Source organism: Mycobacterium sp. E1715, assembly GCF_001667625.1.
Lineage (GTDB): Bacteria > Actinomycetota > Actinomycetes > Mycobacteriales > Mycobacteriaceae > Mycobacterium.
Window position 1 is genome coordinate 1 of the sequence record NZ_LZJJ01000141.1, and the last position, 45,236, is coordinate 45,236.

General features: G+C 67.7%; 37 protein-coding genes and 4 pseudogenes. 20 read left to right on the forward strand and 21 right to left on the reverse strand.

The annotated features are described in order from the left end of the window. The 4 genes and pseudogenes from purH to A9X03_RS07685 all read right to left on the reverse strand — a co-directional run. A pseudogene (gene purH, locus A9X03_RS07670) lies at positions 1–325 on the reverse strand (bifunctional phosphoribosylaminoimidazolecarboxamide formyltransferase/IMP cyclohydrolase); the annotation flags it as partial. Next, complete coding sequence (gene purN, locus A9X03_RS07675) at positions 322–969, reverse strand: phosphoribosylglycinamide formyltransferase (protein WP_068260474.1); 648 nt, start codon at positions 967–969, stop codon at positions 322–324. The gene purN and the pseudogene purH, both read right to left, overlap by 4 nt. 21 nt (positions 970–990) lie before the next feature. Beyond that, positions 991–2,361, reverse strand: a complete 1,371-nt coding sequence (locus A9X03_RS07680; protein ID WP_068260451.1) for a DUF6350 family protein — start codon at positions 2,359–2,361, stop codon at positions 991–993. A 47-nt stretch (positions 2,362–2,408) separates the two neighbouring features. Then, the gene (locus A9X03_RS07685) at positions 2,409–3,296 is read right to left on the reverse strand and encodes a DUF5336 domain-containing protein (protein ID WP_067758149.1); all 888 of its coding nucleotides are present in this window, start codon (positions 3,294–3,296) and stop codon (positions 2,409–2,411) included. 265 nt (positions 3,297–3,561) lie between these two features. Between A9X03_RS07685 and A9X03_RS07690 the strand changes: the two genes are divergently transcribed. Next, entirely contained in the window at positions 3,562–4,410 is an 849-nt protein-coding gene (locus A9X03_RS07690; RefSeq protein ID WP_067758152.1) for an LLM class F420-dependent oxidoreductase, read from the forward strand. A gap of 147 nt (positions 4,411–4,557) precedes the next feature. Here the strand turns inward: A9X03_RS07690 and A9X03_RS07695 are convergent, their stop codons facing one another. The 3 genes from A9X03_RS07695 to sucC all read right to left on the reverse strand — a co-directional run bounded on the left by A9X03_RS07695 (position 4,558) and on the right by sucC (position 8,239). After that, a complete protein-coding gene (locus A9X03_RS07695; protein WP_068260454.1) occupies positions 4,558–6,081 on the reverse strand; it encodes an acetyl-CoA acetyltransferase in 1,524 nt (507 codons plus the stop codon). Between the two features lie 79 nt (positions 6,082–6,160). Then, positions 6,161–7,063 carry a succinate--CoA ligase subunit alpha gene (gene sucD, locus A9X03_RS07700; RefSeq protein ID WP_067758157.1) on the reverse strand — a complete coding sequence of 301 codons (903 nt, stop codon included), beginning with the start codon at positions 7,061–7,063 and terminating at the stop codon, positions 6,161–6,163. A gap of 12 nt (positions 7,064–7,075) precedes the next feature. Next, positions 7,076–8,239: an ADP-forming succinate--CoA ligase subunit beta gene (gene sucC / locus A9X03_RS07705; RefSeq protein ID WP_067758160.1), complete on the reverse strand. Its 1,164-nt coding sequence runs from the start codon at positions 8,237–8,239 to the stop codon at positions 7,076–7,078. Positions 8,240–8,562: 323 nt separating this feature from the next. On the opposite strand from sucC, the gene A9X03_RS07710 reads away from it, so the two are divergent. Both A9X03_RS07710 and A9X03_RS07715 read left to right on the forward strand, forming a co-directional pair. Then, positions 8,563–9,612 carry a M23 family metallopeptidase gene (locus A9X03_RS07710; RefSeq protein ID WP_156670187.1) on the forward strand — a complete coding sequence of 350 codons (1,050 nt, stop codon included), beginning with the start codon at positions 8,563–8,565 and terminating at the stop codon, positions 9,610–9,612. 1 nt (position 9,613) lies between these two features. Then, positions 9,614–10,192, forward strand: a complete 579-nt coding sequence (locus tag A9X03_RS07715; protein WP_067758163.1) for a hypothetical protein — start codon at positions 9,614–9,616, stop codon at positions 10,190–10,192. Between the two features lie 158 nt (positions 10,193–10,350). Here A9X03_RS07715 and pcrA read toward each other — a convergent pair whose 3' ends face one another. Beyond that, positions 10,351–12,687 carry a DNA helicase PcrA gene (gene pcrA / locus A9X03_RS07720; RefSeq protein ID WP_067758166.1) on the reverse strand — a complete coding sequence of 779 codons (2,337 nt, stop codon included), beginning with the start codon at positions 12,685–12,687 and terminating at the stop codon, positions 10,351–10,353. 546 nt (positions 12,688–13,233) lie between these two features. On the opposite strand from pcrA, the gene A9X03_RS07725 reads away from it, so the two are divergent. Next, a complete protein-coding gene (locus tag A9X03_RS07725; protein WP_082950482.1) occupies positions 13,234–13,566 on the forward strand; it encodes a chorismate mutase in 333 nt (110 codons plus the stop codon). A 265-nt stretch (positions 13,567–13,831) separates the two neighbouring features. Beyond that, positions 13,832–15,496 carry a glucose-6-phosphate isomerase gene (pgi, locus tag A9X03_RS07730; RefSeq protein WP_068260457.1) on the forward strand — a complete coding sequence of 555 codons (1,665 nt, stop codon included), beginning with the start codon at positions 13,832–13,834 and terminating at the stop codon, positions 15,494–15,496. Here pgi and A9X03_RS07735 read toward each other — a convergent pair whose 3' ends face one another. Beyond that, a complete protein-coding gene (locus tag A9X03_RS07735; RefSeq protein WP_067753727.1) occupies positions 15,497–16,072 on the reverse strand; it encodes a TetR/AcrR family transcriptional regulator in 576 nt (191 codons plus the stop codon). A 92-nt stretch (positions 16,073–16,164) separates the two neighbouring features. Here A9X03_RS07735 and A9X03_RS07740 point away from each other — a divergent pair, with 92 nt between their 5' ends. Beyond that, positions 16,165–17,484: an oxygenase MpaB family protein gene (locus tag A9X03_RS07740; RefSeq protein WP_067753638.1), complete on the forward strand. Its 1,320-nt coding sequence runs from the start codon at positions 16,165–16,167 to the stop codon at positions 17,482–17,484. A gap of 1 nt (position 17,485) precedes the next feature. Here A9X03_RS07740 and A9X03_RS07745 read toward each other — a convergent pair whose 3' ends face one another. The 4 genes and pseudogenes from A9X03_RS07745 to cobF form a co-directional block, all read right to left on the reverse strand. After that, entirely contained in the window at positions 17,486–18,235 is a 750-nt protein-coding gene (locus tag A9X03_RS07745) for an SDR family oxidoreductase (protein WP_067753641.1), read from the reverse strand. Positions 18,236–18,276: 41 nt separating this feature from the next. Beyond that, positions 18,277–18,771 carry a zinc finger domain-containing protein gene (locus tag A9X03_RS30110; RefSeq protein ID WP_369807418.1) on the reverse strand — a complete coding sequence of 165 codons (495 nt, stop codon included), beginning with the start codon at positions 18,769–18,771 and terminating at the stop codon, positions 18,277–18,279. A gap of 126 nt (positions 18,772–18,897) precedes the next feature. Continuing rightward, a pseudogene (locus A9X03_RS30115) lies at positions 18,898–19,140 on the reverse strand (DNA-formamidopyrimidine glycosylase family protein); the annotation flags it as partial. Positions 19,141–19,145: 5 nt separating this feature from the next. After that, a complete protein-coding gene (gene cobF / locus A9X03_RS07755) occupies positions 19,146–19,889 on the reverse strand; it encodes a precorrin-6A synthase (deacetylating) (protein ID WP_067753648.1) in 744 nt (247 codons plus the stop codon). A 120-nt stretch (positions 19,890–20,009) separates the two neighbouring features. On the opposite strand from cobF, the pseudogene A9X03_RS07760 reads away from it, so the two are divergent. Beyond that, positions 20,010–20,804: pseudogene (locus A9X03_RS07760) on the forward strand (diiron oxygenase); the annotation flags it as partial. A 50-nt stretch (positions 20,805–20,854) separates the two neighbouring features. Here the strand turns inward: A9X03_RS07760 and A9X03_RS30120 are convergent. Further along, positions 20,855–20,947, reverse strand: a pseudogene (locus A9X03_RS30120) (hypothetical protein); the annotation flags it as partial. 207 nt (positions 20,948–21,154) lie between these two features. Here A9X03_RS30120 and A9X03_RS07765 point away from each other — a divergent pair. The 3 genes from A9X03_RS07765 to A9X03_RS07775 all read left to right on the forward strand — a co-directional run bounded on the left by A9X03_RS07765 (position 21,155) and on the right by A9X03_RS07775 (position 24,264). Next, positions 21,155–22,138: a DUF4873 domain-containing protein gene (locus A9X03_RS07765; RefSeq protein WP_231968920.1), complete on the forward strand. Its 984-nt coding sequence runs from the start codon at positions 21,155–21,157 to the stop codon at positions 22,136–22,138. Positions 22,139–22,543: 405 nt separating this feature from the next. After that, on the forward strand, positions 22,544–23,308 hold the full coding sequence (locus A9X03_RS07770) for an STAS domain-containing protein (RefSeq protein ID WP_067753730.1): 765 nt from the start codon (positions 22,544–22,546) through the stop codon (positions 23,306–23,308). 89 nt (positions 23,309–23,397) lie between these two features. After that, positions 23,398–24,264: an LLM class flavin-dependent oxidoreductase gene (locus A9X03_RS07775; protein ID WP_067753658.1), complete on the forward strand. Its 867-nt coding sequence runs from the start codon at positions 23,398–23,400 to the stop codon at positions 24,262–24,264. A gap of 3 nt (positions 24,265–24,267) precedes the next feature. Here the strand turns inward: A9X03_RS07775 and A9X03_RS07780 are convergent, their stop codons facing one another. Continuing rightward, positions 24,268–25,065, reverse strand: a complete 798-nt coding sequence (locus tag A9X03_RS07780) for an enoyl-CoA hydratase/isomerase family protein (RefSeq protein WP_197498969.1) — start codon at positions 25,063–25,065, stop codon at positions 24,268–24,270. 86 nt (positions 25,066–25,151) lie between these two features. Between A9X03_RS07780 and A9X03_RS07785 the strand changes: the two genes are divergently transcribed. Further along, positions 25,152–26,069: an SAM-dependent methyltransferase gene (locus A9X03_RS07785; RefSeq protein WP_067753665.1), complete on the forward strand. Its 918-nt coding sequence runs from the start codon at positions 25,152–25,154 to the stop codon at positions 26,067–26,069. On the opposite strand, the gene A9X03_RS07790 is transcribed toward A9X03_RS07785, so the two are convergent. Next, entirely contained in the window at positions 26,066–28,003 is a 1,938-nt protein-coding gene (locus tag A9X03_RS07790) for a fumarylacetoacetate hydrolase family protein (protein ID WP_068260460.1), read from the reverse strand. The two genes, A9X03_RS07785 and A9X03_RS07790, sit on opposite strands and share 4 nt — an antisense overlap. Continuing rightward, the gene (locus tag A9X03_RS07795) at positions 28,000–30,258 is read right to left on the reverse strand and encodes an ATP-dependent DNA ligase (protein ID WP_068260464.1); all 2,259 of its coding nucleotides are present in this window, start codon (positions 30,256–30,258) and stop codon (positions 28,000–28,002) included. The genes A9X03_RS07790 and A9X03_RS07795 overlap by 4 nt, the downstream gene beginning before the upstream one ends. 126 nt (positions 30,259–30,384) lie before the next feature. Here A9X03_RS07795 and A9X03_RS07800 point away from each other — a divergent pair, with 126 nt between their 5' ends. The 5 genes from A9X03_RS07800 (at position 30,385) to A9X03_RS07820 (ending at position 36,185) form a co-directional block, all read left to right on the forward strand. Then, the gene (locus tag A9X03_RS07800; protein WP_067753675.1) at positions 30,385–31,902 is read left to right on the forward strand and encodes a mannitol dehydrogenase family protein; all 1,518 of its coding nucleotides are present in this window, start codon (positions 30,385–30,387) and stop codon (positions 31,900–31,902) included. Beyond that, on the forward strand, positions 31,899–32,756 hold the full coding sequence (locus A9X03_RS07805; RefSeq protein WP_067753678.1) for an HAD family phosphatase: 858 nt from the start codon (positions 31,899–31,901) through the stop codon (positions 32,754–32,756). The genes A9X03_RS07800 and A9X03_RS07805 overlap by 4 nt, the downstream gene beginning before the upstream one ends. A 110-nt stretch (positions 32,757–32,866) precedes the next feature. After that, positions 32,867–34,279, forward strand: coding sequence for a mannitol dehydrogenase family protein (locus A9X03_RS07810; protein ID WP_067888280.1), 1,413 nt, complete (start codon positions 32,867–32,869; stop codon positions 34,277–34,279). Then, a complete protein-coding gene (locus A9X03_RS07815) occupies positions 34,276–35,187 on the forward strand; it encodes a carbohydrate kinase (RefSeq protein WP_067888277.1) in 912 nt (303 codons plus the stop codon). Before A9X03_RS07810 ends, A9X03_RS07815 begins: the two co-directional genes overlap by 4 nt. A gap of 89 nt (positions 35,188–35,276) precedes the next feature. Beyond that, positions 35,277–36,185: a Ku protein gene (locus A9X03_RS07820; protein ID WP_068260467.1), complete on the forward strand. Its 909-nt coding sequence runs from the start codon at positions 35,277–35,279 to the stop codon at positions 36,183–36,185. 18 nt (positions 36,186–36,203) lie between these two features. Here the strand turns inward: A9X03_RS07820 and pstA are convergent, their stop codons facing one another. The 4 genes from pstA to pstS (A9X03_RS07840) form a co-directional block, all read right to left on the reverse strand. Then, positions 36,204–37,106, reverse strand: a complete 903-nt coding sequence (pstA, locus tag A9X03_RS07825) for a phosphate ABC transporter permease PstA (RefSeq protein ID WP_067753691.1) — start codon at positions 37,104–37,106, stop codon at positions 36,204–36,206. Further along, the gene (pstC, locus tag A9X03_RS07830; RefSeq protein ID WP_067753694.1) at positions 37,103–38,101 is read right to left on the reverse strand and encodes a phosphate ABC transporter permease subunit PstC; all 999 of its coding nucleotides are present in this window, start codon (positions 38,099–38,101) and stop codon (positions 37,103–37,105) included. Before pstC ends, pstA begins: the two co-directional genes overlap by 4 nt. A gap of 6 nt (positions 38,102–38,107) precedes the next feature. Continuing rightward, positions 38,108–39,223: a phosphate ABC transporter substrate-binding protein PstS gene (gene pstS, locus A9X03_RS07835; RefSeq protein ID WP_067753697.1), complete on the reverse strand. Its 1,116-nt coding sequence runs from the start codon at positions 39,221–39,223 to the stop codon at positions 38,108–38,110. A 185-nt stretch (positions 39,224–39,408) separates the two neighbouring features. Next, positions 39,409–40,515, reverse strand: coding sequence for a phosphate ABC transporter substrate-binding protein PstS (pstS, locus tag A9X03_RS07840; RefSeq protein WP_067780525.1), 1,107 nt, complete (start codon positions 40,513–40,515; stop codon positions 39,409–39,411). Between the two features lie 312 nt (positions 40,516–40,827). Between pstS (A9X03_RS07840) and A9X03_RS07845 the strand changes: the two genes are divergently transcribed. From A9X03_RS07845 to A9X03_RS07860, 4 genes are all read left to right on the forward strand, one after another. After that, positions 40,828–41,619: an SDR family oxidoreductase gene (locus A9X03_RS07845; protein WP_067753703.1), complete on the forward strand. Its 792-nt coding sequence runs from the start codon at positions 40,828–40,830 to the stop codon at positions 41,617–41,619. Positions 41,620–41,724: 105 nt separating this feature from the next. Further along, complete coding sequence (locus tag A9X03_RS07850) at positions 41,725–42,801, forward strand: diacylglycerol kinase (RefSeq protein WP_068260469.1); 1,077 nt, start codon at positions 41,725–41,727, stop codon at positions 42,799–42,801. Positions 42,802–42,937: 136 nt separating this feature from the next. Next, positions 42,938–44,182, forward strand: coding sequence for an Nramp family divalent metal transporter (locus tag A9X03_RS07855; protein ID WP_369807417.1), 1,245 nt, complete (start codon positions 42,938–42,940; stop codon positions 44,180–44,182). After that, positions 44,183–45,236 (forward strand): poly-gamma-glutamate hydrolase family protein (locus tag A9X03_RS07860; protein WP_068260472.1); only part of this gene is annotated, 1,054 nt, incomplete at its 3' end.

Sequence of the window (45,236 nt, forward strand, 5' to 3'; positions counted from 1 at the left end):
GTTCGAAGGCGGCGACACCGAGTTCCTCGAGCGCCGCGGCGTGCTCGGGTTTGCGGAGATCGGCGAGCAGGCCGGCGTGCACCCGGGGGTGCAGCGTCTTGACCCGGCCGTCGAGCACCTCGGGAAAGCCAGTCAGCTCCTCCACCCGGGTGACCGGAATGCCTTTGTCGGCAATGGTCTTCGCCGTCGATCCGGTCGAGACGATCTCGACGCCCGCGTCCGTCAGGCCCCGGGCGAGGTCGACCAGGCCGGTCTTGTCGTAGACGCTGATCAACGCGCGGCGGATCGGCCTTTTCGCCGTCTCCGGCCAGTCGTCGGTGCTCATCGTGTGGTCGCCTTTCGTCCGATCGTCGCTGTTCTTCCGACCAGGGTCAGGCCTCCGGTCGCGATCTCGGCCACCACGTCCACCAGGAGCTTCCGTTCGGTGACCTTGATGCGTTCATGCAGGGTCTCTTCGCTGTCGCCGTCGAGCACCGGCACGGATTGCTGGGCCAAGATCGGCCCGGTGTCCGTCCCGGCGTCCACCAGATGCACCGTACAACCCGTGACCTTGACGCCGTAGGCCAACGCGTCGGCCACTCCGTGCGCACCCGGGAACGCCGGCAACAACGCCGGATGGGTGTTGATGATCCGTCCAGAGAAGCGCGAAAGGAACTGTGGCCCAAGTATTTTCATGAAGCCCGCCGACACGACCAAGTCGGGTGAGTGCGCGGCGGTCGCTTCGGTGATGGCCGCGTCCCAGGCGGCGCGGCCGGGATGGTCGCCGAGCCGGGCGGTGAAGGTCGGCAGCGCCGCCCGCGCGGCGATCTCGGTGGCCAGGCAGTCGCGATCGGCGCCGACGGCGACCACGCGGGCCGGGTACTCGCCGACGGCGGCATCGAGCAGCGAGCTCAGCAGTGATCCGGTGCCCGATGCCAGCACCACCACCCGTGCCGGCGCACTCGGGGGCACATGGAGCGGTTCGGCCACAAGCACAGAGCCTAGTGGCAGCTACTCGCCGGACTCGCGGTCGGTCGCGCTCGGCTCCGCGTCGTCGGGCGGCGGGGCGCCGACGTCGTCGCCCAGCGATGCGTCGTCGTCGCTGACCGGTGCGCCAGGCCCGTCGACGTCGTCGTGGTCGGGAGGTCCGACCGGCGGCTCGTCGTCGGCGTCGGCGTCCGGCTCTTCAAAGACCTCGGCAAAGTCCGCCGGTTCTTCCGCGGCGGCCGGCGCGAGCCTGGGCCGGCGGGGCCGGGCCCTGACGCCGCCGCTCATCACCAGCGTGATGCCGCCGACGACCGAGAACCAGAAGAACACCCCGATCAACAAGGCGCCCTGGTCGACGCCGACATCGCCGAAGTTGCCCAGCCGCCCGCTGCCGCCGTATGCGAGCAGGCACATCGCCAACGCGCCGACGGCCGACGCGACCAGGAGCTTGCCCATCGCCGGGATCAGCGGCAGCGCGCGACGGGCGCATTGCTGCCCGACCACCACCCCGGACGAGGCGCCGATGATGAGCAGGGCGACCCACACCGGCCCGAGCGGCGGCCTGGGGGCCGCGGCCAGGATCGGCAGCGCCGGGATGTCGCCCCCGAAGACGGTGAACGAACTGAACGTCGCGAAGCCGAGGTGAGCGCTGGACCCGACCGCCATCGCTGACGTGCCGACGATGACGTTCGGCGCGTACAACATCGACAGCACGGTGAGGCTGAACTGGCCGAATATCGATTCGGTGATCCCGTAGAGGTCCTGCATCGTCGCCCAATGCACCACCAGCGAGGCGGCGGTGACCAAGCCGGATAGCCCGAATAACGCCAGCACGCCGGCGGACGCGGCGCGCAGGGCGTCGCCCAGCCACAGCGGCAGCGGCGACGCCGCCAACGCCCGTCGTCCCACCCGCGACCACACGCCGAACGCGGCACCGATGGCGTGCACCACCAGAACGCTGGCGAACGCGCGCAGGGCGCTGGGCGTTTGCAGCTCGGTGATCACCGACGACGCGTCGTGGATGACCGCCAAGGCGATCGCGGCGATCAGCAGGGGACCCCCGAGGGCCGACGCGACGACCCAGCGGATCACCAGCCACGAGGAATACGGCGACGTGGCGCGGGCCGTGCTGCGCGCGGTGGCCCAGATCATCAACAGCACCGGCAGCAGCGGCATCACGCCCAGTTCGCGGCCGCCGATCGAAATCGGCACCTGGTGGACGCCGAGCCACATGCTCGCGATCGCGCCCAACGCGCCGGTCATGTCGCTGTTGGCGATCAACAACTGCAACAGCGTGACCGCGGCGATGACGACCAGGGCCACCACCGCAGGGCCGAATGCGACCCGGACAAGGTCACGAGCCTGGCGAGCGCCCGCCGGCCGGTTGTTTTCCACCCGTGTCACTCTCGGCGCACGTCCCGACTAGGCGCGGAACCGCACGGTTAGGACGGCGCTGGACCAGACGGCGACGAGGGCGGCTGCTGCTCCTGGCCGTAGGGCTGCTGGCCGGGCTGGCCGGAGTAATTGGGCGCCGAACCCTCGGAGCCCGCACCGGCCGCGGGCGGCGGGCTGAAGCTGGGGAACCCCGTCGGCGGCGTGGACGGCCCTTGCTGCGCGGCCTGCTGGGGGCCGGACTGCGGCGCGGGCTGGGCGCCGAAACCGCCCGTCTGGACGGCGGTTTGGGTCGGGGCCTGGCTGGGATAACCCCCGTACTGCGAGCCGTATCCCGGATGCTGCGGGGACTGCTGCTGGCCGGGCTGACCGTAATAGGGCTGCTGGCCGTATTGCCCGTACTGCCCGTACTGGCCGTACTGGGCGTAGGGGTCGTACTTGGGCCGCGGCGCAGGCGCCGTGATCACGCCCGCCTCCAACAACACGGCGACGACGGCGGCGATCGCCTGCAGCACGGCGCACGCCACCAGGGGCCACATCGCCCAGCCGATCGAGACGCCGGTGGGCAGGTTGATGGTCTCGGTGATGGCCAGCAACGCCCCGAGGACCGCGATGACCGCGACGATGCCGGCGTAGTTCTTGGCCTTGGGCACCAGGCTCAGGCCGGCCAGCAGTGCGGCCAGGACCGCCACGATGACCGCGGTGCCCGCGTCCCCGGCGCGTCCGCCGACGCCCGGGCCCAGGTCGGCGCCGATGGTGAACGTCGGCCCGAAGTTCAGCAGATACACCGCCAGGCCGAGCACGACCACCGCGATGTTCAGGTAGAGCGGGAGCTTGGTGGCGCCGTCGTCGTCCTTGGTGAACGACGGAGTGCCGCCTGCGTAGGAGCCGCCCTGCGGCGAGGGTTGGTATCCGGGGCTACCGGGCGAGTAGGTCATTGGCTCCTCCTGTTGCTTTGCCTGTGAAGTGCCTTGCCGGGCGCGACGGTCGGGTCGCGACGCTGTGCTTGCGGGCGCGCCGTTCCATAAACGCCGTGCCCGGCGGTTGCGTTGCGACGCGATCGATCAACCACGCTAGCGCACTTCGGAACGCCCGTGCCGTGGCCACCGGCTTGGACCGCGATCCGTGCCGCGGGCCTCGCCCGGGACGGCAGGCGCGGCGGCCGCTTGCTCAGCGGAGGTAGAACACGTTCTAATTCTCCCCATGGATTACGGGCTTGTGCTTTTTACCAGTGACCGCGGCATCTCTCCGGCGTCGGCGGCGAAGCTTGCCGACGAACACGGCTTCACGACCTTTTACGTGCCAGAACACACGCACATCCCGATCAAGCGGGAGGCGGCGCACCCGACGACGGGCGACGCGTCGCTGCCCGACGACCGCTACATGCGGACGCTAGACCCATGGGTAAGTCTGGGCGCGGCGTCTGCCGTCACCTCGCGGGTGCGGCTGTCCACGGCGGTCGCGCTGCCCGTCGAACACGACCCGATCACGTTGGCGAAAAGCATTGCCACCCTCGACCACCTGTCCGGCGGACGGGTGAGCCTGGGCGTCGGGTTCGGCTGGAACACCGACGAGCTCGCCGACCACGGCGTGCCGGCCGGACGCCGCCGCACCTGCCTGCGCGAGTACCTCGAAGCGATGCGCGCGCTGTGGACCCAAGAGGAAGCCTCCTACGACGGCGAGTTCGTCAAGTTCGGCCCGAGCTGGGCCTGGCCCAAGCCCGTGCAGCCGCACATTCCGGTGCTGGTGGGTGCCGCGGGCAACGAGAAGAACTTCAAGTGGATCGCCCGCAGTGCCGACGGCTGGATCACCACGCCGCGCGACTTCGACATCGACGAGCCGGTGAAGTTGTTGCAGGACATCTGGGCGGCCGCCGGCCGCGACGGCGCCCCGCAGATCGTGGCGCTGGACTTCAAGCCGATCCCCGAGAAGCTGGCCAAGTGGGCCGAGCTGGGGGTGACCGAGGTGCTGTTCGGCCTGCCGGACAAGTCCGAGGACGAGGTCGCCGCCTACGTCGAGCGGCTGGCGGGCAAGCTGGCCGCCCTGGTTTAACGCCCGGGTCCACCCCCGACGTCATTCACCCCCGCGAGACATAAACCACGGCGACCGTCCACGGCGTGTCGCCTCCGTGGTTTATGTGTCGCGCGGCCGGCGGCGGGAGTCCGACCGGGTGAGCCGGTCGGAGCCGGGACCGCCGGTCTACCCCAGCGAAGCCCGATTGCCGTTGTCGGTTGACCACACGAAGATCTCCGCACCGAGTGGGTCGCCGTCGCACATCAAAGCCACGAGATCGTCGTCGTCGGTGGTGGCCATGAATCGCGTGCGGTCCGCGGCGAGCCTGCCGACGATGATGCCGGTGCGGACCGGCCAGTCGTAGCGCACGGAGTACGTCTCGATGGTTGCCGCACCGTCCGGCTTTTTCGTGACGTCGACCTTGGGCAGCGCGGCGACCTCCTTGTTCAGCTCCGCACAGTTGTCCGCGCGCCACTCCACCGGCGTGGTCGAGTAAATACCGACCGAGTACTTGCTCATGATGCCGCCGTTGGCGCCGACGAACCCGAATTCCCCTGGCCTGTCCCGCATCTGGGCGACCGTCTCGGCGATGCCGTGCAGCGAATAGCTGTTGCCGGGGCCGCCGAAATACGGCAACCCTCCGGTGAGGGTCAGGCCGCGCGGGTCGTCGCCGTCGATGCCCAGGGCTTCGCAGATGACGAACACCGGAAACGGAAAGCAGCTGTACAGATCGAAGGTGGCGATGTCGTCGACACCGATTCCGGCCACCCGCAACGCTTCGTGCGCCGCATGGACGGCGGCCGGGCTGGCGCCCAGGTCGGCGCGGTCGAGCATCGCCTGCTCGACCATGTCCGAATGGCCGTGCAGATAAACCCAGTTGTCCTCGGCCACCCCGAGGCTCCTCGCCGCCTCCACCGACATCAGCACCGCCGCGGCGCCCTGGTTGACCTGGTCACGGGCGACGAGCAGACGCGGATACGGGTCACTGATCATCCGGTTGTCGTCAGTGATAGTGATGATCTCGTCGATCGACCGTTCGACCGGCGATGACGAAAACCGGTTCTTGGCAGCCACTTTCGACATCGGGGCGAACAGTTCGGCCATTTCGCGCCGATAGTCGGCCACCCCCCGCCTAAGGCGTGCGCGCCGGGCGTTCTCCAGGAGCCCGTACTGCACGGGTGCGCCGGTCAAGCCGTGCTGGATCGTGTATTCGTCGATATAGCTGGAGATCTGGTGGCCGCGATCCTCCAGCTGACCCTCGACGTGTTCGGTGAAGTCGGGCTTGTCATCACGGTTCGCGAAGTAACGAGCCGTCGACCCCGGCTCGGAGCCCATGATCAGCACGACATCAGCTGCGCCGGCCGCGATCGTGTTGCCCGCCTCGGTGACCAGCTTCTGCGGGCCCTGCCCCCCGACCGGTTCGAGTACCACGCGGGCCGGGTCGCCGCCCAGCCGCTTCATCACCGAACGCGGGTAGTTGTTGGACTTACCCAGGGTCGCCGGCATAGGTCCGGAGATCTCGAACTGCCGCAGCCCGAAGACCGTGTCGACCGCCTTGGCAACGCCTCTGGCGCCGACGTCCGCGAGAGCCGCCTGCGTGGCCGCGGTCGCGAGGTCGACCGCCGACATGCCCCGATAGTCGGGGTCGTCGATGCGCTCGGTGAACTGTCCGACCCCAACGAGCACCGGAGTACGCGGATCCACCGGCATGACGAACCTCCTGGCAACTGTTAGTTCGACAGGCTAACCGATGGCCGGGGACGGAACGAAACCGCGGCCGCGATTGGAACTACAGGCTCTGCAGGATCTCCCGCGCCAGGGCCGCCGTCTCCGACGGGGTCTTGCCCACCTTGACGCCGGCGGCCTCCAGGGCTTCCTTCTTGGCGGCCGCGGTGCCCGACGAGCCGGACACGATGGCACCGGCGTGGCCCATCGTCTTGCCTTCCGGGGCGGTGAATCCCGCGACGTAGCCGACGACCGGTTTGGAGACGTTGGCCTTGATGTAGTCGGCCGCGCGCTCCTCGGCGTCGCCGCCGATCTCACCGATCATCACGATGACCTTGGTGTCGGGGTCCTTCTCGAACGCCTCGATGGCATCGATGTGCGTGGTCCCGATCACGGGGTCGCCGCCGATGCCGATCGAGGTGGTAAACCCGAAATCGCGCAGCTCGTACATCATTTGGTAGGTCAGCGTGCCCGACTTGGACACCAGGCCGACCGGGCCCGGGCCGGTGATGTTGGCCGGCGTGATACCGGCCAGCGCCTCGCCCGGCGTGATGATCCCGGGACAGTTCGGCCCGATGATGCGGGTCTTCTGCCCTTTGTCGACGTTGTAGGCCCACGCATAAGCGGTGTCCTGCACCGGAATTCCCTCGGTGATGACGACCAGCAGCGGGATCTCGGCGTCGATCGCCTCGATGATCGCGTCCTTGGCGAACTTCGGCGGCACGAAGACGACGGACACGTCGGCGCCGGTCTCCTTCATCGCTTCCGCGACGGTGGCGAACACCGGCAGCTCGACGTCCTTGCCGACCGGGTCGACGTGCGAGACGGTGGTGCCCGCCTTGCGGGCGTTCACCCCGCCCACCACCTGGGTGCCGGCCTTCAGCATCAGCGCGGTGTGCTTGGTGCCCTCGCCGCCCGTGATGCCCTGGACGATGACCTTGGAATCCTTGTTCAGGAAGATCGACATGTGTTGGCTCCCTTACTTGTTCGCCAGCTCGGCGGCTTTGTCGGCTCCGGCGTCCATCGTGTCGGCCTGGATCACCAGCGGGTGGTTGGCCTGGGCCAGGATGCGCCGGCCTTCGTCGACGTTGTTGCCGTCCAGGCGCACCACGAGCGGCTTGTTGGCCTCGTCGCCGAGCATGTTGAGTGCGGTCACGATGCCGTTGGCGACGGCGTCACACGAGGTGATGCCGCCGAACACGTTCACGAACACGCTCTTGACCTGCTTGTCGTTCAGGATGACGTCGAGGCCCGCGGCCATCACCTCAGCCGAGGCGCCACCCCCGATGTCGAGGAAGTTGGCCGGTTTGACCCCGCCGTGCTTCTCGCCGGCGTAGGCGACGACGTCGAGGGTGGACATGACCAGGCCCGCGCCGTTGCCGATGATGCCGACTGCACCGTCCAGCTTGACGTAGTTGAGGTCGTGCTCCTTGGCCTTGAGCTCTAGCGGGTCGGTGGCGTCGCGGTCCTCGAACTCGGCGTGGCCGGGCTGACGGAAGTCGGCGTTGGCGTCCAGGGTGACCTTGCCGTCCAGCGCCAGGATCTGGTCGTCGGGGGTGCGCACCAGCGGGTTGACCTCGACCAGGGTGGCGTCCTCGGCGACGAAGAGCTCCCACAGCTTGTTGATGGTCACCGCGGCGGCGTCGAGCACCTCGGCGGGCAGGTGGCCCTTCTCGGCGATGGAACGCGCGGTCGCCAGGTCGACGCCCTTGACCGCGTCCACCGGCACCTTGGCGAGCCGCTCGGGCTTGGTGGCGGCGACCTCTTCGATTTCCATGCCGCCCTCGACCGAGCACATGGCGAGGTAGGTGCGGTTGGCCCGGTCGAGCAGGAAGGAGATGTAGTACTCCTCGGCGATGTCGCTGGCCTCGGCGACCAGCAGCTTCTTCACGACATGGCCCTTGATGTCGAGGCCGAGGATGTTCTTCGCGTGTTCGTAGGCGTCGTCGGGGGTGGCCGCGTACTTGACGCCGCCCGCCTTGCCGCGGCCGCCGACCTTCACCTGCGCCTTGACCATCACCGGAGCGCCAACCTCGGTCGCGATTTCCCTTGCGCCCTCAGCGGTGTCGGTCACCCGCCCCGGCGTGGTCGGTACGTTGTGCTTGACGAACAATTCTTTGGCTTGATACTCGAAAAGGTCCATGGACTCTCTGTCTTCGCTCGACTCAACTGCTAGGCCTCTTGATGGGCGGTGCCGCGATCGGCAACTCGCACGGACGAACTGTATCCACTGGCCAACCGCCCCTTTCCGGCGCGTCCGGCGATGTGGCACAGCTCACGGCTCAGCGGCGTACCCCGTTCGTGACCCAAATCACAATTTCGGCGGGATTGCTCGACGAGGTTGCCAGTTCCGCGAGTTAGCGGATACCGTCTCAGGGTCCAGATAACGTTATGGTCACGATACGAGGACATTTCAGCTTGTCCCAGCACCGTTTTGCTCCTTCTACTGCTGAAACAGCAGGTGTGGTGAGGGTTGGTCGCGCGGCAGGCGGCCGGGGTACCGAGCCCCATCGCAACGAAGTCACCGAAATCCTCCCGCTCGACGGGTTCGATTTCGATGACCTGGATTGGCGCGACGAGGTCTGCGATCTTGGCGACCTCGACTACAGCAACGACTCCACCTTCGACAACGAGGCGCAGGTGTTGCTGGCCCCCGAGCTCGACGACCTGAACGAGGCCGACGACCCGACCCCGCTGTGGCTGGCCGCGCCCGTCACCGAGGTGCTGCCGCGGGTGGTCATCGCGCCCGCCGCCGAGCCCCGTCCCCGTCGCGTGCACACCACCGACGTCGTCGCCGTCGCCCGGCACGGCGGAGCGCACCGCAAGGAGCCGACCAGCGCGGCCCGGGGCCGCCTGCTGATCTCGGCGATGGCCGCGGGCGCGGCCGCCGCGGCTGCGCACACCGCCACCAGCCACGCCGACACGCCGAAGACCGAGGCCGTGCTGACCGCGAACGCGTCGGCGCTCACCGGCGGTTCGGCCAACAACACCATCCGCGGTGCCCAGGTCGTCGCGCTGCAGCCGGCGGCGACCGCCGCGGTGCACAACCAGGAGCTCGCCAAGGGCGTCGCGTTCGCCAACGACCGCGCTCAGCGTGAGGCACGGCTGCAGCAGCCGCTCTACGTGATGCCGACGAAGGGCATCTTCACCTCCAACTTCGGTTACCGCTGGGGAGTGCTGCACGCCGGCATCGACCTGGCCAACTCGATCGGGACGCCGATCTACGCGGTGTCCGACGGCGTGGTCATCGACTCGGGTCCCGCCGCCGGCTACGGCATGCTGGTCAAACTGCGCCACGCCGACGGCACGGTCACGCTCTACGGCCACGTCAACACCACGCTGGTCAGCGTCGGCCAGCGCGTAATGGCCGGCGACCAGATCGCCACCATGGGCAACCGGGGTAACTCCACCGGCCCTCACCTGCATTTCGAGGTGCTCCAGGGGGGCACCGAGCGAATCGATCCCGTCCCATGGCTGGCTAAGCGGGGTCTTATGGTCGGTAACTACGCTGGTTGAGGTGACCGCGCCCGATCAGCCACCTCCCGGTCCGCCATCGCCCGAATCCGCGTCGCCGTCGGACCCGAAGACCCGCATCATCCGCCGGGCACCCACCGGACCCGTCCCCATAGCGCCGGAAACCCCGACCACGCACATCGCCGCACAACCACCGCCCTACCAGGGCCCGTCTCGCGCGGGGCTGCCAGGCACGCCGGGTGCGCCGGCCGATGGGCCGAGCGACCGGACGGCCGTCGCCGCCTGCGCCGTCAGCATCGTCAGCGGGTGGGCCACGTCGGTGGTGGCGACCGACCTGGTCGCCGGCTGGTGGCGGTCCGACCGGCTCTTCTGCGTCGCGGTCGCGTTCCTGGCCCTGGTGTTCGCCGTGACCACGGTCTCGGGCGTCATCATGCTGCTGCAGCACCGGCCGTTTGGGCGCTTCCTCATCGTCGTCGGCGCCGTGGTCGCCGTGCTGACGTACCTGGGCGTGTTCATCGCCGGTGCCCGCGTGGCATGGATCGTGCACCTGCTGCCGTTGCTACCGATCGCCAGCGTGGTGCTGGCGATGCACCCGCGCACCAAACGCTGGTTGGAGGCCTGACCCGCCGGCCTGATGGCCGGGTCGTCGCGACCGCAGGGTGATCACCCGGTTCACCGCGGCCCGACCAATAAGCGACTTCGGAATCCGATATCACCCGCGATATCAAATTCCCGGATCACCTCACGTTGGCAGGCCTTCCGACGGCCGGGAGGTTGCGACTAGAGCTTGCTGATCGGCGCGTGGTTGTGCATGAGCTTGACCCGGCCCGCGCTGCCGAAGTCGATGAGCGACATGGCCGATTCGCCGACGCCGGACACCTCCTCGACGCGCCCGAGCCCGTACTTGTCGTGGGTCACCCGGTCACCGGGCTCGAGCACCAGCAACGGCCGCTTGCCCGCACCCGAGCGGGTCGGCGCCGCGCGCGGGGTGCCGAACCGGCCGGCACCGCTCACCGGCGCGCTGAACGACGACGCCGGCGCGGTGCGCCGCCACTCGATGAGTTCCTGCGGAACCTCGCGCAGGAAGCGCGATTCCGGGTTCAGCATCGGCTGCCCCCAGGAGGATCGGACGATGGCCCTGCTCAGGTACAGCCGCTGACGGGCGCGGGTGATGCCGACATAGGCCAGCCGCCGCTCCTCGGACAGCTCGGTCGGGTCGTCCAGCGCCCGCATGTGCGGGAACATGCCGTCCTCCCAGCCGGTGACGAACACCACGGGGAATTCCAGCCCCTTGGCGGTGTGCAGAGTCATCAGGGTGACCATGCCGGCGCCGTCGTCGGGAATCTCGTCGCTGTCGGAAACCAGGGAGACCCGTTCCAGGAACTCCGCGAGCACACCGGTGTCCGGCACGTCCTCGTCGTCCGGGGCCTCCAACGACTCGTCCAGCGCGGCGGCGTTGGCCCGGTCGGTGCTGAATTCGTGTGCCACGCTGACGAGTTCGTTGAGGTTGTCCAACCTGGCCAGGTCCTGCGGATCGGTGGAGGACTCCAGCTCGCGGCGGTAGCCGGTACGTTCGAGGACCGACTCGACCAGATCACCGAGATCCTCGTCCAGTCGGCCCCTGAGCTCGTCGAGCAGCTCGACGAAGCCCGCGATTGCCTTCTCCGCACGCGAATTGAGCATCGGCACTCTGCCTTCGGCGGCCGCCACCAACGCGTCGTTGAAACTCGCGCCGGTGTTCTCGGCGTAGACGGCCACGCAGGCCTCGGCGCGATCACCGATGCCCCGACGCGGGGTGTTGAGGATCCGCCGCATGCTGACCGCATCACCCGGGTTGTCCAGCACCCGCAGATAGGCGACGATGTCACGGATCTCCTTGCGCTCGTAAAAGCGCACTCCCCCAACGACTTTGTAGGGAATCCCAGCGCGAATGAACACCTCTTCGAACGACCGCGAGGAGTTGTTGGTGCGATAGAACACGGCCACGTCGTTGTAGGTGATTTCGCCGCGGTCGGCGAGCGCATCGATTTCCTCGGCGACGAACCTCGCCTCGTCGTGCTCGTTGTCCGCGACGTAGCCGACGATCAGCTCGCCGGCACCGGCGTCGGTCCAGAGCCGTTTCTCGCGGCGGCCGGAGTTGCGGGCGATCACCGAGTTCGCCGCCGACAGGATGTTCTGCGTCGAGCGGTAATTCTGTTCCAGCAGAATGGTTGTCGCGTCCGGGTAGTCGCGCTCGAAGTCCTCGATGTTGCGAATTGTGGCGCCGCGGAACGCGTAGATCGACTGGTCGGCGTCACCCACCACGCACAATTCCGCAGGCGGAACGTCGTCGGGCGATTCTTCTGTGGCGTCGTGGCCGACCAGTTCCCGAACCAGCACGTACTGGGCGTGATTAGTGTCCTGGTACTCGTCGACCAGGACATGACGGAACCGCCGCCGGTAATGCTGGGCGATCTGCGGGAAGGCCCGCAGCACCGCGACGGTCTCGCCGATCAGGTCGTCGAAGTCCAGGGCGTTGGCCGCGCGCAGCCGCCGCTGGTATTCGCCGTATACGGAGGCCACGGTGCGAACGAGGTCATCGGAATCGTCCGTCAGCTTGGCCACCGCCTCGGCGGGGTCGATCAGCTCGTTCTTCAGATTGGAGATGGCGTTGGCCAACAGCCGCGGCGAGTAGCGCTTGATGTCGAGCCCCATGTCGCGCCCGATCATCTGCAGCAGGCGGCGGGAGTCGTCGGCGTCGTAGATCGAGAAGTTGGAATTGAGGCCGTCGATCAGGGACGCCTGGTTGCGCAGGATGCGCACGCACGTCGAGTGGAAGGTGGACACCCACATGGCGCGGGCCCGGTTGCCCACCAGCCGCACCACGCGTTCGCGCATCTCGGCCGCCGCCTTGTTGGTGAACGTGATGGCCAGGATCTGGCCCACCCCGACACCGCGCGCCGCGATCAGGTAGGCGATGCGGCGCGTCAACACCGCAGTCTTGCCCGAACCGGCCCCCGCGACGATCAGCAGCGGCGAGCCCTCGTGCACCACCGCCTGGCGCTGTTGCGGGTTGAGGCCTTCGAGTAGCTGATCTGCCTCGGAGGCCAGATTGGCATCGGTTACATACACACTCATGTTGGTCCAAACTTACCGCCGCCCACCGACGCAACACGTCCAGGCGTCAGATCAGGCTAGTCCCTCCGACGCCCCGCACCGGCCAAATCCACGCCGACACAATGGGAGTTTCGCAATCCGATAAGCGACCGCATTTGCGATGGAAAATAATTGCACCCACGTCTAAAAGTGGCCGATAATCGGACCGGGATTTGCGCCGGGCCAATGCCGCCAAATACGCCGTCGGCGCTCAATTTCCCCCGGCGTTAATGCAATCCACACCGGTAAGCAACCATGTCCCGGTGCGCCGGCTCAACCGCGTCCGGCTCGGCCACTCGGCGCGTAATGGCCAGTTCACGCCGACGTTTTTGCGCGGGAACCGATTTTAGTGGCACACTCGTTTGGTGCTCAACGCGCAGTGCCGTCGGCAGTCCTTCACCCCGAACTGCCGCCGATTTTTCTACGGGTACCGGTTCGCGGTCCCCGTGGTCTAGCTGCTTTCGTCAGAGCCCCGTGGTCCGCTTCCTCAAGACCGGGGCTCTTCTCTTTTGTGAGGCCCGAAACAGGATGAGACCACAACCCCCACATCCCGAGAACGCGGAGTTAGCAGAGATGAAGGTTGAGACGGTGGAACCCCCACAGACGACCGACGCCGAAGAGTTGAGCATCGACGACTTGCGCCACGAGATCGACCGGTTGGACGCCGAGATCCTGGCCGCGGTGAAGCGGCGCACCGAGGTGTCCCAGGCGATCGGCAAGGTCCGGATGGCATCCGGCGGCACGCGGCTGGTGCACAGCCGCGAGATGAAGGTCATCGAGCGCTACAGCGAGCTCGGTCCCGACGGCAAGGACCTCGCGATCCTGCTGCTGCGGTTGGGCAGGGGCCGGCTGGGTCACTGAGGTCGCCAGTCACGCCTGGCTGGGTCGCTCGCGTTGCGCCACGGTGACGGCCCGCCGCGCCCGGCTACACCGCGCTTGCGACCGTCACCAAACCCACGGTGACGGCCCGCCGCGCCCGGCTACACCGCGCTTGCGACCGTCACCAAACCCACGGTGACGGCCCGCCGCGCCCGGCTACACCGCGCTTGCGACCGTCACCAAACCCACGGTGACGGCCCGCCGCGCCCGGCTACACCGCGCTTGCGACCGTCACTAGGGTCGGAGTATGACCTCCGCGCAAAGCCTCCCCGACATCACCGCCACCCCAGCGTGGGACGCCCTGCGCAGGCATCACGAACAGATCGGCGCGACGCATCTGCGCCAGTTCTTCGACGAGGATCCCGACCGAGGCTGCGAACTCACCGTCTCGGTCGGTGACCTCTACATCGACTACAGCAAACACCGCATCACCCGAGAAACGCTGCGGCTGCTCATCGATTTGGCGCGCGCCGCTAACCTCGAGGAGCGTCGTGACCAGATGTTCGCGGGCGTGCACATCAACGTCTCGGAGGACCGGGCGGTCTTGCACACCGCGCTGCGGCTGCCCCGCGACGCCGAGCTGATCGTCGACGGCCACAACGTCGTCGAGGACGTGCACGCCGTGCTGGACCGGATGGGTGACTTCACCGACCGGTTACGCAGCGGTGAATGGACCGGGGCCACCGGACAAAGAATCAGCACCGTGGTCAACATCGGCATCGGTGGGTCGGACCTGGGCCCGGTGATGGTGTATCAGGCGCTGCGTCATTACGCCGACGCAGGTATTTCGGCCCGCTTCGTCTCCAACGTCGACCCCGCCGACCTCATCGCCACCCTGGCCGACTTAGACCCTGCCACAACGCTTTTCATCGTCGCATCGAAAACGTTCTCGACGCTGGAGACCCTCACCAACGCGACCGCCGCGCGCCGCTGGCTGACCGACGCGCTCGGCGACGCCGCGGTGTCCAAGCATTTCGTGGCGGTCTCCACCAACAAACGCCTGGTCGACGACTTCGGCATCAACACCGACAACATGTTCGGCTTCTGGGATTGGGTCGGCGGACGGTACTCGGTCGACTCGGCGATCGGCCTGTCGGTGATGGCGGCGATCGGCAAGGAGGCGTTCGCCGATTTCCTGTCCGGATTCCACATCGTGGACCGGCATTTCAAGACCGCCCCGCTGGAGTCCAACGCGCCGGCGCTGCTGGGACTGATCGGGCTGTGGTACTCCAACTTCATGGGAGCTCAGTCGCGCGCGGTGCTGCCGTATTCCAACGATCTGTCCCGCTTCGCCGCCTATCTGCAACAGCTGACCATGGAATCCAACGGCAAGTCGACGCGCGCGGACGGCACCCCGGTCACCACCGATACCGGCGAAATCTTCTGGGGCGAACCGGGAACCAACGGCCAGCACGCCTTCTACCAGTTGCTGCACCAGGGCACCCGGCTGGTGCCGGCCGACTTCATCGGCTTCAGCCAGCCCCTCGACGACCTGCCCACGGTCGAGGGCACCGGAAGCATGCACGACCTGTTGATGAGCAACTTCTTCGCCCAGACCCAGGTGCTCGCGTTCGGAAAGACGGCCGAGGAGATCGCCGCCGAAGGCACGCCGGCCGACATCGTGCCGCACAAGGTGATGCCCGGCAACCGGCCGTCGACCTCGATCCTGGCCGACCGGCTCACGCCGTCGGTGCTGGGCCAGCTGATCGCCCTCTACGAGCATCAGGTCTTCACCGAGGGCGTCGTCTGGGGCATCGACTCGTTCGACCAGTGGGGGGTGGAGCTGGGCAAGACCCAGGCCAAGGCGCTGCTGCCGGTGATCACGTCGGACGGCTCGCCGGAGCGCCAGTCCGACAGCTCGACCGACGCGCTGGTGCGCCGCTACCGGACCGAACGCGGGCGCACCAGCTAGTCAGCCCGTGCGGCTCATGACGTCGGAGCCCAATCGCCGTACAAAGGTACGCAAACGTTCCACCGTCGCGGTCTGCGGCTCGCTCAGGTGCAACTGCAGCAGTTCGCGTCCGGCCGCGTGCAGGATCCGCGCGGTGTACTCCGGGTCGTGCACGTGAGGATTGATGCGCAGCAATTCGGTGACGAAGAACTCCAGCACGACGGCCTGCGATTGCGCCAGCCGCGTATACAACTCCGGCGGAGCGCCCTGCGGCGGAAACAGGAACAGCCGCCACGTCGCCGGATGGGCGTCGACCGCGGCCAGCACCCCGTCGAACGCGACGACCAGCGACTGGTCCCCGGCGACGGCATCCAACCCCGAGACCGCCTCGGCGAATTGGGCGCCGGCCCGCGCCGCCTCACGGTCGATCAGTGCGACGAAGAGTCCCGCCGGGTCGCCGAACAGCTGATAGATCAACGACCGATTGATGCCGGCGGCCCCGGCGATGCGGTTGGGCGTGGCCGCGTGGAAACCCTCGGCGTCGACGATCGCGTGAGTGACGTCGAGGATCTGCTCGCGCCGGCCCTCGCCGGTCATGCGCCGCTTCGGGCTGCCCGCACTCATGCTTGACAGCATAACTAACAACTTGTGAGTATTGCTCACGAACTGTTAGTTAATCGGAGGCAGCGATGGTCACGTACTACCCCGAGCTCGCCGCGCGAGTGCGCAGCCAGCGCGATTTGCAGCCCGACCTGTATGGAGACTTCGACTTCGACCGGCGGCCGGACCGTCTGGCCACGGAACCGAACGTCGACTCGGCCCTGCCCGCCTGGATCGCCGACCGCGCACCGATTCTGCAAGACGACCGCGTGGTCGAGTTGATGAGCACGGCGACCCTGCTCGGCGACGTCGTCGCCGATCCCTATGCGGCACTGATGACTTCGCGCAGCGTCGCCCAGCTGATCGACATGCTCAAGACGGCCTGCCGAGAGGGAATCGAGTCGGTGCCCGACGCGCCCCCCGAACTGGTTTCGTTCATCGCCGCCATGGAGGCGACCCCGGAGTGGATCGACTTCGATCTGGTCCGGGAGGGCGCCCGCCACGAGCGGATTCCCGCAGCGCTGCTGGCACCCTTCATCACGCGCGGGGCCTTCATCGCGACCTTCACCAACACCTACGCCGCGCTGCCGATGGCCCTCACCGGCGCACTCTCGGGTAAGCGGGCCGCGCGCCGGGTGAACGAGACCGCCAGTTTCTTCGCCGTCACCACCCTCCCCGGTGCGCTGGATCGATTCGGCCCCGGTTTCGAGGCGGCCGCCATGGTCCGGCTGATGCACTCCATGGTCCGCTACAACGCCCTGAAGAAATCCGACAAGTGGGATGCCGCCGTATACGGCATGCCCGTGCCGCAGGTCGACCAGATGCCGGCCGGCATGATCGGCCAGTACCTGCTGGCCCGTAAGGCGCGCCAACAGGGCCGGACGGAGTTCACCCCCGAGGAGCGCGCGGTCGTCGAATTCGCCAGGTACCGCTGCTTTTTGCTCGGCCTACCGGAAGAACTGCTGCCCTCTGAACCGGCCGACATCGTCCACGTGATGCACGCGCGCTCGGCACTGCTGCGCGACGGGTTCGACAGCATCTGCCAAGAACTCGTCCGCGGCACGATGGCGGCCTACTTGCGCCCCGACACCACGCTGTTCGACCGTTGCGCGGAGGCGGTCGAAAAGAGTTTCAGCAAGCTCACTTTCGTTCGCACCTTCTGCAACGGGAATCGTGAGGTCGCCGAGGCGATGGGTGTCTCGATGGGGCCGACGGACCTCGTGCGCGTCGCCCTCACCGCGCCCTTCATCATCGGACGTTTTACCGCAGTGAGCCACGCCAGCCGCGTCCCCGTGCTCAGGGACATCACCGACGCGTACGTGATCGGGCTCCTCAAGCTACGGCTGGCAACCTACGGCAAGCCCGAATTCACGAGCGACGCAGAGCATTACACGCCGGTGCCGCACTGATTCAGGCGAACCACTTGGTGAGCGGGGGCGGCAGCACCCGCATCACCTGCACCAGCGGCGCCCACGGCCACCACGGCACCGCCGCCCGGCCGGGCTCGCGCTCCATGGCGGTGACGAGAGCGTTCACGCCAGTCTCGTTGTCCACCATCAACATCGTGCTGTTCGACTTGGCCGTCATCTCCGACTCGATGTAGCCGGGCTCGATGACCGAAACCTTGATGGGGCCCTTGGCGTATTCGGCGCGCAGGGATTCCCCCAGCGAGCTCAAGCCGGCCTTGCTCGCCGCGTAGGCGGCCTTGACGCCCGGCACGCCCTTGTTGCCGAGCACCGACGAGATGAGAACCAGATGTCCCGAACCGGCCTTGTTGAACATCTCCAGCGCGGTCTCGATCTGCACCAGCGCGGCAACCAGGTTGGTCTCGAGGGTCGCCTTGTTGGCCCACAGCTTGCCCGAGCCGAGTTTCGCGCCCTTGCCGATGCCCGCGTTGACGATGACACGATCGACGCCGCCGAGCTCGTCGCTGAGTTCACCGAAGACCTTCGGCACCTGCTCGTGGTCATTGACGTCCAGCGCCGCCACGGCGATCTTGATGCCCGGATACTGTTGGGAAAGTTCGGCTTTCAGCTCGTCGAGCCGGTCGGTGCGCCGGGCGCACAGCGCCAGGTCGCGGCCCTTCGCGGCGAACGCCCGCGCCATGCCGGCGCCCAGGCCGGAGCTGGCACCCGTGATGAGGATCTTCTGACGAGTCATCCGGGCAGCATATCGACAGGTGTCAAGTCGCGGGTCGCCGCCTACTTGAGCAGCCGCGACATCCGCCGGTCGGCCAGCACCTTGCCGCCGGTCTGGCACGTCGGACAGTATTGAAAAGACTTGTCCGCGAAGGAGACTTCGCGCACGGTGTCCCCGCACACCGGGCAGGGCAGGCCGGTGCGGGCGTGCACCCGCAGTCCGGAGCGCTTCTCCCCCTTGAGCGTGGCCGCGCCCTGGCCTACGGAGCGGCTCACCGCATCGCGCAGGACCGACACCATCGCGTCGTGCAGGGCGGTGAGCTGCTCATCGGTCAGCTTGCCGGCGGTGGCGAACGGGGAAATCTTGGCAACGTGCAGGATTTCGTCGCTGTAGGCGTTGCCGATGCCGGCGATCACCTTCTGGTCGGTGATGACCGTCTTGATCCGGCCGGTGTTGCCGGCCAACAGGCCGGCGAGATCGTCGACGGTCAGCTCCAGCGCGTCGGGTCCGAGGGCGGCGATGCCGGGGACGGACTGCGGATCACCGACGAGCCACACGGCCAGACGCTTCTGGGTGCCGGCCTCGGTGAGGTCGAAGCCGGGCGCATCGCCGGGCGTGCCGAGGTGCACGCGCAAGGCGATCGGGCCCTTGCCCGGCCGCAGCGGCGCCGCGGCCAGCTTGTCCGACCACCGCAACCACCCCGCCCGCGACAGGTGGGTGATCAAGGACAGCTCTCCCGCCTGCAGCCCCAGGTACTTGCCCCAGCGGTGGGCCCCGGTCACGGCTTGGCCGTGCAGCGCGCCCAGCGGCGGATCGAACGTTTTCAGCACGGAGAGCGCGCCGACATCGACGCGGCCGATCGTCAGGCCGACGGCATGGCGGCGCAGATGGTCGGCCAGGGCTTCGACCTCGGGCAGTTCCGGCACGCCCTTCAGTCTGCCGGTCTGAGTAAATAGGTGTCCATGATCCAGCCGTGCCGCGCGCGGGCGTCGGCGCGCAGCGACACGATCCGCGCCGCGACCTCGCCGACGGTGCCGGCCGCCAGCAGCTCGTCGGCGGTGCCCAGATAGGCGCCCCACCAGATGCGGGTGTCGGGCGGGCACGCCTGGAAGGAGCATTCGGCGTCGAGCATGACGACCGCCGATCCGGTCAACCCGTGCGCGCGCAGCTGCCGACCGGTGGTGATGAGCACCGGTTCCCCGACCTCGTTGAGTGGGATGCGATGCCGGGCGGTCAGCGCCTGCACCGCGGTGATGCCCGGAATCACATCGAAGGTGAACTCGAGCTCGGTGGCCACCGCCTCCAGGATGCGCAGGGTGCTGTCGTAGAGCGACGGGTCCCCCCAGGCCAGGAAGGCGCCGACACCGTCGGGTCCCAGCTCGGCGGCGATCGCGTCGGCCCAGACCCGCGCCCGCGCGGCGTGCCAGTCCGAGACGGCCTCGCGATAGTCGGAGCCGGCCGCGCGTTTGGGGTCGGGCAGCTCGACGAAGCGGTAGCCGGGCCCGCGGATGAACCGGGAGCAGATCTCCCGTCGCAGCGCCACCAGGTCGCTTTTCGCCTCGCCCTTGTCCATCGCGAAGAACACCTGGGTGTCGTTGAGCGCCTCGATCGCCTGGACGGTCACGTAGTCGGGGTCGCCGGCGCCGATGCCGATGACGTGGATATGCCGGCCCAAGAAACCCTCCTCGTCTCTTGCATCAGACTGCCGAATCGAAACCTGAAGGGCCTAGTCGGGGCCAAAAGTACCCAGTACCATGGGTACCGTCTGAAGCACCCAATGAAGGGACGCCAGCGCATGACAACTGCGGTGAAGCCAGGCGGGCCGAGTCGTGAAGAGTTTTCGGAGCGCCTGCTGAGGGGCTCGGTCAAAAAGTCCTACGAGCCGGTCGTTGACATCGACTGGGACGCCCCGCTGGATCCGGACAAGTTCTACCTGCCGCCGCGCCTGGTGTCGCTGTACGGCACGCCGATGTGGGACGAGATGACCCGCGAGCAACAAATCGAGCTCTCGCGCCAGGAGTTGGTCAACACGCTGTCGGCCGGGATCTGGTTCGAGAACATGCTCAATCAGTCGCTGCTGCGAACGATCCTGCACGAGGACCCCACCAGCAAGTCGACCCACTACAAGCTGACCGAGTTGGGCGACGAGACCCGCCACATGGTCATGTTCGGCAAGGCCATCGAGCGTATCGGCGCAAAGCCGGTGCGGCCGCGGCTGTTTCACCGGATGATCATCAACGCGCTTCCGCTGGCGTTTCAGCGCGGCTCGATGCTGTGGGTGGCCGCGCTGATCGGTGAAGAAATCTTCGATTCGCTGCAGCGGCAGATGATGGACGACCCGGAGCTGCAGCCAATCATCCAGCGCCTCATGCGGATTCACGTCACCGAGGAGGCGCGCCACATCCAGTTCGCCCGCGACGGCGCCCGTAAACGCGTGGCCGAAATGCCCCGGATCAACCGCTGGTTCATGGCCAACATCAACGGGCTGGGCGGCTATTTCTTCAACTACCTGTTCAGCAATCCGATCCCGTACGCGCGCACGGGTCTGGACCCGAGGCGGGCGCGACACATCGCGCGCACCAGCCCGCACCGCCGCGAGATGCAGGTGGCCGGATTCGCCCCGCTGGCGGGGTTCCTGAGCGAGGTGGGCCTGCTCGGCCCGATCGCGCGCCGCGGCTGGAAGCGCAGCAGGTTTCTGTGACGCGGCCGGGCGGCCTCGCTGACTCCCGCCACCTTGTAGCCGTCCTCGGCCCGCGCGCCGACGCTCCCACTGCGTTGGCGGCCGCGGGCGTCACAGACTTCGTCGTCCTCGACGAGCACGTCGCGCGGGTCCAGTCGGTGTTCGACGACGCGACAGACACCTGGCTGTTGACGACGGCCGACGGCGAGGCCGCGCGGGCGCGGGCCGTCATCACCGCCGAGCCGCCGTTCGTCCCCTGGCTGCCGGACATCGCGGGCCGCGACGCCTTCCCGGGACAGTCATTTCACGCGGCGACGTGGGCACCCGAGTTCGATCCGTACGGCAAGCGCATCGCCATCGTCGGCACGGACGCGAGCGCCGGCCACCAGATCGGCCGGCTGACCCGGGCGGCCGCGTCGGTCACCGTCTTCGCCCACTCGCCGCGCAGGGTCGTCACCGAGGTACCGCTGTGGTCCACCCGCGCCAAACGCCGGCTGCGGCACCCACTCCGGCCGGCCGACGCCCATCGCCCTTCGGTCGCAAGGTCGCCGATAGCGGCGGTCACCGAGTCGGGCATCCGCACCCGCGACGGCGCCGACCATCACGTCGACGCCATCATCTACGGCACCGGATTCTCCATTCCCGAGGAGTCGGCCGATCAAGCGTTCGTCGGCGCCGGCGGTCTGACCATCCGGCAGGCCTGGCACGACGGGATGGAGCCGTTCTACGGTGTGGCGGTTCGCGGCTTTCCCAACTACTTCTTCATCACCGGGCCCGACACCGGCGCGCAGGCGCGCTACATCGCCGAGTGCCTGCGCCTGATGGAGCGCACGTCCAGCAGCCGCATAGAAGTGCGCGCCAGCAGCCTGCGGGTGTTCAACGAGCGCGCACAGCTGTCGCCCGACCAGGCCCCGCCGGTCGCCTCCGCCTTCGACCTGTCGGCCGGCGCACCGGAGCGCGACGACACCTATGACGGCGCCGCGACGCTGGAGATCGCCGGCGTCCGCCATCCGGTCCGGGTCCGGCTCACCGGACACCTCGACCCGATCGACGGCCGCTACCACTGGCAGGGGACGGTGTCCGCATCGCCGTCGCAGCCGCTGCCCGACGAGGCGCTCGGGCAAGCACGGACCGCGACGTTGACCGTGGGCCGGCGCAGCGCCGCCGCCCGCATCGTGGAACGGACGCCGTGGGGCACGCACTCGGTCGCCGGGGTTGGCGCCCCGCCGTACGCGTCGCGCTGACCCACCCACCTTTCCCGCCCGACCCACGGTTTCTCCGGCCTCGTCATTGCGTTTGGCGGAACGCAGAAGGTGGTAGTCCCGGGGGATGCGCGTGCTGCGCAGCGAAAACGAACAATGTGTTCGGCGCGGTAGAGGCAGGGGCCTCGCACGGGTGGGGACGGGCACGCGCCTCACTCACACCGCGCTCCCCGCCGCGCGCGTTTTCAATGTCACGCCCGTGGGCTGCGCTTTCCGGTGGCGTCCGGCGCGCTTGCCCCCAATTAGACTTTTGCCGCTGAGGGCGGATACTCAAGCAGTTGGCCCGGGTGTGATTCGAGGAGCAGGGATGGAACCGGACGACGCGACGCAGCCGGGCGTCCGGGCGCCTCGACACCAGAGGCCCCCGCAGGGAAAGGGGTTGCTGTGGTGAGCTCGGTAGCTGAGTCCCCCAGCTCGCTGGCCGTCGCGACGCGGACCGATCAGTCGGCGACCGTCCTGACCGTGGACGGTGTCCTCGACGCCACCAACTCCGCGACGCTCCGCGAACACATCCTGCAGGCCACGCTGGATGAGCCGGCTGCCGTCATCGTCAACATCTCCGCGCTCAAGGTGCTCGCCGAATTGGCGTGGTCCACCTTCATCGGCGCGCACTGGCAGGTCCGCAGCAATCCGGATGTTCCGATCGTGTTGGTCTGCGCGCACCGCGGAACGCGCGAGGCCATCTCCCGCAGCGGCGTCGCCTACTTCATGCCGGTGTACTCGACCGAAAAGGCGGCGCTGAAGGCGCTCGGCCAGCAGAGCCGGCGCGCCGTGCGTCGCGCCGACGCTCAGCTGCCCGCCGACCTGACCAGCCTGCGCGAGTCGCGCCGCCTGGTCCGCGAATGGCTCACCACCTGGTCCCAATCCACGCTCATTCCGGTCGCCCTGGTGGTGGTCAACGTGTTCGTCGAGAACGTCCTCGAACACACCCCGAGCGTTCCCGTGATGCGGCTCGAGAGCCACGGGCCGACGGCGACCATCGCAGTGTCCGACAGCAGCCATGCCCCGGCCGTTCGGCTGCCGTCGCCGACGACCGGGATCGACGTCTCCGGCCTGGCGATCGTCGAAGCGCTGTCACGCGCGTGGGGCAGCACGCCCACCGCAAGCGGCAAGACGGTCTGGGCGGTCATCGGCCCCGAAAACCAGCTCTGACGCCTTATTGTGCTGGGAACCCGGCCGCGGGTAGAACTAGAACACGTTCTAATCTCGTGTGACGACCGGTTTCCAGGAAGGCAGATGACGTGCGGTTCACCTACGCGGAGGCGATGACCGACCACAGGTACTACATCCCGCTGGCCCAGGCGGCCGAGGCGGCCGGGTACCACGCGATGACGATCGCTGACAGCATTGCCTACCCCTTCGAGTCGGATTCGAAGTACCCGTACACCCCCGACGGCGATCGCGAGTTCCTGGACGGCAAGGAGTTCATCGAAACCTTCGTGCTGACAGCGGCGTTGGGTGCGGTGACGACGAAGCTGCACTTCAACTTCTTCGTGCTCAAGCTGCCCATCCGGCCGCCTGCGCTGGTGGCCAAGCAGATCGGTTCGCTGGCCGCGCTGACCAACAACCGGGTGGGCTTCGGTGTCGGCACCAGCCCATGGCCGGAGGACTACGAACTGCTGGGCGTCCCATTCGCCAAACGCGGCAAGCGCATGGACGAATGCATCGAGATCATCCAGGGCCTGACCACCGGCGACTACTTCGAGTTCCACGGCGAGTTCTATGACATCCCGAAGACGAAGATGACGCCGGCTCCCACCCAGCCGATCCCGATCCTGATCGGCGGGCACGCCGACGCGGCCCTGCGCCGCGCGGCCCGCCTGGACGGCTGGATGCACGGGGGCGGTGACCCGGAGGAACTCGACGGGCTCATCGCCAAGCTCAAGCGGTATCGCGAAGAGGCGGGTAAGACGGGGCCGTTCCAGATTCACGTCATCTCGGCCGACGCCTACACCGTCGACGGGATCAAACGCCTCGAGGACAAAGGCGTCACCGACGCCATCGTCGGCTTTCGCATCCCCTACATCAAGGGCAAGGACACCGAGCCGCTGGAGAACAAGATCCGCAACCTCGAGATGTTCGCCGAAAACGTCATCGCGAAGGTCTAGCCCTCACAGCGGATCCCACTTCGGCGCCCGCTTCTCCATGTGGGCGGTGGCCGCCTCGACGGGGTTGTTGGTGAAGCCGCTGAGGATCTGGGTGCGGTTCTCGATCTCGATGGCGTGCCGCAGGCTGGGCGCGTCCAGCGCCGCGTTGAGGCCGATCTTGGTTTGCCACACGCCGTAGGCGTTGTTCTCCGTGATCGAGCGGGCCACCCGCAGCGCGGCCGGCATCAGGTCGTCGGGGGCCACCACCTCGTGCACCAGATGGATGCGGTAGGCCTCGGCCGCGTCGATGATGCGGCCGGAGAGCATCAGTTCGCGCGCCACGCCTGCGCCGACGATTTTCGGCAGCAGGTAACTGGTGCCCATGTCCATCGACGAGAAGCCCGCCTTGATGAACGCGGACCCGAACCGGGCGTGCTCGGACGCGACCCGGACGTCGGACACCAGCGTGAACGCCAACCCTCCCCCGACCGCCACGCCGTTGACGGCGGCAATCACCGGAATGGGCAGCTCGTAGATCCGGGTGAACAGGTCGGCCAGGCGAACCTGGGAGTCGTAGTTGACCTTGAAGGGCGGGGTCGTCGGTTTGGGCTTGGTCCACGGTTCACCGGTGCCGCTCAGATCCGCCCCGGCGCAGAATCCGCGTCCGGCGCCGGTCAGGATCGCGGCCCTGAACTCGCCGCCACCGAGCTGGTCAAGGGCGTGGTGCACGCCGTCGATCAGCGATCCGTCGATGGCGTTGAGGCGCTCGGGGCGGTTCAGCGTGATACGGGCGATGTCGTCTTCGAGGGTTTCGAATTCCACTGCGGGCATAGGGGGAACCGTAGGCGACGCCAGTGTTCACCGGCGGGGCATACCGTGGTTTGGCCGCCACAACTGAAGGAGAAGCCATGGCACGAACCGAGGGTGACAGCTGGGACCTGGCCAACAGCGTGGGAGCGACGGCCACCATGGTCGCCGCCGCCCGGGCCGCCGCAAGCAAGCGTCCGCAGCCGGTCATCACGGACGACTTCGCCGAGCCGCTGGTGCGTGCCGTGGGATTGGAGGTGTTCACCCGGCTCGCCAGCGGCGAGCTCGATCCCGATGAGCTCGAGCAGAGCGTCGGCTTTCACCGGATGGTCGACACGTTCGCCGCCCGCGCCCGGTATTTCGACGACTATTTCGCCGCGGCGGGGCAGGCCGGGCTGCTCCAGGTGGTGATCCTGGCGTCAGGGCTCGACGCGCGCGCCTACCGGCTGCGCTGGCCGATCGGGACGACGGTGTACGAAATCGATCAGCCCGAGGTGATCGCGTTCAAGGCGGCGACGATGTCGGAGATCGGGGCGGCGCCGACCGCCAAGCTTCGCGACGTCGGGATCGACCTGCGCGACGATTGGCCGGCCGCGCTGCAGGAGCAGGGCTTCGATCCGGCCCATCCCACGGCATGGCTCGCCGAGGGCGTGCTGATCGGGTGGCTCCCGCCGGACGCCGAGATCCGGCTGCTGGACTCCATCATCCCGCTGTCCGCCGAGGGCAGCCGGTTCGCCGCGGATTACGGCACCGTGACCGGCACGTCCCCGGCGGCCGAGGAACAAGCGCGGCGGATGACCGAGGGCTGGCGACGGCACGGACTCGAAATGGACCTGAGCACCTTGACGTATCCGGGCGAGCACACCGATGTCGCCGCGCATCTGCATGAGAACGGTTGGGAGACCACCGAATCGCGGCTCACCGATCTGTTCTCCGCGGCCGGGCTGCCGGACCTGGGGCAGGCCGCAGACCAGGTGCCGGCGACCACGATCAAATTCGTGCGGGCCGTGCGGCTTTAGCCCCGCTTGGCCAGCCATTCGGCCTGCATCACCAGCAGGGCCATGACCTCCAGCTGCGGGGTCTGCGGGTCGAGTTCGCGGTACCGCTGATAGACGTTGACGACGACGCGCTCGGCATCCAGCCAGGAGGCGTACTCACCGAGATCGATGGTATCGGCGGCCTCGGACCACGACTGCCCGCGGCGGTATGCGGCCTCAGCTTGTTCGGAGACATGGGCGAGATATCCACGCACCGCACGGATTCCGTCGGGATCGCTGACGGGGCCGTGTCCGGGCACGACCGTCGCCGCGTCGAGCGCGATCATCGTGTCGCACGCGGCGATCCAGTTCGAGATCGGGCCGGCCCACACGATCGGGGTGCAGCCGATGAACAGCAGATCGCCGCCGAAGAGCACGCCCGCGTCGGGCACGTGCACCACCGAATCGGCGGCGGTGTGCGCGGGGCCGAGGTTCAACAGGTCGATGCGCCGCCCACCGACCTCGATCGTCATTTCGCGGTCGAACGTCTGGTCGGCGTTGCGCACAGTGATGCCGCTGAAGTCGAAGTGTCCGAAGCGGTCTCGCGTGTAGGGGGTCGCGACGGGACCGAGGTTCGCGGTCTGCGCCATCGCCAGCATCTCGGGCGCCATGCCGTGCGCGATCTCCTCGGCGGTCCCCCGCGCGGCGATGATCCGCACCGAGGCGCCGAGCAGCTGGTTGCCGTGGGTGTGGTCCCCGTTGGAGTGGGTGATCAGCGCGTCGGTGATGGGCGCCGCCGAGGTGATATCCCGCATCGCCGCAAGCATTTCCCGGGTCAGCGCCAGATCGAAGAGCGTGTCCACGAGCAGCGACGCGCCGTCGCCGGCGACCAGTCCGGCGTTGCTCCACCCGTAGCCTCCGTCGGGCAGCGTCCACGCCCATACCCGATCGGCGACCTGGTGCAGGCCGCGGGTATAGGGCACCTTCGCGGGTGCCCGGTTCACCCGCGGCGCCGCGGGCGCGGCGTCCGGATTGGGTCGGGCCGCCAACGGGTGGGGCGCGGCGCTGGCGCGCACCGTCTGCCGGGTCTCCCCGAGTCCCTGCACCCGGAGCGTGACCACGTCGCCGTCGTGCAGCCAGCCGGGGAATGAGCCCGGCGCCGCTGGGTTCAGGTGCTCGACGAGCGTGCACGTCGGGACGGTGCCTGAGCCGATGACGTCGCCGGGGGCGAGGGTCACGCCGCGCGAGGCGTAGGAGATGACTTCGCCGAAGCTCCAATCCATTTGAGCGGTCGACCCCGAACCGATCACGGCGTCGTTGACCAGGGCGGTCACCCGCAGGTCCAGTCGGCCGGCGCGGCCGTACGGCGCGAGCTCGTCGGGTGTCACCAGGTAGGGGCCCAGCGTGACGCCGCTGTCCTTGCCCTTGCCCTGCCCGATCCCGAGTTGGCTTTCCAGCTGTTGCAGGTCGCGTGCCGACCAGTCGTTGAAGATGGTGTAGCCGATGATGGCCCGCTCGGCTTGGTCGACGGTCAGGTCGCGTCCACCGGTTCCGATGATCGCGGCGATCTCCAATTCGAAGTCCTGCCAAGCGCTTCCGGGGGCGGCGGAAGCGTCGTCGTATGGACCCAAGACCGTTGCCGGACAGGCGAAGTAGAACGCGGGTATGCGATACCAGGTGTCGGCGAGGGTGCGCCCGGCACCGAGCGCGGCCTGGCAGTTGCGCATGTGATCCAGAAAGCACAGCGAGTCGCGGATGGACGGCGGGCGCGGGATCGGCGCCAAGAGCCGCACCGCGTCCAGCCGCACGGTCGCCGCGGGGGCACGCAACGCCTCTTCGCCGGCGGCGCGCAAGCCTTCCGCGCCACGGCCGATCAGGTCGAGAAGGGTCACGCCGGCGGGCATCGCGTAGATATCTTCGTCGGCGAGCACCCCGGTGCGTTCGCCACCGGCGTCGAGGTAGGTCACCCATTTCATTCCCGCACCACCTCACTCGGTTCCTTGTCCGGCCGTAGGCCTCGCCAACTCGATTGGCGTAGGCGGTCATCCGGCGTCCACTCGCTGTAGCGCACTTCTCCCACCAGCACCGGCTCGACGAACGTCACACCCCTGGACTCGCTGCGGGGAAGCGGTGGGTTGAACGGGGATTGCTCGGTGTGCAGGGGAGCCAGCGTCTTCTTCAGGCTCGCCAGGCCACGTTCGGTGAACCCGGTACCGACCCGCCCGGCGAAGTGCAGGCCGCCGTCGGTGGGGATGCCCATCAACAGGGAGCCGATGCCGCTGCTGCGGCCGCCCTCGCCGGCCTTCCAGCCGCCGATGACCACTTCCTGGGTGTTCCAATGTTTGTCCTTGATCCAGGACGCCGAGCGTCGGCCCGGTTGGTAGGTGGAGTCCCGCCTCTTGGCGACCACGCCCTCCCAGCCATGCTTGCCGGAGTGCTCCAGCGCCTGTTTCCCGTCGCCGGGCAGCAACTCGGGCACGATGAGCTCGCTGCCGCCGGCGAGTGTTTCCAACAGCTTTCGACGATCTTGGTAGCGCGCCCGCAGCAGCGAGCGACCGTCGAGGTAGAGCAGGTCGAACGCCCAGAATTGCACGCGGCTGCCGCGCCCCCGGTTCTGCATCGCGTGGAAGCTGGGCACCCCGGCGGCGTCCAGGACGACGGCCTCCCCGTCGAGCACTACGTGATGATCGGCCAGATCGGTTGCCAACGAACGCAATTGGGGGTATTCGTTGGTGACCTCGCGACCGCGGCGGGACCGCACCCGCAGGCCGCCGTGGTCGATTTCGACGAGCAGTCGGTAGCCGTCCCATTTGCCTTCGAACGCCCACTGGCTCGCCTTGCACGCCGCGATCGAACCGTGGGTGGCGAGCATCGGCGCGATCCCGTCGAAGTCGAAGGTCTTCTGGTCCTTCATGCGGTGCGCCAGCCACTGGTCGCCGTTGGTTTGGATCAGCGCGTAGCGCCCGGTGACCTTGTTGCCGTGCAGATTCACGATCACCTCGTCGTCGTGAAATTTCTCCGCCTCATACGTTCCGGCGTCCCAGATGAGCACCTTCCCGGCGCCGTACTCCCCCCTGGGGATGTTGCCCTCGAACGTGGCGTATTCCAGCGGATGGTCCTCGGTGTGTACCGCCAGATGGTTCACCGATGTGGTTTCGGGGAGGTTCTTCGGCACCGCCCACGACACCAGCACGCCGTCTTTCTCCAGCCGGAAGTCGTAATGCAGCCGGCGGGCGTGGTGCTCCTGGATGACGAATGAATTGCCGTGGCCGGTACGAGGTTTCGTCCGCGGAACCGGCTCCGGGGTCTTCGACGCGTCCCGCATGCTGCGGTACCTGGTCAACCGGTCCGCGACGGCGACGTCGTTGTCCAGCGCCGCCAGCAGATCGCCCTCGCGGGCGACCCGGTCCAGCACCTCGTCGTAGCGCAACTGCCGCAGCGTCGCAGGGTCGTCGATCTCCTCCCACGTGCGCGGGGCCGCGACCGTCGGGTGTTCGCGTCCGCGCAGCGAATACGGCGCGATCGTGGTTTTGGCGCCGTTGTTCTGGCTCCAGTCGAGGAACACCTTGCCCGCGCGCAGGCTTCGCGTCATGGTCGAGGTGACCAGCTTGGGCATCGACTTTTCCAATTGCTGGGCAACACGTTTCGCCAACACGGTCGCGCCCTTGCTGCTCACCGGTTCCGCCAGCGGGGCGTAGAGGTGCAGGCCTTTGCTGCCGCTGGTGAGCGGGAACAGGGTCAGCCCGATGCCGTCGATGAGGTCGCGAACGGCGTGGGCCACGTCTGCCAGCTGGGCCATGGTCACGCCTTCACCGGGATCGAGATCGAACACCAGTCGGGTCGCCGGGCCGGGCTTGAGCTCTTCGGCCTTGCTTCGCGTCCACTCGGCGACGAACCGCCATTGCGGCACGTGCACTTCCAGCGCGGCCTGTTGCGCGATCCAGGCCAGCCCGTCGGGGCTGTCGATGATCGGGTACGTCGTAGTTCCCGAACGGTGCTTGACGCTGGCGCGGGGCAACCATTCCGGCGCAGAGGAAGCCAGCTGCTTTTCGAAAAACGATGACTCCTCAACGCCATTCGGCCAGCGCTTGCGGGTGGCCGGGCGCCCCGCGATATGCGGGATCATCACCTCGGCGATCCGGGTGTAATAGTCGAAGACGTCCCGCTTGGTCGTCCCGGTGGCGGGGTAGAGCACCTTGTCGGCGTTGGTGAGTTTCACCCGCGGTGCCATGTTGTCAACTTACGCGTCTGACCAGTGATCATCGTTACCCACCACGGATTATGTCTCAAACGTAAATTTCTGTGACATCGGTTACGAAGACGTTAGACCCGCGGGCACCACGGGCACGGGATAGCGATGCGCACAACGCCCAGACGTCCAGCAAGCGGCGTCCCCCTCAGCAATGCCACCCTGCGACTGCACTCCCAGCGAATCGCGGTACCCACATACGAGAGGTCGGCCCTGCAGCGCGGTGTCGTTCACATCGGCGCGGGCAACTTTCATCGCGCCCATCAAGCCGTGTACTTCGACGACCTTGCCCGCTCGGGGATTTCGCACCGTTGGGGCGTTACCGGTGTGAGCCTCCACTCGCCGGGGGCCAAAGACCTGCTGTCGGCACAGGACGGGCTTTACACAGTGGTTCAGCGCGGCCACGACGGCCAGACCGCCCGCGTGGTGGGTTCGATCGGGTCGGTTCATTTCGCGCCGCACGACGGCGCGGCCGTGCGCGCGGCGCTGGCAGATCCGCAAACCCGAATAGTCAGCCTGACGATCACCGACAACGGATACTTCCTGGATCCGGTCACCGACCAATTCGACGCCGATCATCCCGACGTGCGCGCCGACCTGGTCGCGTCCGGTGGTTACGCCACCGCGTGGGGGTACCTGGCCGAGGCTCTCGACCGGCGCCGCCGCGCAGGGTTCGCACCGTTCACCGTGCTCTGCTGCGACAACATTCCCGGCGACACCCGGCCGGCGAGAACCGCGTTGATCTCGTTCGCGGCGTGCAAGGACCCGGGGCTTGCCCGCTGGATCGAAAGGCACGTCGCGTTCCCGTCGACGATGGTCGATCGCATCACCCCGCAAACGTCGACTTCGGAGCGCGAGTTCGTCGAGCAGACGTTCGGCGTGGCCGACAAGTGTCCGGTCGTGACCGAACCGTATCGCCAATGGGTGATCGAGGATTCGTTCAGCAACGGTCGGCCGCCGCTCGAGGAGGTCGGGGCCGAATTCGTTGCCGACGTCAGCGACCACAAGCTGATCAAGACGCGCCTGCTCAACGGAACCCATATCGCGCTAGCGTGTTTGGCGACCCTGGCCGGTTACCAGCGCACCGACGAAGCGATGCGGAACCGCGTCATATGCGACTACGTCGAGACACTGCTGCGCGAGGAGATTCAGCCGTTGCTGCCGGCCGTGCCGGGGATGAACACCCCGCAGTACCGCGCCACCTTGCTCGATCGGCTCAGCAATCCCAGCATGAGCGACCAATTGTCGCGGCTGGCCCGGCGGGGGACGACCAAAATCACTTCCTTCGTGCTGCCGTCCCTGCAGGAGGCGATCGCGCAGGGCAGACCGCACACGCTGCTGACGTTGGCTGTTGCCGGGTGGGCCCGGTACATGCGGGGCCACGACCTGCAGGGCCGCCGGCTCCGCCTCGAGGACTCGCAGGCGATACCGGTGGCTAAATTGGCGAACATGGCCGGCAACAACCCTGACCCCCTGCTGCGGCATGCGATGTTCGCCGAGCTACGCGCCGTTCCCGGTTTCGCGCGGCGCCTGGGCGACATGATCGCCGATATCGACACGCGCGGCGTGGTGCCCACGTTGCGTGACGCGATGCGCAACGACGAGCGAGAGTTGGTGTCACGATGAACGCTCACCTGACCTTTGTGCGCGCGTTCGACCCGGCGCCGATCACCACCTTGCTGTGTGACGCCGACGACAACCTGTTCGCTTCGGAAAGGCCGGCGTTCGAAGCGTCGACCGATGTGATGAATCGTTTCCTGGCCAGGTTCGGCGTGACCGCCCCGCTCGACTCGGAGGAGTTGCGTAAGCGGGCCGTCGGGAAGAACTTCCGCGCGATGGCCCTCGACCTGGCGACCCAGTGCCGGCTGCCGCTCGATCAGACGTTGGCGCACGGCCTTCCCGCGGCGGTGGTTGCCTCAGCCCAGGACGTGGCGAAGGGCAACGCGTTGTCCGCCGACGAACTCGAGCAGTGGGTGCGCGAAGAGCGCGAACGGGTCACCGCGCATCTCGCCGTCACGCTGACCCCCGACCCGCGGGTGCTCGAACCGCTGCGCGACCTCGCGCCCCGCTACGCGCTCGCTGCCGTGAGCTCCAGCGCCACCAAGCGCCTGCGCGCCTGCTTCGCCGCCACCGGCATCGACTCGCTGATACCCGAGGCGCTGACCTTCAGCGCGGAGGATTCGCTTGCGGTGCCGACAAGCAAACCCGATCCGGCGGTCTATCTGCATTCCGGTCAGGTGATGGGCGTCGCGGCAGAACAAGGCCTCGCCATCGAAGACTCCGTCGCCGGCGTGAGCTCCGCGGTCGCGGCCGGCTACGCCACGGTGGGCAACCTGATGTTTGTGCCACCTGACGAACGGGATTGCCGCCGAGAGGATTTGATCGATGCCGGGGCAGTCGCGATAACCCATTCGTGGCGTGCGCTCGCCGATGTCCTGCTGTCGTCGGCCGTGCCGGCGGGGGGTCCCCCGCTCACCTAGGGGCATCGGATGGTCCAAGCCGCTGGGCTTCGGCCCGGGGCCGTCATACCGTCGAGAGGTGCCGCGAACCCGGTAACGATCGGGGCCGTGGCCCGGTGAGGAGTTGGCCAATGGTGGCTGGCGCGATCAACCTGAACAATGCGTCGCTGTCCGAACTGCCGATCGAGGCGCCGAACTATGACCGCGGGGACGTGACCGTCGGCATCGCGCATATCGGCGCCGGTCATTTCCACCGCGCGCATCAGGCTGCGTACATCAACCTGCTGCTGCAGCAGGGGCTGGCACGCGAATGGGGTATCTGCGGCGTGGGCGTGATGCCCGCCGACTGGACGATGCGCGACGTCCTCAACGGTCAGGACGGGCTGTACACGCTGATTTTGGAGAACCCCGACGGCAGCCGGGACGCGCAAGTGATCGGGTCGATCGTCGACTACCGCTACGCCCCGGACGATCCCGAATCAGCGTTGGAGGTGCTCGCCGCGGCCTCCACCCGGATCATTTCGCTGACCATCACCGAAGGTGGGTACCGCGATCCCGACGGGCCGGCGTTCGCGTTGATCACCGAGGCGCTCGCCAGGCGGCGCGATCGCGGAGTCCCCGCACCGACGGTCGTTTCCTGCGACAACATCGAGAACAACGGCGAGGTCGCCAAGCGCACCGTGCTCGCCAGCGCCGAACGCAGGGATCCCGCGTTGGCCGAGTGGGTGGCGGAGAACGCCCGCTTCCCCAGTTCGATGGTCGATCGCATCACTCCGGCAACGACTTTGGAGATGGCCGCGGAGGTGCGGCGCGACTTCGGCGTCGACGACCGGTGGCCGGTGGTGGCCGAACCGTTCACCGCGTGGGTGATCGAAGACGACTTCGCCGACGGCAGGCCTCCACTGGAGCGGGCCGGGGTGCTGATGGTCGACGACGTGCGCCCATACGAGCTGATGAAGCTGCGGCTACTCAACGCGGGGCATCAGTGCCTGGCCTACTTCGCCCATCTGTGCGGCTTCCAGTTCGTCCACGAGGCGGCGCGCGATCCACTCTTCGCCACATTCTTGCTCTCTTACTTCGACGCCGAGGCCATCCCCACCCTGCCGCCGGTGCCCGGAATCGACCTGCACGAATTCGGCCGCACGCTGGTCGAGCGGTTCGCCAACCCGGCCGTGCGCGACACCGTCGCGCGCATCTGCGCCTACTCGTCGGACCGCATCCCGAAATGGCTGTTCCCCGTCATCTGCGACAACCTGGCCAACGGCGGTCCGGTTCAACTGGCGGCCGCGGCGGTGGCGAGTTGGGCGCGCTACGCGGAGGGCACCGACGAATGGGGAAAGCCGTATGAGGTGGTGGACCAGCTCGCGGATTCGCTCATCCCGATCGCCCGATCGCAGAACCGGAACCCCACCGCGTTCATCGAAGTGACCGCCGTGTTCTGCGATCTGGCCCACCAACCACGCTTTGTCGAGGCGTATTGCTGGGCCCTGGATTCGTTGCACCACAAGGGAGCTCGGGCGACGCTGGAGGCTCTGGTGCGATGACCCGCGGCCTGGTGATCGGCGAATCGCTGATCGACATCGTCAACGGCGACGAGCATGTCGGCGGCAGTCCGCTCAACGTCGCCGTCGGGCTCGGCCTGCTGGGCCGCGATATCGATTTCCTGACCCACATCGCCGACGACCGACAGGGGCGGCGCATCGCCGACTACGTGAAAACTGCTGGCGCACAGCTTGTCCCGGGCAGCGTTTCGGCCACCCGGACGCCGACCGCGGTAGCGACTCTGTCCGCTGATGGCTCGGCCACCTACACGTTTGACCTACAGTGGCGACTTTCCGGCACGCCCGAGGTCCCCCCGCCGGTGTTGGTGCACACCGGGTCCATCGCCGCCGTACGCGAGCCGGGCTGCCTGGCGGTCGCGGCGTTGGTCGACGCCTACCGCCTGTCGGCCACGATCACCTTCGATCCCAACGTGCGTCCGTCGCTGATCACCGACCGCGATTCGGCCCGCGCGCGCATCGAGCACCTGGCCGAGCGCAGCGACGTCGTGAAGGTCAGCGACGAGGACCTGCGCTGGATCGATCCCCAGCACGAGCCCGAGCAGACGGCCCGGGCGTGGCTGGCGTCGGGGCCGGCGATCGTCGTGGTGACGATGGGGGCCCGCGGCGCGGTTGCGCTGTGTTCGGCCGGCGAGGCGCGCGTGGCCGCCAGGCCGGTCCAGGTGGTGGACACCGTGGGCGCCGGCGACGCCTTCACGGTCGGCCTGCTGGACGCGCTCTGGGGGATGGACTTGTTGGGCGCCGACCGGCGCGCCGCCCTGCGCCGCATCTCGATCGACGCCCTGACCGGAGCGCTCGAGGCGGCCACGCTGTCGTCTGCGGCGACCGTGGGCCGCGCCGGGGCGCAGCTGCCCGACCGCGCCGAGCTGCGGGCGCAGGCAAACCGGCGCTAGCTTCCCGGCCGGCTTCGATGCGGTCACGAGCTGGGCGCAACGGCCCCGCGTCCTGTTAGCCGGCGAACAGTATGGGCATACTGACTTACATGCGCTCCATCTGGAAGGGCTCGATCGCGTTCGGGCTGGTCAACGTCCCGGTCAAGGTGTACAGCGCCACCCAGGACCACGACATCAAGTTCCATCAGGTGCACGCCAAGGACAACGGCCGCATCCGATACCAACGCGTGTGCGAGGTGGACGGGGAGGTCGTCGAATACCGAGACATCGCCCGGGCCTTCGAATCCGACGACGGCCAGATGGTCATCATCACCGACGACGACATCGCCACCTTGCCCGAAGAACGCAGCCGGGAGATCGAGGTGCTGGAATTCGTTCCGGCCGAAGAGGTCGACCCGATGCTGTTCGACCGCAGCTACTTCCTGGAGCCGGATTCCAAATCGTCGAAATCGTATGTGCTGCTCGCGAAGACGCTCGCCGAGACCGATCGGATGGCGATCGTCCACTTCACCCTGCGCAACAAGACGCGGCTGGCGGCGTTGCGCGTCAAGGACTTCGGCAAACGCGACGTGATGATGGTGCACACCCTGCTGTGGCCCGACGAGATCCGTGACCCCGACTTCCCGGTGCTCGACAAGGAGGTCGAGATCAAGCCGGCGGAACTGAAAATGGCCGGTCAGGTCGTGGAGTCGATGGCCGAAGAGTTCAACCCGGACCGCTATCACGACACCTACCAGGAGCAGCTCCAGGAGCTGATCGACGCGAAACTCGAAGGCGGCGAGGCCTTTACCACCGAGGAACAGCCGAAGGAACTCGACGAGACCGAGGACGTGTCCGACCTGCTGGCCAAGCTGGAGGCCAGCGTGAAGGCGCGTTCGGGTGACGGCAAGGCTCCCGCCAAGAAGGCACCGGCCAAGAAAACGGCCGCCAAGAAGACCACCGCGAAGAAGACGGCGGCGAAGAAGACACCCGCCAAGAAGGCCGCGGCGAAGTCCTGAACCCGACCGGGCGCGTGCTCAGCGCCTGCGGGCCGCCAGGAACCGGGTCGCCGCCGCGATCAGGTTGATCACGGCGACCATGATGATCAGGCTCAGCGCCGCACCCCAGATGCGCAGGAAGCCGGCGTGCTCGGGATTGGTGAGTTCGGTGTAGATCAGCAGCGGCAGCGAGGCCATGTTCCCGTGGAAGATGTCGACGTTGATCGAGCGGCTGTAGCCCACCAGCACCAGCACGGGAGCGGTTTCGCCGATGACCCGCGCGACGGACAACAAGACGCCGGAGACGATGCCGGGCATGGCGATCGGGAACACGATCCGCAAGATGGTCTTCCACTTGGGTACGCCGAGCGCGTAGCTGGCCTCCCGCAGGTCGTCGGGCACCAACCTGAGCATCTCCTCGGCGGACCGCACCACCACCGGCAGCATCAGCAAGACCAGCGCCAGCGAGACGGCGAACGAGCTCTGCTGGAATCCCAGCGTGGCGATCCAGAGGCTGAAGATGAACAGCGCGGCGACGATCGAGGGCACCCCGGCGAGCACGTCGACCATGAACGTCGTCAGCCGTACCAGCCGGCCCGACCCGTATTCCACCAGGAAGACCGCGGTCATCAGCCCCAGCGGCACGGACAGCAGCGCTGCCACCCCGGCCTGCACCACGGTCCCGTACAGCGCGTGGTAGATCCCGCCGGCGAACTGCTCCGGCAGGATGCCGTGCAGCGAGTGAGTCCACCAACCCGTCCGGGTGACCGCGTACCAGCCCCGGGCTATCACGACCGACAGCACCCAGACCAGCGGCACCAGCGCGATGAGGAAGGAGGCGACGAAGAAGACCGTCGCCGCGTCATTCGTGAGCCGCCGCCGGACGCTGACGGGCCGGAACGCCTGTGCTTTGACCGGCCGGTCGAACACGTTGACCGTCATCCGTTGACCTTCCCGCCGGCGACGGCGCGGGCCAGCGCGTTGACGACGAACGTCAAGACGAACAGCGCGAATCCCGCGGCGATGTAGGCGCCGGTGGGCAGCGGTTCGCTGAATTCGGCTGCCGCCGAGGCGATTTTCGAGGCGAACGTGTAGCCGCCGTCGAACAGCGACCAGTTTCCGGGGCGGGCGGCGGAACGCAAGATGATCAGCACCGCCACGGTTTCGCCGAGCGCCCGGCCCAATCCCAACATGGACGCCGCGATCACGCCGCTGCGGCCGAACGGCAGCACGGTCATCCGCACCACCTCCCACTTGGTGGCCCCCAGCGCCTGCGCCGCTTCCATCTGGATGGGCGGGGTCTGCCGGAACACCTCACGCGATACCGACGTGATGATCGGCAGGATCATCGCCGAAAGCACGATGCCCGCGGTGAAGATGGTGCCGCCACCGGCCAGCGACACGTTGCCCTGCTTGAACAGGAAGAACCAGCCCAGGTGGCGATTGAGGAACGCCGCGACGGGCTCGATCTTGGGCGCCAGCACGAAGATGCCCCACAACCCGAAGATGATCGAGGGCACCGCGGCCAGCAGGTCGACGATCGCCCCGAACGGGCGAGCCAGCCGCTTCGGTGCGTATTGGGTGAGAAACACCGCGATTCCCACCGCGATCGGCACCGCCAGCGCCAGCGCGGTGAGCGAGCTGAGCACCGTGACCATCAACAGGTCGCGGATGCCGAACGCGAGCTTGCCCGGCTCGGTGGTGCTGAATTGGGCACTGGTGAAGAAGTTCGCGTGGTTGGCCCGCAACGACGGAACGGCTCGAATCAGCAGGAACACCGCGATCAGCACGATCGCGGCCACGATCGTCGAACCGGCAGCGGCGGCCGCTGACTTGAACAGCCGGTCACCCCGTCGACCTGACGGTGTCCCCAGCGCCTTGAGCGCGGGCTTTTCCGTGGTCGACGGGCTGGCTACCGCTCCTCGGGTCACGACCACCTCAAATCACGTGATGGCGTTGATCGAAGCCGACAGTCTCGACTTGAACGAATCCGGGATGGGAATGTACCCATTGTCGGCCAGGCCACTCTGCCCCGCACCGATCGTACTTTGCAGGAACGCCTTCACCGCCGTGCCGACCTGGGAGTCGGGATACTTCGAGCAGACGATCTCGTACGTCGCCAGCACGATCGGGTAGGACCCGGGCTGCGTCGGCTTGTAGAAGGAGAGCGTGTCCAGCACCAGGTCGTTGCCCTGCCCGCTGATCTTGGCGCCGGAGATGGTCTTGCCGACCGAGTCGGCGCTGATCGCCACGGCGTCCGGGCCGGCCGACGTGACGACCTTGGCCATGTCCAGTTTCTGCGCCTCGGCGAACGACCACTCGTTGTAGGTGATCGACCCTTCGGTGGCCTTGATGGCCGCCGACGTGCCGTCGTTGCCCTTGGCGCCCTCGCCGACACCGCCCTTGAACGTCTTGCCGGCGCCCTTGCCCCACGCGCCGTTCGAGGCGGCGTCAAGGTACTTCTGGAAGTTGTCCGTGGTCCCGGATTCGTCGTTGCGGAACACCACATGGATCGGCTCGGCGGGCAACGTGACACCGGAGTTCAGCGCCGCGATCGCCGGGTCGTTCCACGTCGTGATGGCGCCGTTGAAGATCTTCGCCGCGGTGGGACCGTCCAGGCTCAGCGAACTCAGGCCCTTGACGTTGTAGGTGATGGCGATCGGGCCGAACACCACCGGCAGGTTCCACGCCGGGGAGCCGCACCGCTGCTGCGCCGCGGCGTATTCCTTGGCCGCGAGCGGCGAGTCCGAGCCACCGAAATCCGTTTGGTTGCCGTTGAATTCACTGATTCCGGCACCCGACCCATTGGCGGTGTAGTTCAGCGTCTGGCCTGGGCAGGCCTGTTCGAAGGCGTTGACGAAGCGGGTCATCGCGTTGGCCTGGGCGGTCGACCCGCTGGCCTTCAGGGTCTTCTTTCCGCCGCAGCTGACCTTGCCCGACGCCGAGCCGCTCGTCCCGCCGCTCCCGCCGTTGGCATTGTTGTCGCTTCCGCACCCCGACAACGCCAGCGCAGCAGCGGTCAGGACGCTCAGCCCGGCACCGAATCGGTTGAGTTTCAAGTCACTTCCTAACGGTAGGGATGAAACGTGATTGGCGACGTTCTCTTAGCCGCTGTCCGGCGACGAGCCGTCTCTCGCAGCAAGGAAGCTAACAGCAAGAAGGTTAACGTTGGGCAAATTGCCGTCGGCCGATTGTCGCTGGCCAAGGCGGCTTGCGGGCGAGCCGCACGCCGGGGCGGGAGGGGTCACGAAATTGCGTCGATTGCCGCCGACAACCTGGACTTGAACGACTCGGGAACGGGAATGTAGCCGTTGTCCGCCAGGCCGTTCTGCCCCGCGCCGACGGTGCTTTGCAGGAACGCCTTCACGGCCGCTGCGACCTGGGGATCCGGATACTTCGAACAGACGATCTCGTACGTCGCGAGCACGATCGGGTAGGAACCGGGCTGGGTCGGCCGGTAAAAGGAGAAGGTGTCGACGACCAGGTCGTTGCCCTCCTCGGTGAAGTCCGCGCCTGCGATCGTCTTGCCCACCGAATCGGCGCTGATCGCCACCGCGTCCGGGCCCGCCGAGGTGACGATCCTGGCCATGTTGAGCTTTTGCGCCAGGGCGAACGACCACTCGTTGTAGGTGATCGACCCCTCGGTGGCCTTGACCGCCGCCGACGTGCCGTCGTTGCCCTTGGCCCCCTCACCGACACCGCCGTTGAACGTCTTGCCGACGCCCTTGTCCCAGACGCCGTTGGCCGCGGAATCCAGGTATTTCTGGAAATTGTCCGTGGTGCCCGACTGGTCGTTGCGGAAGATCACCCGGATTGGCTCGGCGGGAAAAGCGACGCCCGGGTTCAGCGCCGCAATGGCCGGATCGTTCCAGGCGGTGACGTCCCCCTTGAATATCCTGGCGGCCGTCGGACCGTCCAGATTCAGCGACGTCACTCCGTTGACGTGGTAGCTGATCGCGATCGGACCGAACACGACCGGCAAATTCCACGCCGGCGAACCGCAGCGCTGGCGCGCCGCGAAGTATTCGATGGGGGCCAGCGGCGAGTCGGACCCCGCGAAATCGGTTTGGTTACCGGTGAATTCACCGATTCCCGCGCCCGAGCCGTTGGGCGTGTAGTTCAGCGTCTGGCCCGGGCAGGCCTGCTCGAACGCCTTGACGAAGCGGGTCATCGCGTTGGCCTGGGCGGTCGACCCGCTCGCCTTCAGCGACTTGGCCCCGCCACAGGCCACCTTGGCGGCCGACGTGCCCGGCGCGGGACGTTCGCCCGTCGCGTTGTCATTACTCCCACAGCCGGACAGCACCAGGACGGTCGCGGCGCTCAGCGCGGCGCCAAATCGATTCAGCCCCAATATGTTCCCCGACGGAAAAACTCGGACATTATCGTCACCATTCGATAGCCGTGCGCGCCGGCCAAACGGTCGGCACTAAGAGGCTAACGCCGGGTGAATGTTCTCGCAGTGGACGCGAGATGCGCCGAGTCCGTCCCCGCACGGTGTCCACACACAATTTCGACCGATTGGTTCCGGCGGGCCGGGAATGGGCGTGGGGCATTGCGCCTCCTCGCCCATATGCAAAAGTAGAACCTGTTCCAGAAATGCCGCATCCGACACGGCGCGGCTTGCTACCGTGTCGGCTGACAACTTGGGCGAAGAGAGGCCGCAATGATCCTGGACAGATTTCGTCTCGACGACAAAGTCGCCGTCATCACCGGTGCCGGCCGCGGCCTCGGGGCGGCCATCGCGCTGGCTTTCGCCGAGGCGGGCGCCGACGTCCTCATCGCCTCGCGCACGGAATCGCAACTAGAAGGCGTCGCCGAACAGGTTCGCGCGGCGGGCCGGCGGGCGCACATCGTCGCCGCCGATCTCGCCCACCCGGAGGCCACCGCGGAACTGGCCGGCCAGGCGGTGGAGGCCTTCGGGAGACTAGACATCGTCGTCAACAACGTCGGCGGAACCATGCCGAACACGTTGCTGACCACCTCGACCAAGGACCTCAAGGACGCGTTCACCTTCAACGTCGCCACCGCCCACGCGTTGACCGTCGCGTCGGTGCCCCTCATGCTCGAGCACTCCGGTGAGGGCAGCATCATCAACATCACCTCCACCATGGGCCGGCTGGCCGGCCGCGGCTTCGCCGCCTACGGCACCGCCAAGGCCGCGCTGTCCCACTACACCCGGCTGACCGCCCTGGACCTGTGCCCGCGCATCCGGGTGAACGCGATCGCGCCGGGATCGATCCTCACCTCCGCGCTGGACGTGGTCGCATCCAACGACGAGCTGCGCGCGCCGATGGAGAAGGCCACCCCCATGCGCCGGCTCGGCGATCCCGTCGACATCGCGGCGGCCGCAGTGTATTTGGCGTCCCCGGCCGGCAGCTTCCTGACCGGTAAGACGCTGGAGGTCGACGGCGGCCTCACCTATCCCAACCTCGACATCCCCGTCCCGGATCTGTGACCGCTTGACGCGCGAGCAGACGCAAACTCGCATGCGCGCCCCGCAGTTCATGCGACTTTGCGTCTGCTCGCGGTCGTGAACCAACCACCCACTAAGGAGCCCGTCATGGGAATCCCCGTCGTCCAATTAGGCACCGGCAACGTCGGCGTCCACGCGCTGCGAGCGCTCATCACCAACCCGGCGTTCGACCTCAAGGGCGTCTGGGTGTCATCGGACGCCAAGGCCGGAAAGGACGCGGCGGAGCTTGCCGGACTTCCCGATTCGACCGGCGTGCTGGCCAGCACCGACCTCGACGCCGTGCTTGCCACCGGACCGCAATGCGCCGTCTACAACGCGCTCGCCGACAACCGGTTGCCCGAGGCGCTGGAGGACTACCGGCGGGTCCTGGCGGCCGGCATCAACATCGTCGGCAGCGGCCCGGTCTTCTTGCAATACCCCTGGGAGGTCATCCCCGAGGAGCTCATCAAGCCCATCGAAGACGCTGCGCGCGAAGGCAATTCGAGCGTCTATGTCAACGGGATCGATCCCGGCTTCGCCAACGACCTGCTGCCGCTGGCGCTGGCCGGCACCTGTCAGAACATCCAGCAGATTCGCTGCATGGAGATCGTCGACTACGCCACCTATGACAGCGCCGCCGTCATGTTCGACGTGATGGGTTTCGGCAAGCCGCTCGACGAGATCCCCATGCTGCTGCAGCCCGGCGTGCTGAGCCTGGCGTGGGGCTCGGTGGTGCGCCAGCTGGCGGCGGGCCTGGGCATCTCGCTCGACTCGGTCGCGCAGGAGTACGTGCGGGTGCCGGCGCCCGAGGACTTCGACATCGCGTCGGGGCATATCCCGAAGGGCAGCGCCGCCGCGCTGCGCTTCGAGGTGTTCGGCATGGTCAACGGCGACCCCGTCGTCGTCCTGGAACACGTCACCCGGCTGCGCGAGGACCTGTGCCCCGAGTGGCCACAGCCCGCCCAGCACGGCGGGTCCTACCGCATCGAGATCACCGGCGAACCGTCCTACGCCATGGACATCTGCCTGAGCAGCCGCAAGGGCGACCACAACCACGCCGGGCTGGTCGCCACCGCGATGCGGGTGGTCAATGCGATTCCGGCCGTGGTGGCCGCCGAGCCGGGAATCGTGACGACGCTCGACCTGCCGCTGATCACCGGCAAGGGGCTCTACCTGCCCGAGTAGGCGGCCGCACCCGCGGGTATAGCAGGGTGCACGTGGGACGAGGGCGTCACCGGCGCCCGGCGAGACGTGGACCACCAGTGGGTGTCCTTCGGCGTACCCACAGTGTTCGGCTAACCTCACTTTCTTATTCGGCCGTGTGAATCGAGGGTGCACGTTGACGCAGAGCAGCCAGGCCACGCTCAAGAGCAGCTGGTATCTGCTCGGGCCTGCCTTCGTCGCCGCGATCGCCTACGTCGATCCGGGCAACGTCGCCGCCAACGTCAGCTCCGGCGCCCAGTTCGGGTACCTGCTGCTGTGGGTCATCGTGGTGGCCAACGCGCTGGCCGGCCTGGTGCAGTACCTGTCGGCCAAGCTCGGCCTGGTGACCGGACGCTCGCTGCCCGCGGCCATCGGCAAGCGGATGAGCCGCCCGGTCCGGCTGGTCTACTGGGCTCAGGCCGAACTGGTGGCGATCGCGACGGATATGGCCGAAATCGTCGGCGGCGCAATAGCATTGCGGATCCTGTTCGACTTGCCGCTGCTGCTCGGCGGGGTCATCACCGGGGTGGTGTCCCTGCTGCTGCTGGCCATCCAGGACCGGCGCGGGCAGATCATCTTCGAGCGTGTCATCACCGGACTGCTGCTGGTCATCGCCATCGGGTTCGCGGCCAGCTTCTTCGTGAAGACCCCGCCGCCCGACGCCGTGCTCGGCGGGCTGGTGCCGCGATTCCGGGGCACCGAGAGCGTCCTGCTTGCCGCCGCCATCCTGGGCGCCACCGTGATGCCGCACGCGGTGTACATGCATTCGGGCCTGGTGCTTGACCGGCACGGGCATCCCGCCGAGGGCGCGCATCGACGCCTGCTGCTGCGGGTGACCCGGTTGGACGTCGTGCTGGCGATGGCCGTCGCGGGAACGGTGAACGCCGCGATGCTGCTGGTCGCCGCGATCAACCTGCAGCACCGCGACATCAGCGCGTCCATCGAGGGCGCCTACTCCGCGATCCACCACACGCTGGGCCCGACCATCGCGGTGCTGTTCGCCGTGGGGTTGCTGGCGTCCGGGCTGGCCTCGTCGTCGGTGGGCGCCTACGCCGGCGCCATGATCATGCAAGGCCTGCTGCACCGCCGGATCCCGATGCTGCTGCGCCGCTTGATCACCGTGTGCCCCGCCCTGGCGATCCTCGCGTTCGGCTTCGACCCCACGCGCGCCCTGGTGCTCTCTCAGGTCGTGCTGTCGTTCGGCATACCGTTCGCGGTCCTTCCCCTGGTGAAGCTGACCAGTGACCGCGAGCTGATGGGTGACGACACCAATCATCGCGTCACGACGATTATTGGTTGGGCCGTCGGCGTAATGATTAGTCTGCTTAACGTGGTGCTCATCTGGCTGACGGTGACCGGCTAAATGCCGGCCCGCCGGCATGCCTACTTCGCATATGGCTCGAACCTGTGCGTCAGGCAGATGGCGCTGCGGTGTCCCGACGCCGCCGATCCGCGGCCGGCCGTCCTGTCCGATCACGACTGGTTGATCAACCAGCGCGGTGTGGCCACGGTCGAACCGTGCGCCGGCAATCAGGTGCATGGCGTGATCTGGCAGATCTCCGACGGTGACCTGGCGACCCTCGACAGCGCCGAAGGCGTGCCGGTGCGCTACCGGCGGGACCGGCTGACCGTGCACAGCGACGTCGGGCCGTCGCCGGCGTGGGTCTACATCGACCATCGCGTGACACCGGGTCCGCCCCGGCCTGGCTACCTGCCCAAGATCATCGACGGTGCCGTTGAGCACGGTTTGCCGCCACGCTGGATCGACTTCTTGCGCCGCTGGGATCCCGCACGCTGGCCGCGGCGTGCGTTGGCGTCCGGGCCTGCGCCGCAATCCCTTTCAGCGTTGCTGAGTGAACCCGGGGTGAGCGAGGCCAGCCAATTGCGTTCGCGCTTCGGCTTCCTCGCCATCCACGGCGGCGGGCTGGAGGAGATGACCGACGTGATCGCCGAACGCGCGGCCGACGCCGCCGACGCGTCGGTGTACGTCCTGCGTCACCCCGACCACTACCCGCACCACCTGCCGTCGGCGCGATTCGACCCGGCCGAGTCACCACGGCTCGCCGAATTCCTCGACCACGTCGACGTTGCGGTGTCGCTGCACGGCTACGGCCGCATCGGGCGCAGCACCCAGCTGCTGGCCGGCGGGCGCAACCGTGCGTTGGCCGCGCACCTGGCCCGGCACATCCAGTTGACCGGCTATCAGGTGATCACCGACCTCGAGGACATCCCGCCGGAGTTGCGCGGGCTGCATCCGGGCAACCCGGTGAACCGGGTGCGCGACGGCGGTACCCAGCTGGAGCTGTCCCCGCGCGTGCGCGGCATCAGCCCGCGCAGCCCGTTGCCCGGCGGTGACGGGCTGTCACCGGTGACCAGCGCCCTGGTGCACGGCCTGGCGGAAGCGGCTCGTAGCTGGT

Excerpts from the sequence above, each read along its gene's own strand:
- A9X03_RS07685 (WP_067758149.1), bottom strand. The coding sequence starts at position 3,296 with ATGACCTACTCGCCCGGTAGCCCCGGATACCAACCCTCGCCGCAGGGC.
- A9X03_RS07690 (WP_067758152.1), top strand. The coding sequence starts at position 3,562 with ATGGATTACGGGCTTGTGCTTTTTACCAGTGACCGCGGCATCTCTCCG.
- A9X03_RS07695 (WP_068260454.1), bottom strand. The coding sequence starts at position 6,081 with ATGCCGGTGGATCCGCGTACTCCGGTGCTCGTTGGGGTCGGACAGTTC.
- sucD (WP_067758157.1), bottom strand. The coding sequence starts at position 7,063 with ATGTCGATCTTCCTGAACAAGGATTCCAAGGTCATCGTCCAGGGCATC.
- sucC (WP_067758160.1), bottom strand. The coding sequence starts at position 8,239 with ATGGACCTTTTCGAGTATCAAGCCAAAGAATTGTTCGTCAAGCACAAC.
- pcrA (WP_067758166.1), bottom strand. The coding sequence starts at position 12,687 with ATGAGTGTGTATGTAACCGATGCCAATCTGGCCTCCGAGGCAGATCAG.
- A9X03_RS07725 (WP_082950482.1), top strand. The coding sequence starts at position 13,234 with ATGAGACCACAACCCCCACATCCCGAGAACGCGGAGTTAGCAGAGATG.
- pgi (WP_068260457.1), top strand. The coding sequence starts at position 13,832 with ATGACCTCCGCGCAAAGCCTCCCCGACATCACCGCCACCCCAGCGTGG.
- A9X03_RS07735 (WP_067753727.1), bottom strand. The coding sequence starts at position 16,072 with ATGACCGGCGAGGGCCGGCGCGAGCAGATCCTCGACGTCACTCACGCG.
- A9X03_RS07740 (WP_067753638.1), top strand. The coding sequence starts at position 16,165 with ATGGTCACGTACTACCCCGAGCTCGCCGCGCGAGTGCGCAGCCAGCGC.
- A9X03_RS07745 (WP_067753641.1), bottom strand. The coding sequence starts at position 18,235 with ATGACTCGTCAGAAGATCCTCATCACGGGTGCCAGCTCCGGCCTGGGC.
- A9X03_RS07785 (WP_067753665.1), top strand. The coding sequence starts at position 25,152 with ATGGCACGAACCGAGGGTGACAGCTGGGACCTGGCCAACAGCGTGGGA.
- A9X03_RS07790 (WP_068260460.1), bottom strand. The coding sequence starts at position 28,003 with ATGAAATGGGTGACCTACCTCGACGCCGGTGGCGAACGCACCGGGGTG.
- A9X03_RS07795 (WP_068260464.1), bottom strand. The coding sequence starts at position 30,258 with ATGGCACCGCGGGTGAAACTCACCAACGCCGACAAGGTGCTCTACCCC.
- A9X03_RS07800 (WP_067753675.1), top strand. The coding sequence starts at position 30,385 with ATGCGCACAACGCCCAGACGTCCAGCAAGCGGCGTCCCCCTCAGCAAT.
- A9X03_RS07805 (WP_067753678.1), top strand. The coding sequence starts at position 31,899 with ATGAACGCTCACCTGACCTTTGTGCGCGCGTTCGACCCGGCGCCGATC.
- A9X03_RS07810 (WP_067888280.1), top strand. The coding sequence starts at position 32,867 with ATGGTGGCTGGCGCGATCAACCTGAACAATGCGTCGCTGTCCGAACTG.
- A9X03_RS07815 (WP_067888277.1), top strand. The coding sequence starts at position 34,276 with ATGACCCGCGGCCTGGTGATCGGCGAATCGCTGATCGACATCGTCAAC.
- A9X03_RS07820 (WP_068260467.1), top strand. The coding sequence starts at position 35,277 with ATGCGCTCCATCTGGAAGGGCTCGATCGCGTTCGGGCTGGTCAACGTC.
- pstA (WP_067753691.1), bottom strand. The coding sequence starts at position 37,106 with ATGACGGTCAACGTGTTCGACCGGCCGGTCAAAGCACAGGCGTTCCGG.
- A9X03_RS07845 (WP_067753703.1), top strand. The coding sequence starts at position 40,828 with ATGATCCTGGACAGATTTCGTCTCGACGACAAAGTCGCCGTCATCACC.
- A9X03_RS07850 (WP_068260469.1), top strand. The coding sequence starts at position 41,725 with ATGGGAATCCCCGTCGTCCAATTAGGCACCGGCAACGTCGGCGTCCAC.